Annotated in this window: 70 protein-coding genes and 2 riboswitches (2 of these 72 only partly in view); of the genes, 42 read left to right on the top strand and 28 right to left on the bottom strand. The window is 34.6% G+C overall.

Translation table 11 applies throughout. The annotated features are described in order from the left end of the window. Positions 1-79: the 3' portion of an amino acid permease gene (locus DCE79_RS09980; protein WP_108712914.1), read on the top strand. It extends 1,274 nt beyond the left edge of the window; the window shows 79 of its 1,353 coding nt (coding positions 1,275-1,353); its start codon lies off the left edge, out of view; the stop codon is at positions 77-79. On the opposite strand, the gene DCE79_RS09975 is transcribed toward DCE79_RS09980, so the two are convergent. Both DCE79_RS09975 and DCE79_RS09970 read right to left on the bottom strand, forming a co-directional pair. Next, positions 64-693 (bottom strand): LysE family transporter, encoded by a 630-nt coding sequence (locus DCE79_RS09975; RefSeq protein WP_108712913.1) that lies wholly within the window; start codon positions 691-693, stop codon positions 64-66. The two genes, DCE79_RS09980 and DCE79_RS09975, sit on opposite strands and share 16 nt — an antisense overlap. A 173-nt stretch (positions 694-866) precedes the next feature. After that, positions 867-1,673 carry a sulfite exporter TauE/SafE family protein gene (locus DCE79_RS09970; protein ID WP_234417236.1) on the bottom strand — a complete coding sequence of 269 codons (807 nt, stop codon included), beginning with the start codon at positions 1,671-1,673 and terminating at the stop codon, positions 867-869. A 59-nt stretch (positions 1,674-1,732) separates the two neighbouring features. Between DCE79_RS09970 and DCE79_RS09965 the strand changes: the two genes are divergently transcribed. Together DCE79_RS09965 and DCE79_RS09960 are read left to right on the top strand one after the other, a co-directional pair. Further along, on the top strand, positions 1,733-2,617 hold the full coding sequence (locus tag DCE79_RS09965; RefSeq protein WP_108712911.1) for a LysR family transcriptional regulator: 885 nt from the start codon (positions 1,733-1,735) through the stop codon (positions 2,615-2,617). 65 nt (positions 2,618-2,682) lie between these two features. Next, on the top strand, positions 2,683-3,063 hold the full coding sequence (locus DCE79_RS09960; protein WP_108712910.1) for a nuclear transport factor 2 family protein: 381 nt from the start codon (positions 2,683-2,685) through the stop codon (positions 3,061-3,063). Positions 3,064-3,161: 98 nt separating this feature from the next. On the opposite strand, the gene DCE79_RS09955 is transcribed toward DCE79_RS09960, so the two are convergent. The 5 genes from DCE79_RS09955 to DCE79_RS09930 all read right to left on the bottom strand — a co-directional run bounded on the left by DCE79_RS09955 (position 3,162) and on the right by DCE79_RS09930 (position 7,745). Beyond that, a complete protein-coding gene (locus DCE79_RS09955) occupies positions 3,162-3,359 on the bottom strand; it encodes a hypothetical protein (RefSeq protein WP_108712909.1) in 198 nt (65 codons plus the stop codon). Positions 3,360-4,116: 757 nt separating this feature from the next. Continuing rightward, the gene (nrdF, locus tag DCE79_RS09945) at positions 4,117-5,079 is read right to left on the bottom strand and encodes a class 1b ribonucleoside-diphosphate reductase subunit beta (protein WP_108712907.1); all 963 of its coding nucleotides are present in this window, start codon (positions 5,077-5,079) and stop codon (positions 4,117-4,119) included. Then, on the bottom strand, positions 5,067-7,160 hold the full coding sequence (gene nrdE / locus DCE79_RS09940; RefSeq protein ID WP_108712906.1) for a class 1b ribonucleoside-diphosphate reductase subunit alpha: 2,094 nt from the start codon (positions 7,158-7,160) through the stop codon (positions 5,067-5,069). Before nrdE ends, nrdF begins: the two co-directional genes overlap by 13 nt. Further along, positions 7,157-7,363, bottom strand: coding sequence for a class Ib ribonucleoside-diphosphate reductase assembly flavoprotein NrdI (locus tag DCE79_RS18725; RefSeq protein ID WP_234417235.1), 207 nt, complete (start codon positions 7,361-7,363; stop codon positions 7,157-7,159). The genes nrdE and DCE79_RS18725 overlap by 4 nt, the downstream gene beginning before the upstream one ends. A 157-nt stretch (positions 7,364-7,520) precedes the next feature. After that, the gene (locus tag DCE79_RS09930) at positions 7,521-7,745 is read right to left on the bottom strand and encodes a glutaredoxin family protein (RefSeq protein ID WP_108712905.1); all 225 of its coding nucleotides are present in this window, start codon (positions 7,743-7,745) and stop codon (positions 7,521-7,523) included. 138 nt (positions 7,746-7,883) lie between these two features. Then, a riboswitch (cobalamin riboswitch) is annotated at positions 7,884-8,067 on the bottom strand. A gap of 183 nt (positions 8,068-8,250) precedes the next feature. On the opposite strand from DCE79_RS09930, the gene dut reads away from it, so the two are divergent. From dut to DCE79_RS09890, 8 genes are all read left to right on the top strand, one after another. Continuing rightward, a complete protein-coding gene (gene dut, locus DCE79_RS09925; RefSeq protein WP_108712904.1) occupies positions 8,251-8,688 on the top strand; it encodes a dUTP diphosphatase in 438 nt (145 codons plus the stop codon). A gap of 195 nt (positions 8,689-8,883) precedes the next feature. Then, positions 8,884-9,321, top strand: coding sequence for a zinc ribbon domain-containing protein (locus tag DCE79_RS09920; protein WP_108712903.1), 438 nt, complete (start codon positions 8,884-8,886; stop codon positions 9,319-9,321). A 183-nt stretch (positions 9,322-9,504) separates the two neighbouring features. Then, positions 9,505-10,500 carry a LacI family DNA-binding transcriptional regulator gene (locus tag DCE79_RS09915; protein ID WP_108712902.1) on the top strand — a complete coding sequence of 332 codons (996 nt, stop codon included), beginning with the start codon at positions 9,505-9,507 and terminating at the stop codon, positions 10,498-10,500. A gap of 147 nt (positions 10,501-10,647) precedes the next feature. Then, a complete protein-coding gene (locus DCE79_RS09910; RefSeq protein ID WP_108712901.1) occupies positions 10,648-12,078 on the top strand; it encodes an aldehyde dehydrogenase family protein in 1,431 nt (476 codons plus the stop codon). Beyond that, a complete protein-coding gene (locus DCE79_RS09905) occupies positions 12,079-13,257 on the top strand; it encodes an iron-containing alcohol dehydrogenase (protein WP_108712900.1) in 1,179 nt (392 codons plus the stop codon). A gap of 50 nt (positions 13,258-13,307) precedes the next feature. Continuing rightward, positions 13,308-14,144: an AhlS family quorum-quenching N-acyl homoserine lactonase gene (locus DCE79_RS09900; protein WP_108712899.1), complete on the top strand. Its 837-nt coding sequence runs from the start codon at positions 13,308-13,310 to the stop codon at positions 14,142-14,144. 163 nt (positions 14,145-14,307) lie between these two features. After that, positions 14,308-14,841, top strand: a complete 534-nt coding sequence (locus DCE79_RS09895; protein WP_108712898.1) for a GrpB family protein — start codon at positions 14,308-14,310, stop codon at positions 14,839-14,841. Continuing rightward, positions 14,841-15,203 carry a cupin domain-containing protein gene (locus tag DCE79_RS09890; protein ID WP_108712897.1) on the top strand — a complete coding sequence of 121 codons (363 nt, stop codon included), beginning with the start codon at positions 14,841-14,843 and terminating at the stop codon, positions 15,201-15,203. Before DCE79_RS09895 ends, DCE79_RS09890 begins: the two co-directional genes overlap by 1 nt. Positions 15,204-15,412: 209 nt before the next feature. Here the strand turns inward: DCE79_RS09890 and DCE79_RS09885 are convergent, their stop codons facing one another. Further along, the gene (locus tag DCE79_RS09885; protein ID WP_108712896.1) at positions 15,413-16,069 is read right to left on the bottom strand and encodes a 2OG-Fe(II) oxygenase; all 657 of its coding nucleotides are present in this window, start codon (positions 16,067-16,069) and stop codon (positions 15,413-15,415) included. A gap of 373 nt (positions 16,070-16,442) precedes the next feature. Between DCE79_RS09885 and DCE79_RS09880 the strand changes: the two genes are divergently transcribed. Then, entirely contained in the window at positions 16,443-16,661 is a 219-nt protein-coding gene (locus DCE79_RS09880) for a hypothetical protein (RefSeq protein ID WP_159083088.1), read from the top strand. A gap of 23 nt (positions 16,662-16,684) precedes the next feature. On the opposite strand, the gene DCE79_RS09875 is transcribed toward DCE79_RS09880, so the two are convergent. From DCE79_RS09875 to DCE79_RS09855, 5 genes are all read right to left on the bottom strand, one after another. Further along, positions 16,685-16,954 carry a hypothetical protein gene (locus tag DCE79_RS09875; RefSeq protein ID WP_108712894.1) on the bottom strand — a complete coding sequence of 90 codons (270 nt, stop codon included), beginning with the start codon at positions 16,952-16,954 and terminating at the stop codon, positions 16,685-16,687. Positions 16,955-17,156: 202 nt separating this feature from the next. After that, positions 17,157-18,116, bottom strand: a complete 960-nt coding sequence (locus DCE79_RS09870) for a DUF2268 domain-containing putative Zn-dependent protease (protein WP_369916772.1) — start codon at positions 18,114-18,116, stop codon at positions 17,157-17,159. A 157-nt stretch (positions 18,117-18,273) separates the two neighbouring features. After that, positions 18,274-18,795 (bottom strand): GNAT family N-acetyltransferase, encoded by a 522-nt coding sequence (locus DCE79_RS09865; RefSeq protein WP_108712893.1) that lies wholly within the window; start codon positions 18,793-18,795, stop codon positions 18,274-18,276. 234 nt (positions 18,796-19,029) lie between these two features. Then, positions 19,030-19,527: a DUF3231 family protein gene (locus tag DCE79_RS09860; RefSeq protein ID WP_108712892.1), complete on the bottom strand. Its 498-nt coding sequence runs from the start codon at positions 19,525-19,527 to the stop codon at positions 19,030-19,032. Between the two features lie 104 nt (positions 19,528-19,631). Continuing rightward, on the bottom strand, positions 19,632-19,790 hold the full coding sequence (locus DCE79_RS09855) for a uroporphyrinogen-III decarboxylase (protein WP_108712891.1): 159 nt from the start codon (positions 19,788-19,790) through the stop codon (positions 19,632-19,634). 276 nt (positions 19,791-20,066) lie between these two features. Here DCE79_RS09855 and DCE79_RS09850 point away from each other — a divergent pair, with 276 nt between their 5' ends. Continuing rightward, the gene (locus DCE79_RS09850; protein ID WP_108712890.1) at positions 20,067-20,849 is read left to right on the top strand and encodes an SDR family oxidoreductase; all 783 of its coding nucleotides are present in this window, start codon (positions 20,067-20,069) and stop codon (positions 20,847-20,849) included. Between the two features lie 82 nt (positions 20,850-20,931). Here the strand turns inward: DCE79_RS09850 and DCE79_RS09845 are convergent, their stop codons facing one another. The 4 genes from DCE79_RS09845 to DCE79_RS09830 form a co-directional block, all read right to left on the bottom strand. Next, complete coding sequence (locus DCE79_RS09845; protein ID WP_234417234.1) at positions 20,932-21,138, bottom strand: transposase; 207 nt, start codon at positions 21,136-21,138, stop codon at positions 20,932-20,934. 177 nt (positions 21,139-21,315) lie between these two features. Continuing rightward, positions 21,316-21,927, bottom strand: coding sequence for an FMN-binding negative transcriptional regulator (locus DCE79_RS09840; RefSeq protein WP_108712889.1), 612 nt, complete (start codon positions 21,925-21,927; stop codon positions 21,316-21,318). Between the two features lie 24 nt (positions 21,928-21,951). Beyond that, positions 21,952-22,467: a spermidine/spermine N(1)-acetyltransferase gene (locus DCE79_RS09835; protein ID WP_108712888.1), complete on the bottom strand. Its 516-nt coding sequence runs from the start codon at positions 22,465-22,467 to the stop codon at positions 21,952-21,954. Between the two features lie 451 nt (positions 22,468-22,918). Then, on the bottom strand, positions 22,919-23,518 hold the full coding sequence (locus tag DCE79_RS09830) for a TetR/AcrR family transcriptional regulator (RefSeq protein ID WP_108712887.1): 600 nt from the start codon (positions 23,516-23,518) through the stop codon (positions 22,919-22,921). Positions 23,519-23,775: 257 nt separating this feature from the next. On the opposite strand from DCE79_RS09830, the gene DCE79_RS09825 reads away from it, so the two are divergent. Further along, positions 23,776-24,510, top strand: a complete 735-nt coding sequence (locus DCE79_RS09825) for a glucose 1-dehydrogenase (protein WP_108712886.1) — start codon at positions 23,776-23,778, stop codon at positions 24,508-24,510. A 107-nt stretch (positions 24,511-24,617) separates the two neighbouring features. Here the strand turns inward: DCE79_RS09825 and DCE79_RS18510 are convergent, their stop codons facing one another. The 3 genes from DCE79_RS18510 to DCE79_RS09815 form a co-directional block, all read right to left on the bottom strand. Beyond that, entirely contained in the window at positions 24,618-24,779 is a 162-nt protein-coding gene (locus tag DCE79_RS18510; RefSeq protein ID WP_159083087.1) for a hypothetical protein, read from the bottom strand. Next, positions 24,779-25,636, bottom strand: coding sequence for a manganese catalase family protein (locus tag DCE79_RS09820; protein WP_108712885.1), 858 nt, complete (start codon positions 25,634-25,636; stop codon positions 24,779-24,781). Before DCE79_RS09820 ends, DCE79_RS18510 begins: the two co-directional genes overlap by 1 nt. 205 nt (positions 25,637-25,841) lie before the next feature. Next, entirely contained in the window at positions 25,842-27,128 is a 1,287-nt protein-coding gene (locus DCE79_RS09815) for a Na+/H+ antiporter NhaC family protein (protein ID WP_108712884.1), read from the bottom strand. Positions 27,129-27,225: 97 nt separating this feature from the next. Continuing rightward, positions 27,226-27,329: riboswitch (SAM riboswitch) on the bottom strand. A 295-nt stretch (positions 27,330-27,624) separates the two neighbouring features. Between DCE79_RS09815 and epsC the strand changes: the two genes are divergently transcribed. After that, positions 27,625-28,554, top strand: a complete 930-nt coding sequence (epsC, locus tag DCE79_RS09810; protein WP_108712883.1) for a serine O-acetyltransferase EpsC — start codon at positions 27,625-27,627, stop codon at positions 28,552-28,554. 117 nt (positions 28,555-28,671) lie between these two features. Here the strand turns inward: epsC and DCE79_RS09805 are convergent, their stop codons facing one another. Next, positions 28,672-29,235, bottom strand: a complete 564-nt coding sequence (locus tag DCE79_RS09805) for a YitT family protein (RefSeq protein WP_108712882.1) — start codon at positions 29,233-29,235, stop codon at positions 28,672-28,674. A 360-nt stretch (positions 29,236-29,595) separates the two neighbouring features. Here DCE79_RS09805 and DCE79_RS09800 point away from each other — a divergent pair, with 360 nt between their 5' ends. From DCE79_RS09800 to DCE79_RS09765, 8 genes are all read left to right on the top strand, one after another. Beyond that, entirely contained in the window at positions 29,596-29,919 is a 324-nt protein-coding gene (locus DCE79_RS09800; RefSeq protein WP_108712881.1) for a PadR family transcriptional regulator, read from the top strand. Next, entirely contained in the window at positions 29,912-30,442 is a 531-nt protein-coding gene (locus DCE79_RS09795) for a DUF2812 domain-containing protein (RefSeq protein ID WP_108712880.1), read from the top strand. Before DCE79_RS09800 ends, DCE79_RS09795 begins: the two co-directional genes overlap by 8 nt. A 343-nt stretch (positions 30,443-30,785) precedes the next feature. After that, positions 30,786-31,310, top strand: coding sequence for a sigma-70 family RNA polymerase sigma factor (locus DCE79_RS09790; RefSeq protein ID WP_108712879.1), 525 nt, complete (start codon positions 30,786-30,788; stop codon positions 31,308-31,310). After that, on the top strand, positions 31,303-32,346 hold the full coding sequence (locus tag DCE79_RS09785) for an LCP family protein (protein WP_108712878.1): 1,044 nt from the start codon (positions 31,303-31,305) through the stop codon (positions 32,344-32,346). The genes DCE79_RS09790 and DCE79_RS09785 overlap by 8 nt, the downstream gene beginning before the upstream one ends. Positions 32,347-32,625: 279 nt before the next feature. Then, positions 32,626-33,084 (top strand): hypothetical protein, encoded by a 459-nt coding sequence (locus tag DCE79_RS09780; protein ID WP_108712877.1) that lies wholly within the window; start codon positions 32,626-32,628, stop codon positions 33,082-33,084. 186 nt (positions 33,085-33,270) lie between these two features. Next, positions 33,271-34,902: a peptide ABC transporter substrate-binding protein gene (locus tag DCE79_RS09775; protein ID WP_108712876.1), complete on the top strand. Its 1,632-nt coding sequence runs from the start codon at positions 33,271-33,273 to the stop codon at positions 34,900-34,902. 145 nt (positions 34,903-35,047) lie between these two features. Next, the gene (locus tag DCE79_RS09770) at positions 35,048-35,911 is read left to right on the top strand and encodes an ABC transporter ATP-binding protein (RefSeq protein ID WP_108712875.1); all 864 of its coding nucleotides are present in this window, start codon (positions 35,048-35,050) and stop codon (positions 35,909-35,911) included. Continuing rightward, positions 35,908-36,627 (top strand): ABC transporter permease, encoded by a 720-nt coding sequence (locus DCE79_RS09765; protein ID WP_108712874.1) that lies wholly within the window; start codon positions 35,908-35,910, stop codon positions 36,625-36,627. The genes DCE79_RS09770 and DCE79_RS09765 overlap by 4 nt, the downstream gene beginning before the upstream one ends. Before the next feature lie 45 nt (positions 36,628-36,672). Here DCE79_RS09765 and DCE79_RS09760 read toward each other — a convergent pair whose 3' ends face one another. Further along, positions 36,673-36,939, bottom strand: a complete 267-nt coding sequence (locus tag DCE79_RS09760; protein WP_108712873.1) for a translation initiation factor 2 — start codon at positions 36,937-36,939, stop codon at positions 36,673-36,675. Between the two features lie 185 nt (positions 36,940-37,124). Beyond that, positions 37,125-37,619, bottom strand: a complete 495-nt coding sequence (locus DCE79_RS09755) for a gamma-type small acid-soluble spore protein (RefSeq protein ID WP_108712872.1) — start codon at positions 37,617-37,619, stop codon at positions 37,125-37,127. Between the two features lie 165 nt (positions 37,620-37,784). Here DCE79_RS09755 and DCE79_RS18635 point away from each other — a divergent pair, with 165 nt between their 5' ends. Then, positions 37,785-37,949 carry a hypothetical protein gene (locus DCE79_RS18635; protein WP_168214682.1) on the top strand — a complete coding sequence of 55 codons (165 nt, stop codon included), beginning with the start codon at positions 37,785-37,787 and terminating at the stop codon, positions 37,947-37,949. A 250-nt stretch (positions 37,950-38,199) separates the two neighbouring features. On the opposite strand, the gene DCE79_RS09750 is transcribed toward DCE79_RS18635, so the two are convergent. Further along, positions 38,200-38,709, bottom strand: a complete 510-nt coding sequence (locus DCE79_RS09750; RefSeq protein WP_108712871.1) for a GrpB family protein — start codon at positions 38,707-38,709, stop codon at positions 38,200-38,202. Between the two features lie 227 nt (positions 38,710-38,936). Between DCE79_RS09750 and DCE79_RS09745 the strand changes: the two genes are divergently transcribed. Then, positions 38,937-39,509 carry a GNAT family N-acetyltransferase gene (locus DCE79_RS09745; RefSeq protein ID WP_234417232.1) on the top strand — a complete coding sequence of 191 codons (573 nt, stop codon included), beginning with the start codon at positions 38,937-38,939 and terminating at the stop codon, positions 39,507-39,509. A 214-nt stretch (positions 39,510-39,723) separates the two neighbouring features. On the opposite strand, the gene DCE79_RS18720 is transcribed toward DCE79_RS09745, so the two are convergent. Continuing rightward, positions 39,724-39,876 (bottom strand): hypothetical protein, encoded by a 153-nt coding sequence (locus DCE79_RS18720; protein WP_234417231.1) that lies wholly within the window; start codon positions 39,874-39,876, stop codon positions 39,724-39,726. Positions 39,877-40,257: 381 nt separating this feature from the next. Then, the gene (locus DCE79_RS18975) at positions 40,258-40,473 is read right to left on the bottom strand and encodes a DUF3953 domain-containing protein (protein WP_369916812.1); all 216 of its coding nucleotides are present in this window, start codon (positions 40,471-40,473) and stop codon (positions 40,258-40,260) included. A gap of 778 nt (positions 40,474-41,251) precedes the next feature. Here DCE79_RS18975 and DCE79_RS09730 point away from each other — a divergent pair. The 12 genes from DCE79_RS09730 (at position 41,252) to DCE79_RS09670 (ending at position 51,751) form a co-directional block, all read left to right on the top strand. After that, positions 41,252-41,431 carry a hypothetical protein gene (locus DCE79_RS09730; RefSeq protein WP_108712867.1) on the top strand — a complete coding sequence of 60 codons (180 nt, stop codon included), beginning with the start codon at positions 41,252-41,254 and terminating at the stop codon, positions 41,429-41,431. A gap of 557 nt (positions 41,432-41,988) precedes the next feature. Beyond that, the gene (locus DCE79_RS18630) at positions 41,989-42,528 is read left to right on the top strand and encodes a hypothetical protein (RefSeq protein WP_199912271.1); all 540 of its coding nucleotides are present in this window, start codon (positions 41,989-41,991) and stop codon (positions 42,526-42,528) included. A 265-nt stretch (positions 42,529-42,793) separates the two neighbouring features. Further along, positions 42,794-43,567: an SDR family NAD(P)-dependent oxidoreductase gene (locus tag DCE79_RS09720; protein WP_369916771.1), complete on the top strand. Its 774-nt coding sequence runs from the start codon at positions 42,794-42,796 to the stop codon at positions 43,565-43,567. A gap of 191 nt (positions 43,568-43,758) precedes the next feature. After that, positions 43,759-44,544: an ABC transporter ATP-binding protein gene (locus tag DCE79_RS09715; protein WP_108712865.1), complete on the top strand. Its 786-nt coding sequence runs from the start codon at positions 43,759-43,761 to the stop codon at positions 44,542-44,544. Beyond that, positions 44,544-46,178: a hypothetical protein gene (locus tag DCE79_RS09710; RefSeq protein WP_108712864.1), complete on the top strand. Its 1,635-nt coding sequence runs from the start codon at positions 44,544-44,546 to the stop codon at positions 46,176-46,178. Before DCE79_RS09715 ends, DCE79_RS09710 begins: the two co-directional genes overlap by 1 nt. Positions 46,179-46,281: 103 nt before the next feature. Then, the gene (locus DCE79_RS09705) at positions 46,282-46,911 is read left to right on the top strand and encodes a GNAT family N-acetyltransferase (RefSeq protein ID WP_108712863.1); all 630 of its coding nucleotides are present in this window, start codon (positions 46,282-46,284) and stop codon (positions 46,909-46,911) included. 624 nt (positions 46,912-47,535) lie between these two features. Continuing rightward, positions 47,536-48,150 carry a cysteine peptidase family C39 domain-containing protein gene (locus DCE79_RS09695; protein WP_108712862.1) on the top strand — a complete coding sequence of 205 codons (615 nt, stop codon included), beginning with the start codon at positions 47,536-47,538 and terminating at the stop codon, positions 48,148-48,150. A gap of 123 nt (positions 48,151-48,273) precedes the next feature. After that, entirely contained in the window at positions 48,274-48,909 is a 636-nt protein-coding gene (locus DCE79_RS09690) for an NUDIX hydrolase (RefSeq protein ID WP_108712861.1), read from the top strand. A 61-nt stretch (positions 48,910-48,970) separates the two neighbouring features. Further along, positions 48,971-49,684 (top strand): DUF4085 family protein, encoded by a 714-nt coding sequence (locus DCE79_RS09685; RefSeq protein WP_108712860.1) that lies wholly within the window; start codon positions 48,971-48,973, stop codon positions 49,682-49,684. Positions 49,685-50,048: 364 nt separating this feature from the next. Continuing rightward, complete coding sequence (locus DCE79_RS09680) at positions 50,049-50,345, top strand: hypothetical protein (RefSeq protein WP_159083086.1); 297 nt, start codon at positions 50,049-50,051, stop codon at positions 50,343-50,345. Positions 50,346-50,497: 152 nt separating this feature from the next. Continuing rightward, positions 50,498-50,938, top strand: a complete 441-nt coding sequence (locus DCE79_RS09675) for a hypothetical protein (RefSeq protein WP_108712858.1) — start codon at positions 50,498-50,500, stop codon at positions 50,936-50,938. A gap of 330 nt (positions 50,939-51,268) precedes the next feature. After that, the gene (locus DCE79_RS09670; RefSeq protein WP_108712857.1) at positions 51,269-51,751 is read left to right on the top strand and encodes a GNAT family N-acetyltransferase; all 483 of its coding nucleotides are present in this window, start codon (positions 51,269-51,271) and stop codon (positions 51,749-51,751) included. 257 nt (positions 51,752-52,008) lie between these two features. On the opposite strand, the gene DCE79_RS09665 is transcribed toward DCE79_RS09670, so the two are convergent. Further along, the gene (locus DCE79_RS09665; RefSeq protein ID WP_108712856.1) at positions 52,009-52,641 is read right to left on the bottom strand and encodes a copper amine oxidase N-terminal domain-containing protein; all 633 of its coding nucleotides are present in this window, start codon (positions 52,639-52,641) and stop codon (positions 52,009-52,011) included. Between the two features lie 238 nt (positions 52,642-52,879). Here DCE79_RS09665 and dnaN point away from each other — a divergent pair, with 238 nt between their 5' ends. From dnaN to DCE79_RS09650, 3 genes are all read left to right on the top strand, one after another. Next, the gene (gene dnaN / locus DCE79_RS09660) at positions 52,880-54,010 is read left to right on the top strand and encodes a DNA polymerase III subunit beta (protein WP_108712855.1); all 1,131 of its coding nucleotides are present in this window, start codon (positions 52,880-52,882) and stop codon (positions 54,008-54,010) included. A gap of 122 nt (positions 54,011-54,132) precedes the next feature. Beyond that, positions 54,133-54,576, top strand: coding sequence for a GNAT family N-acetyltransferase (locus DCE79_RS09655; protein ID WP_108712854.1), 444 nt, complete (start codon positions 54,133-54,135; stop codon positions 54,574-54,576). A gap of 354 nt (positions 54,577-54,930) precedes the next feature. Continuing rightward, a complete protein-coding gene (locus DCE79_RS09650) occupies positions 54,931-55,620 on the top strand; it encodes a stalk domain-containing protein (RefSeq protein WP_159083085.1) in 690 nt (229 codons plus the stop codon). 503 nt (positions 55,621-56,123) lie between these two features. Here DCE79_RS09650 and DCE79_RS09645 read toward each other — a convergent pair. Continuing rightward, positions 56,124-56,468 (bottom strand): hypothetical protein, encoded by a 345-nt coding sequence (locus tag DCE79_RS09645; RefSeq protein ID WP_108712852.1) that lies wholly within the window; start codon positions 56,466-56,468, stop codon positions 56,124-56,126. A gap of 227 nt (positions 56,469-56,695) precedes the next feature. Between DCE79_RS09645 and DCE79_RS09640 the strand changes: the two genes are divergently transcribed. Together DCE79_RS09640 and DCE79_RS18505 are read left to right on the top strand one after the other, a co-directional pair. After that, positions 56,696-56,980, top strand: a complete 285-nt coding sequence (locus tag DCE79_RS09640; RefSeq protein WP_234417230.1) for a DUF3967 domain-containing protein — start codon at positions 56,696-56,698, stop codon at positions 56,978-56,980. Positions 56,981-57,064: 84 nt separating this feature from the next. Next, positions 57,065-57,161, top strand: partial view of a hypothetical protein gene (locus DCE79_RS18505; RefSeq protein ID WP_159083084.1) — the 5' portion only. Its footprint extends 419 nt past the window's final position; the window shows 97 of its 516 coding nt (coding positions 1-97); its start codon is at positions 57,065-57,067; its stop codon lies off the right edge, out of view.

Below are 57,161 nucleotides of genomic sequence, written 5' to 3'. Positions count from 1 at the left end.
ATTCCTGGCAGTAATCGGGAGTATAGTCTTTTTTATGCGAAAAAAATGGAAGAAAGAAGAACCTCAAAATAACGCGTGATAAGCCTGAATACCAAAATATATACCGAACCCAATCATCGCAAAGGATGAGATGACAGAAATGATTTTTAAGAACTTAGTTGATAATATCCTACGGGCGCCACTCGATATAGTAGCCATGGTTGTATCCCACAAAATAATTCCTAGGATGACGGCCAGGCTATTAATAATTATTTGGTTATCCGTGCTTACTTTATTTGTCTCGGCAAGAATGGAACCATAAATACCAAGCCAAAAAAGAATCGTAAGTGGGTTCAACAGTGACATGAGAAAGCCTGATAATAAGGAATGTCTTAGACGAATTGTTTTTTTCCCAGATTTTAAAGCAATCTCAATTTTATGTAGAGAAAGTAAATTCTCTATCCCGGAATATGTAAGAACAAAACAACCAAAGGACCAAAGAATTATTTTTACAAGAGGATATTCGATAATTTGGCCAATCCCGAAATAAACCATAGTCATATAAATGATATCAGCTGTTAAAGCGCCAATTCCAAAGATAAAAGCATGAAAAAAACCGTTTTTAATCCCTGTATCTAGCTGTGCTGCGTTGACAGGACCAATCGGTGCAGCCAAAGATACACCTAAAAAAATGTAAGTAGCTATTGAATTCAAAAAATAGCCCTCCTTAAAATGATGTCTATGCATCTTATTCAAAGAGGATGACTCGTACAACTATAAAAAGGGAATTCTACTGAAGACCTTCTCAGCCTTAATAGCTGCCCAGGTCCTTATTTTCTAAAGTTGTTGTAGTAAATGAGCTCAGAGGCTGCTCTTTTTTGAATAATTTAAAATAAATCCCAAACGACCTGAACAATGAGAATGAAAAAAATAATAGGTAATAGCATTTGCAGCCATTTTCCTTTTACATAGGGCACAATCTTCAAGCCGATATGAGAGCCAACGATCGAGCCAATCGCAACGGGAAGGGCAATGCCCCAATTGACGATTCCATAGAAATAATAAAACGTAAATGCCCCCATACAACTCGCGAACATCATAAAGCGCGTCAATTGGACTGCCTTCATATAACTGTATTTCCTTTTTAAAAAGTATGTAATGTTCATCAACGCAGACCCAGGACCAAAACCACCATCATAAATCCCGATGAAAAACGGGGAAATCATCGATGTCTTTTGTTCGTTACCCTCATCATTCTCTGTAACGAGGTGCTTATTGCCTTTTAAAACGAGGAAAAACATGAAAATCAGCACAATACATGCCACGATATTCATCGTTTGCTCGGCCAAGCGTGTTGTCAAAAATGCGCCAGAAATCCCACCAATACAAGTCACACTCATCAATGGTAGCATTTTTTTTAATGAAACCTTCTTCCTTAAAACAAACCCGATAATCGTAGATAACGACGAGATCCCAGTAGCGAATTTATTCGCAGCAATCGTTGCATGTATTGGAATTCCTGCAAGTAGCATCGCTGGTAATAACACAAATCCTGCCGCACCAAATAATATCCCAATAATAGCAGCGACAACACCAATACAAAACAAAAGTAAACCATGTAGCGATAACCACTCTAGTAGTAAGCTTTCCAAACAAATCACCTCTATATTTAAAAATACTGCTATACTATCCATAAAACAAATATATATAAATTGGTAATTCATAAATTTAATTTATAGGTGAGGTGGAAAACATGAATTTACATGCACTTCGAATTTTTACACATGTTGCAAGACTGGGTGGCATTACTGCTGCTGCCAATGAATTATTACTAAGTCAACCCGCAGTAACGATTCAAATTCGAAATTTGGAAAATGAAGTGGGGGCGAAACTACTTGAAGGAAAAGGGCGCGGCATTCAGCTAACAAAAGAAGGGCAATATTTATATGAGCAGGGAATGCGTTTGTTTCAATTAGAATCCCAAATAGAAGACAAGTTTCAGTCCTTATTAAAAAAGGACGACAAGGTGAAAATCGCATCTTCGTATATTTCAACGAATTATATACTGCCGCCCATCCTTGCTAGTTATAAATCTCAAAATCCGCACGTGGAATTTTTCGTTTCACTCGGCAATGTCAAATCAGTCGAACAACATGTTCTAAACTATGAAGTAGATTTCGGGTTTGTTGTACAAAGCAATATCGGGCATGAGGAGTTACTTTTCGAGAAAGTCTCTAGTGTCCCATTTTGGTTTGTGGTCCACGCGTCGCATCCGTTAGCAAATCAAACGGTAGCGATTACGGAAATAACGAAAGAGCCTTTTATCTATAGGGAACGCGGTAGTTCGACGCGCGATTTACTAGAAGCCGTTTTTTATGCGAATAATAGTCCATTGCCGCAGCTGGCTGTTGAAATTCAAGGGGTATTAGAATCCATCAAAATTGTCGAAGCAGGCTACGGTATGACATTAGCACCGTCTTTAAGCGTGCTTGAAAGTATTGAAAATGGCAAGTTAGCGCGTGTCTATGTAGAGGGAGTAGAAATTGAGCAAAATCTATATATTTGTACGAGAAAAGCAGATACAGAGGAGCACCCATTTATTCAATTTTTAAAAATGAGTATGGCAGACAAATTTTAATAATAAGAAATCCCATTTTATAGTACAATTACTAAAAATATAAAAGTTAAAGGGGTTTCGATCGTATGGATGATAATTTAAAGGAACAGTTAAAAAAATTAGAGGTAAGTCACACGAGTCCTGAAGTGCGTGTAAGTCGTGAAAAGTTAGATGAACTATTAGCAGACGAATTCTTTGAAATTGGTAGCTCAGGATATATGTTTGATAAAAAAGAATGCTTAGACACGGGCGTTGTTTTGACGGAGATGTCCCTGCATAACTATGAAATTTACCCATTAGCACAAGATGTCGTGTTAGCTACGTATTTTATAGTCGATACAACGCGCAATCGTAATACATATCGAAGTTCAATATGGAAATTTATTGATGAAAGATGGCAATTATATTTCCATCAAGGCACGATTACACCATTGACATTAAGTGAAGTTCTTAAAAGTCAGAAGTAAAGTGAGTAGGGGACGGGCTTTGCAAATGGAAATTTAATAGTGAAATAGATTTAGCATAACGAAATATAAGAGTAGGATAAAATCTGCCTACCCTTATATTAATCATTGGAACCATTTACATGACCCTTCTTTTCTTCTTTTCTACTAAAGCCATAAATCACACTGGAAAAAGTAAAAATCGACATACATAAAAACATCGTAATTCCGTCCCATTCACCGTTTAAAAGTGTAATGTTGGTTAGTATAATAAAAAACATGAGACAAATAGAAGTATACAAAATTAATGTGTGTTTCAAAATTAATACCTCCCTTATTTTCATTCATATTAAATCGATGATTACATTATAGTATTCGACAAATATTTTTATTCGCCTTTTAATTTGTAGGCTCTGTTAAAGACTAGTGTTGAAATTGTAAATTTGGTGAAATGAAATACTTTCACTATAATGTTATTATATTCTAATTTATAACGGGAATATAATAACTAGTGAGGTGAAATAAATGGAACTAAAAAATACGACAAAGATAATTTTATTGCCATTAATTGTATCGATATTAATCACATTAAGCCTTTTGATTTTTGAAGGAGATGTGTTAGGTCTTGACTTTTATCTACTTTCACTTTTATTTGTATTCGTTTTTTTAGCAATTTACTTTTTTACCGTTATTTTCGTATTACCCCTTTACTTATTTTTCATTAAAAGATTTAAAAACGTTTTAATTTCGTTATTTTTATTAAACATTATAGGGTTGTTTATTATAGGGTGTATCGACATTTGGTTGGTAACTATTTTTAATTCAAAGTCGTTATATATGATTTATCCGTTGTTTTCAATTTTATCGTTGGCTCGATTTAATCAACACTTCGTTTTTAATCATTAATACGCTAAATCGAGTTAAATAACGTTCCCAAATAATAGTTTAGGGACAGTATAAAAAGGCACGAACGCTGATTTAACAGCGTTTCGTGCCTTTTCTTGTGAATTTTTTTATGACGTATTTTATACATAAAGCTCAAATAGTTGGTAGAACTTTCGGACAACCCCTTTACGATTAAAATTTAAATGTATCATCTGTAATTGGCGCGACTTTTGCAACGGCATATGTCGAACCTTTTTGACTAAAGAAATCATAAGTAGAGCCTGTGTTGGCAATCCCGTTCATTACAATAGGGTTGATCTCTTCTTCTGGGAACATCGTCTCAAAGCCTAAGTTCATTAATGCTTTATTGGCATTGTAACGCACGTAAGCTTTTACCTCGGGAGATAGACCGGTTTCGGCATATAAATCTTCGGTGTATTTCATTTCATTTTGATATAAGTCTAGTAAAAATTCGTAACCCCATAATGTGAGTGCTTCTTGTTTTTCAGGGGAGAACGCGTTAAAAATGTTTTGTGCGAAATAGCCGACCGCTACTCCGTGAATTGATTCGTCACGAACGATTAAGCTGATGACTTCGGCACTATTTCGCAATATGCCTTGACCACCTAAATATAGAGGGTAGAAGAAGCCAGAGTAAAATAAGAAACTTTCTAGCATTACGGATGCATACATGCCTTTCCATAAACTTTCAGGGTCATCTTCTTCAATGGCTTTATATACATCGCCAATGCGATTTGCTTTATATTGAAGATACTCATTTTTTTGCACCCATTCAAAAACTTCATCGATTTCTGTATTTGTACAAAGGGTTGTGAAAATGTAGGAATAAGATTTTGCATGAATGGCTTCAAATGCGCCAAACACCGTTAATACCGCTTTTTCTTGCAAGTCTGGTGTGAATTTTGCAATTTCATTCATGCCGATATTCGTTTGAACGGTGTCGAGTAATGTCAGCCCACCGAATACCTTTTTGTATGTATCTTGGTGTTCGAATTCCTTCCATTGCTTCACGTCTTTACTCACCGCGATTTCTTCAGGAAACCAAATTTGCTTCCATTGTTGATCCCAAAAAATCCGGGCAAGCTCACTTGTTGGAGTGTTCCAGTTGACGGCTTGGTAAGTTAAATTTGACATGCGACACACTCCTCAATTGTTAATAAACGTTGGCGTACATAGTAAACTGTTTTAATGCCTTTCGTCCAGGAATAAATGTAGGCTTTCGCTAGCTGCTCGGTATTCCATTGGTCAGTTACATACAGCGTCATCGAAATACCTTGATCAATGTGCTTTTGCGCGGCGGCGTAAAGGTCGATTAATTCGTACGGGTGCACTTCATACGCCTCTGTATAAAGTTCTTTATTGTCATTTGTTAAAAATGGCATTGGATAAATCGTACGTGAATCTGCGTAATCACGTACTTCCACCCGTTCTGTAACAGGGGCGATTGACGCCGTGCATGAACGAATATATGAAATACTTCCCGTCGGAGCGATTGCAATTCGATAGCTATGGAAAAGCCCATGCTGCATGACTTGCTGTTTTAACTCCTGCCACATTTGTGCTGTAATAATTGGTACATTTCCAAGTGCATTCAACACTTCAGGAGAAAGTTCAATTTCTTTCTTGTTTACATATGACTCAAAGTAAGCTCCAGACGCATATTCACTTTCCTCAAAGCGATAAAACGTCTCTTGTTTTTCTTTGGCAATCGCAACAGAAGACACAAGCGAATAGTAATTCATAGCTTCCATAAACGCATCGATAAATTCAATTGATTCCTTCGAGCCATATCGAATGCCTGCTTGTACAAGATGTCCGTGTAAGTTCATGACACCAAGCCCTACAGAGTGCATTTTTTTATTGGCCTTTGACACAGAAGGAACGTTGACGATATCGGTCATCGTCGACACATTTGTTAAAAGACGCATCGCAGTATCAACCAGTTGTTTAAAATCATATACTTTTGAAGCTTCATGAATATCAATCGAGCCTAGATTACATGACACATCAAGACCATATTCATTGGGCATATTTTGGTCGGTAATGACACTGGTTTGCTGATATTGTAAAATTTCTGTGCACAGATTCGACATTTTCACACGGCCGATTTGTTTTAACGGATGTACGTTATTGACATTATCATCAAAAATTTCGAACGGGTAACCCGATTCGAATTGCGCCTTTTTAATTTCTGTGTAAAGCTTACGCGCATTTAATCGTTTTAACTTGCGAATATTCGGATTGTCTAGCAGCTCGTAATACATTTCCGTCATCGAAATTTCTGACATGCGCTTGCCGTATTCTTTATAAATATCATACGAACTAAAGAGTACGATGTCTTTATCACGGCGCATTAACTCAAAGAATATATCCGGTAAAATAATGCCGGTAGACAGGGTAGCTAAGCGAATTTTATCGTCGGCATTTGGTTTCTTCGATGAAATAAAGCTCTCAATATCACCGTGGAAGACATTTAAATACACGACACCTGACCCATTTCGTTGTCCAAGCTGATTCGAATAGCTAAATGAGTTTTCCAGTAATTTCGCTACTGGCATAACACCACTTGCACGGTTTAAAATGCCTTTGATTGGGTCACCGAGTGGGCGTAAATCGGTTAAATTGACACCGACACCACCGCCAAGACGGGAAAGCTCTAAACAATAGCCGATATTTTCAGCAATCGAGTTCATCGTATCGTCCATTGTAAGTTTGAAGCATGAAACGAGCTCACCGCGCGCTTTTTTACCACTGTTTAAAGCAGTTGGAGTTGCTGGCTGATATGCAGTCATAATAGCATCAATCGCTTGCTCCGCTAATTTTTCATCGCCTTGTGCTAAATACAGTGAAATAATAACGATACGGTCCTCATATTTTTCTAAAATCTCTTTGCCATCACGACTTTTCATCGCATAGCTTTCATAAAACTTCGAGGCACTCATGAAAGAGGGGAATCGGAATTTATAAGCATACGCTTTTTTGTACATCTCTTTAATAAAATCCATCGAATACTGTTCAAGAAATTCCTTTTCGTAATAGCCTTCATCGACTAAATAGCGCACCTTTTCTTCAATATCAATAAAATAGCGTAGGCGTACATTCACATCTTCTAAAAAATAGCGGCGTGTCGCTTCTTTATCCTTTGTTAAATCTAAGTCACCTGTTGCACGGTAACGATTTAAAATGTCATTGTTCAATTTCAAATATTGTTTCATTGCTGTACCTCTTTCCAGATGGCGTGATAGTAGTTCGTAATCGCTTCATAATTATTCGTAGTGCCACGCAAATCGAGTTTTTGAACGAGTGGTAGTTGATACCGACTTGCTAAAAGATCACCAGCACGCCCAAAAAAGGCATGCCCAAAATTTCGGTTGCCACTCACAATAATCCCTTTACAAAAACCATGATGTAACTGCATAAATTGCGCTACAATAGGGGGATTGTCCCTAAACCATCCGTATACGTAAATAATAGAAATGGGGAATCCACGTCATTAATTTGCGTCAGATCCATTGCAGGTAGGCCAAGTTTTTGAACGATCGCGCGGACATTGCCGGTTCTTGAGGCGTAAACAATCATGCAGTTATTTGTGAAATACGATCGATAATAGATGCTGGATCAGCTAGCCATTCGCCATTATGTTCGAATACCGGAACTGTCATGAAGCCGGCGTTGACAACCGTTTCTTTTGCAACTGCGTCGTGATCAATGTTAATTACTTCGACTTGAAGATTTGCAGCATCAAGCTCTGATTTTACCCATAGGCATTTTGGACAAATTGTTTTTGTATAAAGTTTCATTGAAATATCCCTCGCTTACTATGAAATTTATTATGTACTGACAAATGGGCAAAATAAAAAGCCATCCTCGTAAAAAAAGGATAGCTTGAAATGGAAACGTCAAAAGAGCGCGCCTCCATTTCCTATTCCCCGAAGAAATGTCAGAGTTTTTATGGCGGCAGGTCTCCTGGCTTTGCGTCATTCTTCAGACATCCTTCCCATGCGTTAGCACAGTGGATATTTAGTCATCCGTCAGCATTTACAGTTGCGGGGACAGCGTCGGAATTGCACCGAACTTCCCTATTAAACTACATTTAGTAGTACCGCTATAAAAAAACACAATATATAGTTGTTAAGAGTATACGACTTAAAAAAATAAAAGTAAAGAGCACGCGTTAAAGTCAGACATTTCAAATAGAGCAAAAGGAGATACCAATTGATAATTGTTATTTTCAATTAGTTAAAATTAGTTTATAGTTAATTAGATTTTTCATCGTCATTTAAATTATTAGGAAGTTGGTTAAGCATGTCAATACATTTAAAAATTAAAAAAATTCATTCAGAGGCCATTTTACCAAAACAAGCACGTCCCGGAGATGCGGGAATGGATTTGTATGCCATTGAAGATAAAGCGTTAAATCCAGGTGAATTTGCTCTAATAAAAACCGGCATTCAACTGGAGTTACCAGAAGGAACCGAAGCGCAAGTACGACCACGCAGCGGATTAGCTCTAAAATACGGCATTACGGTGTTAAATAGTCCAGGCACAATTGATGCAGGCTACCGCGGAGAAGTTGGCGTCGTGTTAATCAATCACGGCAAGAAAGTTTTCCATATTGAAAAGCATATGCGCATCGCTCAATTAGTCATTCAATATGTGCCAACAGTAGTGATTGAAGAAGTCGATGAATTATCGAATTCAGAACGAGGCGAGCAAGGCTTTGGTTCAAGTGGCGTGAAGTAAAAAGTTTCGATGAAATATAGTTGTATTTTTAGGGCACCATTGGCATTTGTCATGGTGCTTTTTAGTGTGTAAAATTGTGCAGGAATTCTTGAACTATATATCGAAATAGTAATTTGGAAAGTCATTATTATATAAAATGTTTTTGAGACTTTTTTACAATTTTATGCGTAGAAGAAATAAAAGGGGTGTGACGATATGAAGAAAAATGAGTTTATTCCAGAAGAGCATAAAAGGGCAAGGAAAATATTTCGAATAGTAGGACCAGTTCTTTTAATAATTGGAGTCTGTTGTATAGCTATTGCAATTGCTGATCTTTTCACGTTAGGTTTTTTTGAAATGCCCAAATATGATTGGCTGTTCTTTGTAGGGATGCCATTTATATTTGTTGGTTTTGTCTTTTGTGGGTTAGGCTACGGTTCAGATGTGGCAAAATACCAAAGCCGAGAAATGGCACCAGTCGCAAAAGACACATTCAATTATTTAGCAAGTGAAACGACAGAAGGTGTGGAGTCAATTTCGCGCGCGGTACAGAAAGGGAAAAGTACGGTTATTAAAGCCAAACAATGTTGGAATTGCCAGGAACTCAATAAACTTGATGCGAAGTTTTGCAATGAATGTGGGCAAGAAATTTGAAGAATTGGGGGGATAAGGATAAAGAATGAATTGCGGTCACACTGAATTTCCGATATATTTAGAAAAACATATTTCGTGCCGAATAACGCGAAATAATGTCTCTTCTGTGGATATCCTTGAAAAAATTTATACGCTTTTATCCACTAAAATCGAGAAAAATACAATGATAGAAAGAGGAAAAAAATGGTTTCTTCTAAAGATGTTGCAAAATATGCAGGTGTATCGCAAACAACCGTATCACGCGTATTAAATACACCTGAATTAGTAAAACCCAACACCGTTCAAAAAGTTATGGAAGCCATCAAAGAACTAAAATATATTCCAAATGAACATGCACGTTCGTTAGTGCAAAATCGCACGGGCACCATTGCGTTACTTTCTGGTCCACTGCATAATCCATTTTTCGTAGATACAACAACAGCCATTGTTAATTATGCCAATAGCTGTGGCTATAAAGTCGATGTTCAATTTGTAAATGATGAAAAACTTTCACAAGCTTATGCCCGCTTTCTAGAAAGAAAAGTAGACGGCTTAATTTTGTCTTGTATTTTTAGTGATGATCCATTTTTTGAGCAGTTAGAGCATTTTGATATTCCGTTTATTACCTATAACCGCAAGCATAAGAGCGGTCGCTTTTTTGTAGAAATTGATAATGAACAAGCAGGATACCTTGCCGCAAAGCACTTAATTGATTTAGGTCATGAAACGATTGCGTGGATCGGCGGGACACAAGAGGTTAGTACATATGCGAATCGCTTTTTAGGCGTGCAGCGTGCATTCGATGAAGCGAAACGTGAACTAAAGGAGTCATATATTTATCATACAGATACGATGAAAACAATGATTGACCAAGTCATTGATGAATTAATGGCATTAAAAAAGCCACCAACTGCGATAATTGGAGGGGCAGACGCCATTGCGTTAAATGTGATGGATCTTTGCTTGCAAAAAAACTACAGCATCCCCGAGGATTTGAGTATTATAGGCATCGATAATGTAGAACTGGCAAAACATAACCGCATTAATTTGACGACAATTGGTGATGAAGAAGAAAAAAACTTAGGTTTAATAGCAATTAAAGAATTGATTGAAAAAATAGAAAATAAAAATAACTGTTGCATTGAGATTACTAAATCTGTTAATCTTTTTAATAGAGAGACGACCGCCATTCCAAAATAGAAAGGCAGTCCTCTATGGAAAAGATTATTTTTTTTGAAAGAAATGGTTACGTATTCATTTTCGTTCAGATAGGTAATCTAATTTTTTTATATAAAATGGTTACGTATTCATTTTAGAAGGATTTCAACAATGAGAGGGGGAAATGAGTTGGAAAAGTCAATGTATGTAAACGGAAAATGGGTAAAAACACAAGTATTTACAAGTCTATTTTCTCCATATACCAAAGAGATTCTTGCTGAAATTCCAGCCGCTTCAAAAGCTGAAGTGAATGAAGCAATCGATTACGCAGAAAACGCAGTCGATGAAATGAGTAAGCTTACGTCATTAGAACGAGCAGAAATTTTATATCATATTTCAGACTTATTACGCGAACATCGTGAAGAAGCAGCTCAAATTATTTCATTAGAAAGTGCCAAACCTTTAAAATTTGCATTAGCAGAAATAGATAGAACGATTGAAACGTATCAATTTGCAGGGGAAGAAGCAAAACGCTTAGTTGGTGAAATTATTCCAATGGACGCGGCGAAAACGGGGAAAAACCGCTTTGGCTATACAATCCAGCAACCTTTAGGGGTGATTGGGGCGATTACACCATTTAACTTCCCGCAAAATCTAGTAGCTCATAAAGTGGGGCCAGCAATAGCAGCGGGAAATTCAGTTATTTTAAAGCCAGCATCACAAACACCATTATCTGCGTTATTTTTAGCAAAATTAATCGATCAAACAAAGTTACCTAAAGGCGCTTTTCAAGTTGTAACAGGAGGCGGACGCATTGTCGGTGATACCTTATTACAAAACGAAAAAGTGAAAATGATCACGTTTACTGGAAGCCCAGCAGTGGGATTAGGAATCCGACATAAAGCGGGCATGAAACGTGTGGCGTTGGAACTGGGGTCGAATGCTGGGTTAATTATAGATGGGGACACTAATTTAGATACCATTGTACCAAAATGCGTAACAGGTGCGTTTTCAAATCAAGGGCAAGTATGTATTTCGTTACAACGTATCTATGTGATGGATGCGCAATATGATAATTTTGTAAACGCTTTTGTAAGTAAAGCGAAGGAATTAATCATTGGTGATCCACTGTTAATGGAGACAGATATTTCGGCGATGATTCATGCTGATGAACAAAAACGTGCTGCCAAATGGGTTGAAGAAGCCGTCAATAATGGTGCTGAAATTCTTTTAGGTGGAAAAGAGGAAAACGGTATTTTCCCACCGACTATTTTGGCAAATGTAGATCCTTTATCGAAAGTAAGTTGTGAAGAAGTATTTGCGCCAATCGTCATCGTCAATAAAATTCAGTCGATTGAAGAAGGCATTGAAGCGATTAATCATTCACAATATGGACTTCAAGCAGGTATTTTCACGAAAGATATTCAAACGGCCTTTGAAGCATCTAAACGATTAGAAGTAGGAGGTGTCATTATCAATGATATTCCTACATACCGTGTTGATCAAATGCCCTATGGCGGCGTGAAACTGAGTGGTACTGGTAAAGAAGGATTAAAATACGCCATTCATGAAATGACCGAAACAAAGCTCATTGTTTGGAATAACGAAGGGGGGATTTAAATGACTGAAAAAATTACATTTACGCCGTTTAGCTATATGGGCTGGGGTGCACTAAGTCATTTAGTTGAAGAAGTTGAAAAATTTAATGTGCAACGAATTCTATTAGTAACGGATCCATTTTTAGAAGGTTTAGGCATTACAAAGCGTGTAACAGAGCCTTTAGAGCAAGCGGGTTTTGTAGTTGATGTTTATAAAGACGTCATGCCTGAGCCACCGCTTGAAATTGGTGAAAAACTAGTAGCCTATGCACGAGAATCACAGTCTGAATTAGTCATTGGTTTAGGCGGAGGAAGTGCACTAGATTTAGCAAAATTAGCAGGCATCATCACGGTTCATGAAGGAACAGTGGAAGATTACTTGAACTTAACGGGTACAAAGAAAATTACGAAAAAAGGGTTACCAACAATTTTGATTCCGACAACTTCAGGGACGGGATCAGAAGTAACGAATATTTCGGTGCTGTCACTAGAAACAACGAAGGACGTTGTAACGCATGATTATTTAGTAGCCAATGTCGCGATTGTTGACCCGGAATTAACGTTATCGGTCCCGCCAAAAGTAACTGCAGCTACTGGAGTTGATGCGTTAACACATGCAGTGGAAGCGTATATTTCAAAAAATGCGAGCCCAGTATCTGACGCGTTAGCACTACAAGCTATTCGATTAATTAGCCAATCACTTAGAACGGCTGTTAAAGATGGTCGTAATGTACAAGCAAGAACGGATATGAGTTATGGCAGTTATTTAGCGGGACTGGCTTTCTTTAATGCAGGTGTCGCAGGTGTACATGCGTTAGCTTACCCATTAGGAGGTCAATTCCATATTGCTCATGGGGATTCAAATGCGGTGCTTTTACCCTATGTAATGGGCTATATTCGCTCAAGCTGTGAAAAACGCATGAAGGATGTCTATGATGCAATGGGCTTTAGCAGCACGAACTTTTCTCAAGAAGAAGCATCTTATAAATGTGTGGATGAACTAAAACGTCTTGTTGAAGATGTAGGCATTCCATTAACATTAAAAGGATTTAATATAGAAGAAAGTGCTTTAGAAAGTTTAACAATAGATGCAACGAAGCAAACACGTATTTTAGCACGTAGTCCGATGCCATTAGAAAAAGACGATATATTTGCCATTTACGAATCTGCTTTTAATGGACAAGTCGTGGAAAAAGCGTAGTGTTTGTGGAATTTATTCATATTACAAATTTAGGGTAGGGGGAAGTAAACATGTGTAAAAATAAAAAGGTATATGTACTTGATACGGGAACGATGAAAATGGACAAGAATTATATGATTGCGATGCATAACCCAGCAAGCATTGATGCGCCACATCAACCAAATGAATTTGTGGAATTTCCAGTTTATGCGGTATTAATTGATCACCCAGAAGGAAAAATTCTTTTCGACACAGGCTGTAACCCGGATGGTATGGGCGAAGAAGGTCGCTGGCCAGAAGGGGTACAAAAATTATTCCCAGCGTTTCAAAGTGAAGAATGTTATTTAATTAACCGTTTAGAACAATTAAGCGTACGCCCTGAAGATATTAAATATGTTGTTGCATCCCATTTACATCTTGACCATGCAGGCTGCTTAGAGCTATTCACAAATGCAGAGATCATTGTGCATGATTCGGAACTTTCAAATGTTATGAAGTCATTTGCGATGACGCGCGATATGGGTGCCTACATTTGGGGCGATGTCATGGCGTGGATTACTAAAGAATTAAGATGGCGCACGATTAAGCCACATGAAAAAGAAGTGAAATTAGCTGAAGGTGTGAAAATCATTAACTTTGGTCCAGGACATGCTTACGGTATGCTAGGTTTGCATATTGAATTGCCAGGACACGGGAATGTTTTACTAGCATCCGATGCTCTTTATACAAAAGAAAGCTTTGGCCCTCCTGTGAAGCCACCGGGTATTTTATACGATTCAGTAGGGTATAACCATACAGTGGAACGCATCCGTCAGTTTGTAAATGAAAATGATTCGGAAATTTGGTTCGGTCATGATGCCGATCAGTTTAAAACATTTAAAAAATCGACTGAAGGTTATTACGAATAAAAAGTTAAAACCAGTTGCATAGGCAACTGGTTTTTGTAGTTTTGAAAGACTATTTTCATCATATTTTCTATCATTATTTTAACACATATACCCAATTATTTACAGACTTGTATGTATGTTCTGAGGGTCTTAAGATTAATAAGAGCAGAAAGGGTGATGGATTTTGCGTTTAGGATTAAAGAATGGAGAAGTTAAACTTGTACCATATGAAGAAAACTGGAAAGACGATTTTAATATTGTAAAAATGGCATTATTAGAAGGGACTAATTTACGAGAGTTTCAAATCGAACATGTTGGAAGTACGTCTATTGAGGGGATTCAAGCGAAACCGATCATTGATATTCTAGTTGGGGTAGAGAGTCTGGCATCGCTCGATAAAATGTTTTTTTCAAACCTTCGAAAAGTTGGCTTTTATCGATTACAGGTAGAAAGACCAAATGAGATTGTCTGTGCCAAATTTACAGATGAATCATTTGAAACGAAAACGCATTATATTCATATCGTGGAGTTAAACAAAGAAAAGTGGCGTCAAATGCGCTTCTTTAGAGATTATTTGAATGCAAATGAGGATGTGAAGCAACGATACCAAGCGTTGAAAAATTCCTTCTTTCGTACAGATTTGAATGGAATCAATGATTATACCGAATATAAAGAGCCGTTTGTCCAGTCGATATTCGCAAAAATGGAGGAGATATAATGGAATTTTTTAGTTTTGCTAAAGAAAACGGACGAAAAGTGACACATTATGAGTCAGATTTTATATTATCTCGATTAGCAATAGCGGAAGGAAGAACTGTTATAAGCTATATGTATTTAGAGGAAAACGGTATAATTGGCTATCATGAAGCGCCTGTTAATCAAATTCTTTATATCGTGCAGGGAGAGGGATTTGTTTGCAATGAGCAAAAGGAATATAGAAAGATACAAGCGGGGGAAGCGGTATTTTGGACAAAGGGCGAGTGGCATGAAACCAAAACATACGCAGGATTGACAGCAATCGTAATAGAAGGAGAAACGTTGAACCCTGAAAAACTGAAAAAGGTAACTGATCCAAAATAATGGTTAATTAAAAGATAAAGTAATAAAAGAAATGAAGTGGAGAGCCGAGTGTTCTTACGGACGGATGCCTGACGTTCGTATAAGACCACGGTTGTGGAAAGTATACCCAGAACAGAACTCAATTTTGTCGACGCCTAAAAGATACAACTTTTCTCATGGAGAAAAAGTGTATCTTTGATTTTGTTCGAGCCTTATAATTTTGATTCGATTTAATCGAGCCTTTTTCTTCTAATCCATTGAGTAGCGATCCACTTTTCTCCCCGGACAACAGGAGCTCCACCGTGTAGTGTTAGTTCATTTAAAGCTTGATCGTTATAAAAGTATTCAAAGTACACAGCCATTCCTTTTTTCGGGACAACTGATAAATTTAGTTTCGGGAAATACGTTTCGCCGCCCTCTTCCACATCATTTAAGTATAATACAACCGTAGCGATACGATTATTACTCGCGGCTTTACTAGTAGAAGCAAAATAATCGAAATGCTCCTTGTATTCTTGGCCAGGTTTGTAGTTCAGAATATGAAGACCTTCACCATGCTCTACCGGGACTCCGACGATATCGGCAATTCTTTTTTCCACTCGCGTCACAACATCATGCTTAACATCTGTTAAAAAGGCACCACTACTCGTTCGAATTTCGCTAACATCTCTAGTGCTACCAATTTTCGAACGCTCGAGTCGGTCTTTTGACAATTGAATAAGGGCATCGCATTCCTCATTATCTAGTACAGAGCCTAAAACTACGATTAGCGGTTCTTCAAATTTTGCAAGAATTTCAATTTCTCGATCATTTGTCTTAACTTTATTTCCACTATGGTTAAAAATAGTGGCTTCCTTCAGTTGTAAATCTTCTACAAACACTGACAAAACGCATCAACCTCCAAAATCTCTAATTTGTATATATTTTCTACAAAGTATACATTAATTTCTGTTTAATTATGATTTTTCAGTTAATTGAAGTGTGAAGGGTGATCTAAGTATTTATTGCGAGTAAAAGTTTATAAAGGAATTAATTAACATATATCGAAATAATAATAGATGGATTTTTGCTGATCTAATGTTTACTGTGAAATTTTACTTATTCAGTTTTTTAAAGAGAATTGGGGTAGCCTAGAAAAACGCTGCGCTCCATTTTAATTGAAGGTGGGGGATTATAAATGAATAATAATAATAGAGTGAGGAACACATGAGAAAAAAAGGTTCCATGATCGTGTTTTTACATTTGCTAGTAGTTATAAGTGTGAGTATATATTTTTACCTCAATCAACAAAAAGCGTTTGAACTCTTGTTTAAATTTAATGAGGATTATGTAAAAACACAAGACGGAGATGTCACAATTTATAAAGCGCAGGACGTTTTGTATAATTCTGAAGCAGTGTTAGAAAAGATACAGCCGACAAGACGATTTAACTCGCAATCAAACAACGCATGTGGTTCGGCATTAGAAGACTGTCTTTGATTCATTACGGGTTAGTAAAAAACTCACTTTAAAAAGGACTTGTCAAAATACTCCATTACTAGTATTACTAGCCCCAAAATCGACAACAATAATCCTACAACAAATGGGAAACCTAGGAATAAACTTTCAACACTTTCATTCCCATATTGCTTTCCTCCAAAAATTGCATACCACAACTGTGAACCAGACCAACTAGTCATGCTGGGAATATATAATGCTGCCACCACAATTATAGTTAATGTAGTAAATAATCCCCCTAACATTATAAAGCCGCCAATTACTGTCCTTTTCATACTCTCGCCCCCAGTCTATAAATTACCGTCTATTCTATCTATTTCTCCAAGCAATTTAGATTTCCCTTGTTCAACTAAAGCCCCGATAGTTTTAAGAACATCTTTTCACAATCTAAAAATTTATTTTAGAATAAAACTCCAACTCCTTCAAAAACAAATTCGCTTCCAATAAACGCTTTCTCCTGTCTAAAATTTGGTTTTTTCATTTATAGTTTTCGAAGTATTTTCCTTTTTCGATAATCTCTTGTGTACTTAATGCTGTCCATTCTTCTGGAGATTGGTTAGGATTTAAGTCGAGAAAGGATTTAATCATCTTATAGCCTTCACTGTAACCATAAAATAACGGTAAATCATTTCCACCAGTTATAATTTCTAACGAACGATTCAAGTCTTTTTTGTTTAAATCAGGTTCAATTTTAGACCAAAGTTCTTTATTGTAAGTTAAGTCTATTGACGTATAGTCAATATCTGGATAAACAGTCTTCCCAAACATGACGGCCTTTCCTTCAAAAATAAGATTATCTAAAACAGATACAGAATGATTACTTAAATATTTTTCTGCCCAAACACTGTGATGATATTCATGGGCAACACTAATCTTAATAAAATCATCATCAAAATATTCATTATAGGGAATTACGATTTTCCCAGCCCCAACGTTATACATCCATACCTTGGAATTGCTAGAAGGAAATACACATACCGCTACGTCTCGTTCAGAAGGTAGTAGTTGTGCAGATTTTAACAGTGCATCTTGAATGAGTGCATTCAATTCATCTTTACGCGTTTCGATCAAATCGCTTACTACTTTTAATTCAGTTAAACTAGTTGGAGCCTTGTTAAGAGTAGAATCCGCCATATGTATGAACTCGCCATTTTCAAAACAATCACTGTATACAGGCTGAATAACTTCCTTCTTATACAGCTCCAACTTTGACTCACTTGGGGTATCTTTCACTTTTTCAAAATATCGTTCAAATAATGAATTGACATGAATGATTTTGTACTTTTGACTGGTTTGAGGGTTCTCGAATGTATACATAATTTTGCTGTCATCCGTATTTTGCTCTTTCTCACTATTTTCAGTTTGCGTACAGGAAGTGAGCATTAATAGTATTAGAAGTAGAATAAATGATGCGCTTGTTTTTAGATTGAATTTCAATTTTATCCCCCTAAATAAAATGTTATTTAAAAATTTTGACTATTATAATACTAAATTATTTTAACATACATAAAATGGTAATTTGAGACTTTATAAAATATTTTATGTAAATCTTTAAGGTATTCGAAATAAGTAGTGGATGAAGGATGACATAAAGTTAGAATTGGGTATTTTTAAATTCCATTAATAAAGCACTATCATTATTGATTTTTTTAACCTGAGAAAAGCCACATTTTTCGTAACATCTAATCGCTCTTTCATTAGAAATTTCAGGGTCTAATATTATTATTTCAGCATCAGTAGTTTTACTAATAAGGTCAATAAATTTACTAACCATAATCGTTCCGTAGCCTTTATTAAACAATTTAGGGACACCGATAAATTGGTCAATTCCATAAATTATTTGATGTTCTAAATATCCATATTTTTTTTGCACTTTTGCTTGTAGTTTATAGTGTTGCATAAAACCTATTGGTAGACTATCCAACTCAACAATAAAAGGAGTAACTCGACTTTCTCCACGAACTCGTGGTTCATATTTTTCCTTTACCTGTTCTAATGTAAAGGGTGAATTAATATCTCCATAAAATTCTAAGACTTCTTTTGTACTTAACCATTTGGTCATTAAACCATAATCATTATCAGTCATTTTTCTGATGTAAATATTATTTGTATTCAAAAGATACCCCTTTCAAAATATATTGTATATCTCAGAATACCAAAATCTGTATATTTGATACAAGCAATTACTGAACAATACTGTAAAAGTAATTCGGCATTTAAAGATTATTAACTTGTTTTTGGGCATAAGAATAGCACCTCCGTTACGTCTATCGTATCGGGGTGCCAGGTCATTTCAGCTCATGTTAGGGACTAAAAGTATTTCATTATAAACGGTACGATTGTGTAATTATTATTTCACATGCAGTGGTGGAGGAATTAACCAACCTTTTGATTTATTCAATCTTAAGAGTTTTGCTCCAATTTGGGCTTTTGCCATATGGAATTGTCCATACATCATGGCGATGTCTTCTCTAGTTGACATACCCATCGCTTGACTACATGCGACTAGGCCTGCAGCGATATCTAATGATGCGGCGGCACTAATTTCGGGATCATTAAAGCGTGCACCAACAGGGATGTCTTCTAGCCTTGCCATTGGACGTTCTGGAGGGGAAGGTGGAAGACCAACACCGTTCATTTTTAAAATATTCTCGAGTGGCTTATTTTCCTCTTTCATGCATTGAATTAAATCTTCAAGTATTTTCTTTAAGTCTTCATCGCCAGTGTGATTAATAAAAGTCTGATATGCAGCAATTAATCCATTATTCCCAGCAAGATTAGCCCAAATATTAAATACCTCACCATAATGTAATGGTTCTTCTTTAGGATTTCCAGATAATATTCCCATACTTGCACTTCCTTTCATATTGTACATTTTCATACATGAATAGTATGGGGATATAAATAAAAATAATTCATTAAAATGAAAAATTTATCTAATTTCAATATCGATTAAGAAGGGTTAATGACGTCGTTATTATTCCCGTTATGAGTATTTATTTCAGGGGCGAGGAGATTATAAGCAATTAAAGTAACATCTAATTTTTCTTCGAGGCGTTTGATTTCATCTAATTGTTCATGTTTTAATTCTGCAAATTTGGTTGCCTTCAAAAAATCACATCCTTAATTATAATAAATTTAGTATGAGAAAATTTAATTCGTTTATGCCTTTTTAAATGCCATGTAGATTTTTTGCAAAAAAAAGGACTCAAGCACCAGCTCAAGTCAGCAAAATTATACTTGATTATTATAGCACGTATGTTCGCGGGGAACAAACAAACCATGTTTCGCATGATTGATTACTTTTAGGTTTTGGAAATTAGGAAACTGGGTAGAACTATATATCGAACACTGTAAAAGCTACTTAATCAAAGGGGTTGTTTATTTTTGGATAGATTTGAGGATAAAGTTATTATCGTAACGGGTGCAGGTTCTGGTTTAGGACAAGCTACATCATTGCAGTTAGCAAAAGAAGGGGCAAAACTCGTTCTTGTTGATCTAAATCAGGCAGGCTTAGATGATACAAAATCAAAAATTTTAAAAGTTGCTCCAAATGCAGACACATTACTAATTTCCGCAAATGTGGCCGATGAAAAAGCAGTTGAAGATTATGTTCAACAAACGGTCAATAAGTTTAAGAAAATCGACGGCTTCTTTAATAATGCAGGTGTTGAAGGAAAGCAAAATTTAACAGAGGATTACGGGATTGATGAATTTCAAAAGGTTGTTTCAATTAACTTAAATGGCGTGTTCTATGGCATGAAGTACGTACTCAAAGTAATGAAAGCACAAGGATATGGCACAATCGTCAACACTGCATCTGTTGGAGGCATCCGAGGTGTAGGAAATCAGTCAGGCTATTCAGCAAGTAAGCATGGTGTTGTAGGATTAACGCGAAATTCAGCAGTCGAATATGGTGAATTTGGCATCTCAATCAAAGCGATTGCTCCGGGTGCAATTATGACGCCAATGGTAGAAGGCTCATTACGTCAAATAGGAGGCGAAAATTGGGAACAGGCCGGAAAAGAATTCGTCCAATCCAATCCTATGAAACGCTTCGGTAAGCCAGAGGAAATCGGCTATTTAGTGGCATTCTTGCTCTCGTATCAAGCCGACTTTATTAATGGTGCGGTTATTCCTATTGATGGTGGACAGTCATATAAGTACTAAAGAAATTTCTTGATATATAACCTCATTCAGCTAGTCGGATGAGGTTATTTTTATTTTAGGATTACCTTTATCAAAAGGTAGATTACCTTTCCTCCAATACCAGTATCATTAAACGATAAATAACAAATACCCCTAAATAGGCAGCAGTTACCATGAAGTCGAAATCTATAAAGAGGGCATGAATTGTGGTCATAAAAACCGCATCATCAACAATAATTTGATAGATCGATGTCGATGCAATATTACCGAAAATAATGAATGAAAGAAGCGCGAGGATATTAAAGATCATGTTGAATTTGGCGCTCTTGTGTTTTAATAAAAGCATTATAATAGGCACGACGATACTGGATATAACTATTAAGATTTTCAAAATTTCACGCCTTTTTATTTTCATTATGTCCTTGTACATTTGTATATAAACAAATAGCCGCTACGATTGTATTCGCAGCGACTACTTCTTGCTGTATTATCGATTCAGATTATTTCTCATAAGTTTTGCAATTTCTAAGTCATCCGTTTTTCCGCGTTTTTCAAGATGTTCAATTACAGCGATTTGTCTTTCGGTAGAGTGGTTTTGACTTAGTTTTGCCGTAGCTTCGATTTGTTTTATTTTTAATTTAAAGCCTTGAACACCTTTACTTAAATTCGAAAGATAATTCGAATCAACTTCCTCAATAGAATAACTACTAGAAGGGGATTCATATTTTGAAATTAATGTATTTAGCGATGCACTTAATTCCGCTTCATCGTCGATTAATTCCATTTCACCCGTAATATGTACGGTTACATAATTCCACGTAGGAACGGCATCCTTTGTTTCATACCAAGAAGGAGAAATATAACAGTGAGGGCCCTGGAAGATGGCGAGTACCGTTTGATTATTTATGTCTTTCCATTGCGGATTTGGACGCGCGAAATGACCGTAGAGATATACATGATCGTCACTTAAATAAAGTGGTAGATGCGTTGCAAATGGCGCACCATCATGTTGAGAAATAAGCGTGGCAAAGCTATGTTCATCAATTATTTTACGAATCTCTAATTCGTCTTTTAGATTGAATTGCTTTGGAATATACATAATTACCAACCTCTCTGAAAATGATTATAGTGTCTTCATCATTATAAAATCATGTTGTTCTTCATCACCCATCATAAAGGAGTGAGAGCCCGTTTTAACAAAGCCAGACTTTTCATAAAAAGCAATAGCATTCACGTTTTTCTCCCAAACACCAAGCCATACTTTAAATTTATGCTGCTGTTTTGCAATGTTGAGTGCATAATTCATTAAAATTCTACCTAAGCCCATTTTCTGAAATGACCCCAGTACATAAATTCGTTCGATTTCTAAAGCTTCGTTCCCCATATTTTCAGTTTGTGCATCCTCAGTATTCAATTTTAAATACCCAGCGAGATTCTCATCTACATAGAGTAAATAAAATGTCGAGTTCGAATTTGAAAGCTCGTCTGTTAGCGTCTCTTCGGAAAAGGCCGTAGCTAAATAAGTCTCCATATTTTGTTCGGAGTTTTGATTTTTAAAGGTTTCATAAAATGTTTCCTTACTGACAGATTGAAGTGCGTGCAGGTGTTCAATTGTGCACGTTGTTGTATGAACGTTCATAAGCAGGTGAGCTCCTTTAGTGGTTGCGTTTAAAGTAAAGTCTTCAATTTAAGTTATGGTGATTTAATGGTATGTGATTTTTGGAATAACTTCAATGATTTTTGGCCTATTGGTTATGCACCAGAGCTATTTAGGTTCATCACTGTAATTTGGAGTTGTTTATTGTTTTATCAGTTTATCCACAACTTATGATGATGGACCAATGTTTAAAATATATTGGGATAATTTTCTATTGAAGTTTGAATAGTATCTCTGCATTAATGAGAGAGTTGTAAAAATTTTTGGAGGTATGTAATGAAGTTTTTTAAATGTTTTATTGCATGTGAAACCACTCAATAAATGTTACTAAGAGAAGCTTGTCACCAAGTCATTTAAACAATGACGAGGAGGCAAGCTTTTTTATTTATTACTAGCCCTTTTCATTTATCCGCATAAACATACCTGTACTTGACTAACCTTCAATTGTTGGCTGTTCAATATAAGGGCCATATAATGATATTTCAATTAAATTATTTGCCATTTCTTCTGGACTTATTTCGTAATTTTCTTTAATCCAAAAGATGATACTTTCAATATAAGCACCTGTCACATAGGAAATGATTAGTTCGATTTTGACACGTAACATTTTATCTTGAGACTGAGAAGATTGAATCCCATCTGTAACATATTGTTTGATAATTTCTTTAACACCATTGATAAAAATAGCATCAGGTTGATACACAAAAAACGTCTCATATGCGATATGCTTTATCTGAATATGTTGAAACAGTAACCTTAAGTTTTCGGGCATTTCTTTTTTGGGAGTTTTTGATAAAGGACGTGGATTTTTAATCGTTAGTGCCTCTTTTAATTCTGCTAAAATACTTTCATGAATATCGATGCGAAGTTCTTGAATGTCTTTATATAATTTATAAAAGGTAGGTCTCGTTACTTCGGCAGCATCACAAAGCTGTTGGATTGAAAATTGATCTTGTCCTTTTAATTGTAACGTAAAATAGGCTTTATGTAATTTTCCTTTAGACTTTAATTGTCGTGGATCTATATGCTTCATTTAGTTATCACCCAATTCAATTGTATCATGATTTATTTTTATCTAACTACTGAAAAAGTAAAATCTATAATTATCATTGTTAAGTTTGCATTTTGCAAATGAATTCACGTTTGTACAACTAATTTTATTGGATGTATAAGCTAAAAATCGACGTAATAAAGACAATTTATTCAGAAAAATTAGTTTAATGGTTCTAATTTTGTTTACATTATGTAAATTAGTTATATAATTGAGTTATAGAAAATGGAGGTGTTTTTATGGGACGTTTAGAAAACAAAGTTGCTATCATAACTGGTGCAGCACAAGGTATGGGTGCAGCCCATGCAAAACGTTTTATCGAAGAAGGAGCGAAAGTTGTTCTGACTGATTTAAACGAAGAAAAAGGAAGTGCCTTAGCTGCAGAACTTGGTGAAAGTGCTATCTTCGTGAAACATAATGTAACGAGCGAAGAAGAATGGGCAGTAGTAATCAAAAAAGCAGAAGAAGCTTTTGGTCCAGTAAATATTTTAGTAAACAATGCAGGTATTTCGATTAACAAAGGATTATTAGATATTTCATTAGATGAATATCGTCGTATTGTTGACATTAACCAAGTATCTGTCCTATTAGGTATGAGAGCGGTTGTTCCTTCTATGAAAAAAACTGAAAAGGGATCAATCGTTAACATTTCTTCAATGAATGGTCTTGTGGCTGGCGCAATCGGTTATACAGATACTAAATTTGCCGTACGTGGTATGACAAAAGCAGCTGCTATTGAACTTGCTGGACAAGGTATACGTGTAAACTCTGTACACCCAGGTGTTATTGCAACACCAATGATTCAACAAGCAGATGCAAAAGATGCGATTGAAGAATTTGCAAAGTATATTCCTTTAAAACGCGTTGCTCAACCTGAAGAAGTATCGAATATCGTATTATTCCTAGCCTCAGAAGAATCTAGCTACTCAACAGGTTCAGAATTTGTTATTGACGGCGGTCTTACTGCACAATAATCGGACAAGACCCAGAATTTATTAAGTGTGAAATTGTTTTTATAACTAAACAAGAAAGCTTGGCGCAAATTGTCTTAATTGACAGTTTAGCGCCAAGTCTTTTTTAGTTAATTCGTTACCGCAACTTTTACTTTTGATGCAATATGACGCGCGGCTCTTCGTCCAGAGAACATCCCATCGGCTAAAGATAAGCCACTAATATAACTATTTGAACATATACCCACAGCTGTTCGGCCTGCAGCATAAAGTCCAAGGGAGCGGGTAAGCATTAATTATTCATATCTGTTAAACCTGGACTATGCTCATTTGGCATGACGGGCATAGTTGGTACAGGAAAACCTTCAGGGGGAGGCGTTACATTAAGTTGGCCACCATTTCTGCTAGGCGTTTGTCCTTGAATGATTTCACTCATTCGCGTAGGATCTAATCTGAAGTTGAATTGAATATTATGGTAACCCATGTCAACAAATTTTCGACATTCAGGATATTTATTAATATCGTAATTCGGAACGGGGAATAGTTTGCCCCAATCAACACCTAATGTTTCAAGCGCTTTTGCGAAGGCATTTTGATGCGCGTTATCTCGAACAATTAAAAATGCTAATGTTTCTCTGAAGGTTTGGTTGGAACTCATTTCGTAAATACGTGTCTTTTGAAGTACGCCCGTTGATTCTAATACTAGATTGTCGAGTAAATCTGCAATGAGGTTCCCGTGAGCATAAACCCAAGAACCATTCCAAGGATTTCCCGCAGCATCAACAGGTAACGAGGATTGAGCGCCAACAATATAATGATGTGGGTTTGCGTGGCGGACAGCATCATCTAAAGGAGACTGGTCTGCACCGCTATTTCCAGGTGCAACAGATTCCCCTGAATCATTTAATAATTGATTGATTGTATTTTGTACGAGTTCAACATGAGCAATTTCCTCTAAGAAAATGCCTCGTAGTAAATCGCGATATTGCGTTTCTTTGCCTCTAAAATTGGAACTTTGGAAAAAATACTGCATCATCGTTCGCATTTCGCCATAATGACCACCAAGAATCTCTTGCATAACACGAGCTGCTTGTGGGTCAGGTTTATCGGGTTTAATAATATTTATTAACTCTTCTTTGTAATAATACATAGTGTGCCCTCGATTCTAAGAAATTTTTGAATGTATATTAATTTGCCGCAAAGTTTATCCACTTCACTGGACATAGTATAAGCAAATAGAGCAAATTCATTCCTTGTTAACCATTCAAAAGTGTTTTGTATCTAGTTCTCAGACTTTTTCAAAATTTTAAAAAAGCCCTCACCGCAATTACTATGCGAATGAGAGCTTGTGTACACTAAGCACGTATTTTTTTAGCTTTTGGATAACCAATGAGTATTGCGATAACGCCACAAACTGCAATAAACATTGAATAATACGCATATTGCATCATCGTGATTGGCGAAATGCCAGCGACACCAGCGGCAACTAAAAATTGTGCACCATATGGGATTAATCCTTGTACTGCACAAGAGAATATATCGATAATACTCGCTGATTTTCGTGGCTCAATATCATATTGAGTGGCAATATTTTTTGCGAGAGGGCCAGCAATTAAAATCGCAATTGTATTATTGGCAGTCGATAAATCCGTTAAGCTCACTAAACCAGCCATTGCAAACTCTGCATCTTTTTTAGATTTGATTTTGCGAGTGGCCAATTGCAAGATAAAATCAATACCCCCATTATGCTTGATGACTTCAACCATTCCTGCAATAAGAATCGCTAAAAAGGCCATTTCAAACATACCAGCCATCCCATCGCCAGCTGCTTGCACAAGGCTCATGACATTATAACTACCATCAATTAGTCCAATAATGCCTGCAATACCAATACCACAAGCCAAAACAAGAAATACATTAAGACCTGCTAATGCAAAAATAATGACGAAAATATAAGGGATAATTTTAATCCACTCAAAGGTTTCATACGTAATTTGAGCGTTTGAGTTCATCGTCATAAACATTAAAATGACACATGTGACAATAGCCGCTGGTAATACAATGAGGAAGTTCACTTTAAATTTATCCTTCATTTGTGCACCTTGTGTACGAACGGAAGTAATCGTCGTATCTGAAATAAACGATAAATTATCGCCAAACATAGCACCACCAATAATCGTCGCCATGAGTAACGCAAGTGAAAGATCTGTTTGCTCACCGATACCTACACCAATTGGAGCAATGGCAACGATTGTCCCGACAGAGGTTCCCATCGCAAGGGATATAAAACAAGCAATCACAAATAAGCCAACAACAAGTAAATTTTGCGGAGCGATGGAAAGGGCAAAGTTAACAGTAGCATCAACAGCACCCATTCCTTTTGCCGTTTCAGAAAAGGCACCTGCTAATAAGAAAATCAGTACCATTAGCATGACATTTGAATTGCCGGCACCCTTACAAAAAATATCGACCTTTGTTGAAAGGGATTCTTTACGATTCATGGCTAATGCGACAGCACCAGAAATCGCAATCGCTATAATGACAGGGAACGCATAAAAGTCGTCTAATAAAATGCCTGATCCGATAAATAACACTAAAAACACTACAAATGGGAGTAACGCCCATGGATTACCTTTTTTCATACAAACCTCCAACATCTTTTCCTTCAAATCAAGTCCAAGCACACAAAAAAGTCTCTCCTTAAACGAACAAGAAGAGACCTACATTACGGAAAACCTCAGCTTATCTTTCAAGTGCGTACTTGCTGGATTTGGCACAGTAACTACATTCGTTCCGCTGCCGAGATTTCATAGGGCCAGTCCCTCCATCTCTCATGATAAGAAGTTAATCATATTATTTTTTTCAAAGTAAGAACTACAATATATGATTTTCGATAAATTGTCAATAAATTATTATTGTTGGATATTATTTTGATGTTTACTGGTGATGAAGGCCAAAAGTTTGATGCAATTTTAACATATTTTGGTTTATCATCTAAAATGAACTATCATAAAGAAAAAGAGCAATCACTCCTAGTTACGTATAAATGACTGCATTAGTGCGAATAAGGATAAAAAAGTTTGAAATTTTAACCTAAAACGATAAACTAAGTTTAGAAACATAAAGGGGATTAGATATATGAAAATTGAAGATTGGCTAAATAATGAAACGTCGGCGATTGCAAAAGAATTAACGGAATACGACGAAAAGCATATGGAAGTTGAAAAAACGATTGGCTTTACGGGACGCGATAAAATTCAGGGAATTTTAAAAAACTTCCATCAAATCATTTTTCCAAAGATCTATCACCAAGGAGGAAGCGATAAGACGCGTACACTGACGGATGTTACAAATAATATTCGTAAGTCTGCATTAGATTTGCGTGATCTGATTGAAAAGGTATTAATCTACCAAAATAATGACAACTGTGATGGACAATGCGGCGAAAGAGCCGATCAGGTTGTTATGAAGTTAATAGAAAGCTTCCCTAAAATTCGCGAAATGATTCAAACCGATATTCATGCTGCCTACAATGGTGACCCAGCTGCAACGTCAACAGAGGAGATTTTACTAAGCTATCCATCTGTTCGCGCGGTCTTCATTCACCGTATCGCACACGAGCTATATAAATTAGATGTAACGATTGTGCCGCGTATTATGTCAGAATATGCACATCAGTTAACAGGAATCGATATTCACCCAGGCGCATCAATCGGTCATTCGTTCTTCATTGACCACGGTACAGGTGTTGTTATCGGGGAAACATGTACGATTGGTAATAACGTAAAAATCTATCAAGGTGTGACACTTGGAGCACTAAGCTTCCCACTTGATGAAAATGGCAATCCAATCAAAGGCATTAAACGTCATCCAAACATCGAGGATAATGTCGTTATTTATGCGGGTGCCACAATTTTAGGCGGTAAAACGACAATCGGTCATGATACTGTACTTGGAAGTAACATTTGGCTAACCAACACCGTGCCACCATATTCACGTGTCTACAACTCACAGCCATCACCGAATATTAGCATTAGTAAAGAATATGTAGCGGATTATGAAATCTAAACAGAATAAGCCAGTGAAGCGGAACTTAATCCGACTTCTCTGGCTTTTTTATTATTTTGTATAAATTTTAATGATAGTTGGATGTCTGTGTTCGCGTACGCTTTAGGTGAATAGATCCTACTTTGTAATATAACTCGTTGTTATGCTAACAGAAAGTATAGTAAGAATGGAAAGTAAAAAAGTCTCGGAGGATAATAATAGACCACCACATATAACCACAAAAGCATCAATGATTAAAATATATATCCCTACATTAATCCCTGTTTTATCACATAAAAACTGGGCAATAAAATCTGTGCCGCCTGTACTTGTCTGAAATAGCAACATCAAGCCAATCCCAATTCCTATTAAAATGCCACCTAGAATAGAACTATATAGTGCATCAATTTTAAATAGCGTACTAACAGGTGTTAGAAAATCAATAAAAAAAGAAGAGATAATCATGCCATGTAAACTATTATAAAAATAACTTCTGTAATGAAACCATGCAAATATAAAGATGGGAACACTTAATATGATAATAGTTACACCTGTTTCCAAACCCCATATGTAATTTATTATTAATCCAATACCAACTGTACCCCCATCTAATATTTCATGTGGTACTAAAAACATATTTATTCCTAAAGATAAAAGAATGCTACCTATAATTAGTGCAAAACCTTTTTTTAGAAAGGACAGGTAACCACCTCATAATACAGACTATTTTAAAGTAACTTAAGCAAAATATTGTGAATTTCAATGGTAAATATATGTTCATTATTCGGCAGAAAGAAGTAATTTAGATGCAAATTTTAAATAGAACTGTAAAGAGTAAACCTACACATACAGAACTTTTGAACTTCCATCCGTTTCTCAAGTAATGAATGAGCAAAATAAGTATTTGCACCCGGTAAATGAAATAGTAACGTCCTTTTTCTAAAGAAATAATAGTTGTTGACCTGTAAATACTGTAATATTCAGAAAAATTAGTTGCGTTTATATCACTTTATGATATATTGGAATTAGATATATCATAAAGTGATATAAAGAGGTGGAAAAATGAAATCATTAGAGCAACTGACCGATTCGGTTTTTTATATTATGGCTGCATTTACACAGCCGAAGCATGGCTATGTAGTGATGAGTGATATTGAAGTGTTGACGGACGGTGAGGTCACAATTGGTCCGGCATCGCTCTATACTATTATTAAAAAACTCATGGTGCAGGAATACATTACACTATTTGACGATAGTGATTCTCGTAGAAAAGTTTATATGTTAACAGAAAAAGGACGCGATGTACTTCAACATGATATGAAGAGGCGTGAGAAAATGATTCGCTTTGCACAAATGGGACTAGAGGGAGGTACTTCACATGAATGAGAAGAAATTTGTCATTTCAGATGGGATTGCATTTTCAGAGAAAAGGGATTTAAAGGTGTTAAAAAGGTTCGCTGCAAAGGGCTGGATTGTCAAGCGCTATAAAGGGTTTGGTTATGAACTTGAAAAGCGTGAGCCAGAATTTATCGATTATAGTATTGATATTCGCAATTTAGCAGAGGAAGACAAAGACGAATACTTTGCGATGTTTGAATTTGCCGGCTGGGAACATGTTTGTTCAAGTTATGATACGCATTTATTTAAAGCACCTGTTGGCACAACGCCGATTTATTCTGATAATACCTCAAAGGCCGAAAAACTCATGCGTCTACAAAAATCGATACTACCTGCCACATGGCTAACAGTATGCTTTATGGTGTTGAGCTATTTTATGATGGTATTCTTTGATGGGACAATGGGACAAGTATCGAAAATGTTATTTAATATCTTTATGGTGCTCGTGGTTCCATGTGTCATGATGTATGTTGCCTTAACCTATCGCCGCGCGCGCTTGCAGGGTGAATAATAAAAACTTGAAAAACTTGCACCGGGTGCACATAAAAACGCTTCAAAAATAACTAAAGTGAAATTTCAATGTAGTGTGCTTAGTATTGAACTGAGCACACTTATTTTATTGCCCTCGAGGTCCTTTTGAAATACCATTAAAACGCTATTAATGAGCACATTACAGGATATTATTCTGATGCAATGGCAACTGCTGCAGAAATTTAGATATCCATTAAGAAATAAAGCCGATAAAAGAAGAGAATCTTTCTTAAATAAAATTATTTTTTTAAAATTGAATCGATTATGAAATGATAATCGTCTAATAGCAGAATTTGAAGTAAGTTGAAGGGGAGGGTAGTAAATTGGACAGAGAAGAAAAAGATTACGTATTAGAAAAACTGATGATTGACTATGGTAATGAGTTGGTTCGATTGGCATTTTCTTATGTGAAAGATGCAGAGATTGCGAAAGATATGGTACAAAATACATTTATCAAATGCTACAAAAACCTAGAATCGTTTCGGTTTGACGCACAAATAAAAACATGGCTGTATCGTATAACCATTAACGAATGCAAGGATTATTTAAAAAGTTGGAATTACAAAATGGTACAGGTAAAAAGTTTTATTAATGAAACAGCTAAGTCAATCATGCCATCAACAGAAAAAACAGTAATCGATAAATACAAGAATGAAGAAATAAAAAATACTATTTTTTCTCTTCCAAAGGTGTATCGGGAAGTGGTTTATCTATATTACTATGATTCATTGACTACTGAAGAAATTGCCAAAGTTTTAGATGTTCCAGTGAATACAGTGAAAACTCGATTAAGAAGAGCAAAACAAAGGTTAGAGTCGATGATAAAGGAGGTGGAACTGAATGGATGATAAACGGTTAAAAGATGCATTTTCTAATACATCGGGTCAAGAGCTACAATTTACGAAAGAAGATCGTCATAAAGTATTTGAACAAATTCGTGAAATTGACGGGGATGCTCATACTCAAAAGAAGTCACTTATCACGGTAAAAAAAATCGCCCCCTTAACAGTCTCTTTATTGGCAGTAGGCTTGTGTCTATTTTTGTTTATGCCATCTGTTCTAACTGGAAACTGGACTAAAGAATTGAGCAGGAGTGATTTCAATAAAGAATATAACTCATCTGCTGCAAGTGCTCCCGTAGTTGAAGAAGCGAAAATTTCAACTACTTTAATTACGGTAAAGTCGAAAGATATGGATAATCGAATTTATCTAAACCTTTTACTTACTTATAGTAAAGATAAAAAGATGATGAAAGTCGTATCGCTCCCTTTAGATACATATGTGCAGGTAGCAGATAACGATGATGGAACTACTTTGGATGATAAATTATTATTTGCTTATCGTTTTGGCGGCGCTGAAAATGTAAGAACGACAGTTTCAAAGTTCTTCGATTTACCAATTGATTATTATGCAGTGATCGATTTAGAAACCATTTCAACGCTAATTGATTCTATGAATGGTATTGAATATGACTTGCAAGAAGATATGCGTTTAAGGGCAATATCACAAGTGGCATTTGAATTCAAAAAGGGCACAAATCAGCTGAGTGGCGAACAAGTTGTATCATTAATGATGGCTGCTACAGAAGGAAATAATTTAGATGAAGATGACCTATTAAACCTAATGACTATGGTAATGAATAAAACAGAAAACGAGATTCCACGAACACAATTAAAAGAGCTATTTACTCAAATAGAAGCCAATACATCACTTGATTCGTTGTTAGACAATCAAATAGAAATTAATTCTATAAAAGCGCTATCTATAAGTGAAGGCATGATAGCAGATCACATACCATTAAGTAGTACTACAGGGAAACACATTTATCGGTTTGAGAAAGATTTTTTAAATTCTATTTCAGAAGAGTTAACGACATTTGACTAAATATAAATGGGGTATTTAGGAATAATTTTACTGAAATATTTATGAATATAACTTTTTACGAAGACAATATAAAGGTGTGTTAATTAATGTACTCGTGGATGAAAGTAGAAAGCATCTGTACTGAAAAAATGCGTATGAAGCGTTAAGATTTGGCTGATAATAGAATTGTACTTTGAATAATTCTTGTAACTACTTTCCTGATAATAGGAACTATTGCGAGCGAAACTACATTATGGTAAAAAATCATTTTATTATTTGAATGGGGTGGGATGAATATAAATGTCTAAAGTTACAGGGGAAAAATTTTTAGAAAAATTTATGGGTATCGATGATCCGATATCAAAGCTAATCGTAATCCATTTATATTGTGAAAAAGCAGTAAATAAGTTAATTGAAGTAAAGGGAAAAAGAAGTGAGAAAGTTTTACAATGGAAGAGTAGTGATTATCATCCATTAAAAAAGGCTAACTTTGTTACTCAAATTTACTTTGTATATAACATGGGCTGGATTGAGGAAGGGTTATATAACAATTTATTTTTGCTGAACTCATGGCGTAATATTTACTCGCATAATATTGATGTCGATTTAGATAAGATGAATTATGATTTTGATATGTTGGGCAATGAGTTTTCTTTTCAAGATAAAAAAGATATTAAAGCAAACGCAGAAATAATTGCCGTTGTAACAATTGCAGCGCTACATAACTGTTTACTACAACAGCATAAATTAAACTATTAACATCCTGAAAATGGATGTTTTTTTTATTGCTAAAAAATCTTGTAACAGCTGCACGTTATTCTAAGTTGCTCTTGTAACCAATATATTAATTAACCTTGAAATAAATATATGTTTTAGTTTACTCAGGAACGGGAAATTGAAACAGACAAAAGGGCGTATTGGTTTTATTAAAGGGGGACAGTTCAAATGAAAAAAAGTGTATGGCTGTGGTTCGTGGTACTTACATTCATGTTGGTTGCTTGTTCAAATGATTCAAGCGATTCAACAAATGACCAGAATGCAAACAATGGTGAAACAGCAAGTAATGAGGTAAAAGAATTAAACTTGGTGCTCGGTTCTGAGCCGACAAGTTTACATCCAGCACTAGCAAGTGATTCATTTTCAATTGGTTTAATTCGCAATATGTTTGAAGGGTTAACAGAGATGAAAAATGGCAAGCCAGAATTGGCAGCTGCTGAAAAGTATGAGGTAAGTGATGATCTACTTGTCTATACATTTACATTACGTGATGCGGAGTGGTCAAATGGTGATCCAGTAACAGCTGAAGATTTTGTTTATTCTTGGCGTTGGGCATTAAATCCTGAAAATGCTTCTCCATACGCATCGATTTTATATCCTCTTCAAGGTGCAGAAGCATACAGTACAGGAGCTGGTAGCGCGGAAGATGTAGGGGTAAAGGCATTGGATGAAAAAACGCTCGAGGTTACATTGGCCACACCAACACCTTATTTCTTAGAATTAACAGCGTTTTCTACGTTATTACCATTTAATCAAAAAGCAGCCGAAGAAAATGAAAACTGGTTTACTGAGCCAGGTTTTGTTACAAACGGATACTATACGCTAGAGGACTGGGTGAATGGTGGCTCGATTACGTTAGCGAAAAGTAAAAGCTATTGGGATGCAACTAATGTAAACATAGATAAAGTGAACATTCCGATTGTGGAATCAGATACAACCCAAATGACGATGTATGATGCAGGTGAAATTGATTTTATCGGCGCACCATTTGGTAATGTGGCATTGGATAAAATTGATGGATTAAAAGCAGATGGTACACTAAATGCCACTGAAAAAGCTGGCGTATATTGGTATAAGTTTAATACCAAAGATGAAATCGTATCGAATGTAAATGTCCGCAAAGCATTAACATTATCAATTGACCGAGAAGGGCTTATTAAAAATATTTTAAAAGGTGAGCAGGATGCAGCACTTGGACTTGTGCCGAATGCAGTAGAAGGTTTTGGTAATGATGATGGTTACTTTAAGGATGCAGATTACGAGGGAGCTCGTGAGGCACTTAAGGTTGGACTTGAAGAACTAGGCATAAGTGATCCAAGTGATGTAACAGTGACTATTGCTTATTTTACGAATGAAGGAGACGCAGCAGTTGCACAGTATATTCAACAAACTTGGTCAAAAGAGCTAGGGATTAATGTGAAGTTAACGAATTCAGAATGGCAAGTATATATTGAGGAATTAAATAACTTAAATTATCAAATTGGAAGACTTGGTTGGACGGGTGATTATAATGATGCCTTTACATTCCTTGAAATGTATGACACAGCGAAAAACCCAAATAACCAGACAGCTTGGGAAAATGCAGAGTACAAATCCATTTTAACGCAATCTACTACGGAAACAGATGCTCAGAAACGTACGGAACTATTACTTCAAGCTGAGGAGATTGCTATGGCGGAGTACCCAGTAGCTCCAATTTATTATTATACAAATTTATTTGTTGTTAAGGATTACGTAACTGGCATGGAGCCAGATGGTTTAAGTAACTTTAACTTTAAATATGTAGATGTGAATCGTTAGAATTAACTTTAGTGATAATAAATAAAGACTTCCACAATGAAACCGTGGAAGTCTTATTTTTATTGATTCAATTAATTTCCATTAAGTGGTAGATTGCGTGTTATTATGAAGTAGTATAAAGAATTAATAGATTGGGGGATTTGGATTGACTGCAGTCATTACGATTGATTCATTAACTAAGCAGTATGGCGATAAAAGAATTCTTAGTGGTATTTCTTTTACGATTGAACAGGGAGAAATTTTTGCTTTAATCGGAACCAATGGTGCTGGAAAAACGACCGCACTTGAATGTATAGAGGGGCTTCGAAACTATGGCGGCACGATAAAACTTAATGGGAATATTGGGGTCCAGTTACAATCTACGTCATTACCTAAAAATATCAAAACAATTGAAGCAATAAAACTGTTTGCAAAATGGAATGGCTCAACGATTGATAAAGGCCTCATTCAAAGACTAAATATCGAGGCCATGATGAATAAAAAATATAAAGAGTTATCCACTGGTCAAAAACGGCGTCTACATTTAGTTCTAGCTATGATAGGGGATCCAGAAATCATATTTTTAGATGAGCCAACAGCGGGTCTTGATGTAGAAGGGCGCGTTGCATTGCATGAAGAAATACGAACGTTGAAAAAAAGGGGAAAAACGATTGTCATGACGAGTCATGATATGGCGGAAGTGGAAGAGCTTTGTGATCGACTAGCCATCCTAAAGAAGGGCAAAATTGGTTTTATCGGAACTGTCTATGAATTTACTGAGAAAAAGAATGATACTTATATAATGCACCTCAAATTAGCAACCACGATTAATACGAGTTCCTTGTCAGCTTGTACGTATGTTGGGGAGCATCAAGGATACCATTTATTTGAAACTAATAAATTGGAAGATGGTCTTTACGAGTTAACTTCAATTGTGAGAGCTGAAGAAAATTCTATTGACGATCTTAAAATTGAGCAAACTAGCTTAGAACAAAGGTTTATGGATCTGGCGAAGGAGGAACTGGTATGAGCGCATTTCTTTATGGTATCGGTCTACAATGGCGATTAGATTTTCGAGATAGAGGTATTCTTCTCACATACTACATCATTCCACTTTTGTTCTTTATATTTATGAGTGGCATTTTTACTTCCATAGATCCAACTGCTCACCAAACACTCATTCAATCGATGACCGTTTTTGGTGTAACAATGGGTGCGATTTTAGGTACACCGACACCGCTCGTTGAACTTTATAATAGTGAAATAAAAAAAGCATATAAAGTTGGGGGGATACCTTTATGGACGGGTATCGTAAATAATTTTGTTTCAGGACTAATTCATCTCTCTCTAATGAGCACGCTATTATTTATAGTGGCTCAACTAATTTTTGATGCGAGTGTACCTACAAATTTATTCAAGTATTTTGTAACGCTTGAAATCTTCATCATTGCTTCACTTTCCATTGGAACAATACTAGGGTTGACGGTGAAAAGTACGTCGAAATTAACAATGGTGTCACAGGTGATTTTTTTACCATCCATAATGCTCTCAGGAATTATGTTCTCTGTGGATATGCTACCAAAAGTTCTGCGATTGATAGGAGAACTTTTCCCAGCAACTTGGGGTTTTATCAATTTAAGTAGCAGCGAATGGGATTTTTGGTCCATCACACCGTTACTCATTACAATCATCCTTGCACTTTTAATTTGCCGCTGGAGACTGGGGCGCGTATACAAGGCAGAATAGTTATTAAACATTTTGCTATGTGAAATACTTGTATGAAAGTAATTCTTAACTAATAATTTTTTTTATTTGCTTTAATTCTTTTATTATAGAGTCTATCTGCATTTCTAAATCCTCTGGTTGTTTTGACTGATCATACTGGCTTTGAAAACTTTCGGAACTTGCTTTTTCTAATGCACTTAAAGCCAAAGCTGCTGCAATAGTTTGTAAACCACCGCCTAATGTAGAAATGGTTGAGCCAATATATACAAGTCTAGCAACTTGAATATCAAAAGAATCGGAGCTTTGTTTTAATTTATTATTTTTGTTGCTCACTATTTTCCCTCCTACCAATAAACTATAAAGTGTCTTAACTTAATCATATGAATTTAATGGGAGAAAATGAGAAGAATTAGTATAAATAATTATTAATTGCTCCAAATTGAAAAAATTTTTGAATATGATGAGTGAAATGTAAAAAAACCGGCAGAATAATGATTGCCGGTTTAGGGTGAATCAATTTAATTTTTATTGTTTTGGTTACTGTTATTTGCAAATTGACCGGAAGCTTTATACTTTTTAGCTTCGGCTTGTTGGAGTTGTTGTTTCACTTGGTTAACGTTAGTGTCACTTCCGAATTCTGCGTTCATTGAGCTCATTGAGTTCATTGAATTCGAAGATGCAAATTGACCGGAAGATTGACTCTTTTTAGCTTCGGCTTGTTGGAGCTGTTGTTTTACTTGGTTAACGTTAGTGTCACTTCCGAATTCTGCGTTCATTGAGCTCATTGAGTTCGAAGATGCAAATTGACCAGAAGATTGGCTCTTTTTAGCTTCGGCTTGTTGGAGTTGTTGTCTGACTTGGTTAACATCAGTGTCACTCCCGAATTCTTCGCTCATTGAGTTCATTGAATTCGAAGATGCAAATCGCCCAGAAGCTTGACTTTTTTTAGCTTCGGCTTGTTGGATTTTTTGTCTGATTTGATTAATGTATTGTTTGTTATTATTATTTGGCATGGATTTCACCTCCTGAATTTAGTCTGTTCAGAAGATTATTTTTTATCCTTAGATGTTGCTGAATTGAAAAAATGATGAAGTAACCAAAAATGCTAAAAAGACGACATTAAAGGATGAATTACTTTTTCCTGAATGGTTAATTTATTTAGTGGAGGTGAAAATAATATGCAAAAAAAGAGGGACGACAAAAAGGAAAGGGAGAAAGAAGAGTTTGGAATCGATTTAAGCCCAGACGATTTAGATATCCGTGAAGAAAACGATCTAACCGAAGAGCAATATAAAAATTCAAATCAAGTGAAACAATCAGATAATTCACGTAATAAAAAGTGAGAATTTCATTAGTTGTTGAAAATTCCGATAGTTATGAAAATCGATGCAGGATATTAATCAGAAAACATTATGGAGTAAAATAATCTAAAATTTCTATAAATGAGTCAAGGAAGTAGATTGTCTCCTCTGACTCATTTTTTACGCGTTTAAAATATATCCAATTAGTAGTTTGATGCGTATTATTTTGGAATTTGCCCCATTGATTTAAGTAACCAGTTAGTTTCATAGGAATAAAAATGCGTTTAATAGTCTAACTTTCTGAAAACCAGTTGAGTGCCTTTTGTTCCATATCACTTACAAATCTCTTTTTTGCTGGACTGTAATGACTTGTAGAATCGTAGCGTTGAGCTAACTCTTCTTTGAAACAACTATACTTGGTCACTTCTTGAGGGTGAGATCTCAGATAATCTCGAAAAATCAAATGTCGTTTAATCTCGGGATTATCAAGTTGATAAAAATGGATATGGTGCGTTCTGTTCTCTCCACCTTTTCTAAATAACCTTCTACCTGTAATACCCCATTCCCAAGCAACATCATAGCCAAGATCCTTCATATGATTATTGAATAGATCAACTTTCTCTATGGACTTAACGATACACATCATATCAATTACAGGTTTTGCTTTCATTCCATGAACTGATGTAGATCCAAAATGCTCACATTTGATTATCTCTTCGCCAAATATTGTTTTAAGAAATTCTGCTTCAATCTGGAACATTTGAGACCAATGTGCACTATAGTCAGTAAGACGAATTTTCATAGTTTCGTATCATCCTTTAAATTGTTATTTAGATGGTGTGGAAGTATTTGCTGTTAATATTGTAAACGGTAGGAAGGAATAATTGTAATGAATCTAGAAATTATAAAAAATAAATTTTTGGAAGGGGAAGTTACATGGTTTTAAATTGAATGTTCTAGTTTCATGGTTCATGCAAATTGAAATTAGCGTAAGAAATAGCCGATAGAACAGGCCTGGTAACGGAGAGATTGTTTTCAAATCAATCATTAAGAACAACAATAATAGAGGTGATTTTATTGAAAATACGAAAGTTCAAGGATGAAAATGAAGAGTTACTAGATTTATTATGTTTTAACACGTGGCCCTTCCATTCGAATCAAAATTTAAATAGGACAGTAATTAAAGGTGCTGTGGAGAGAGGCTACTATGCTGATGGTAGAGAGACATTTTGGGTTATTTTAGATGAGCAAAAAGTAGGCATTATCATTATTGACGACATTGAGGATACAATTCCACTATTTGATCTTCGTTTGACTGAAAAGGCACGTGGCAAAGGGATTGGTGTAAAATCTTTACTTTGGCTAAAGGATTATCTTTATGGTGAAAAAAATAAGCTTCGCATTGAAGGCTATACAAGAGCTGACAATATAGCAATGAGAAAATGCTTTACAAATGCGGGTTTTGTTAAGGAAGGTTACTTACGAAAAGCTTGGGAAAATGAAAACGGTACAATTTCAGATACGGTGTTATATGCATCTATTTATGAGGATTGGAAAGAAAATAAAATAACACAGACTAAATTGAATGAGTTTCCTTTTTAAAATTAAATCCTTCAATTTTCACAATTTAACTATTGGATTATTTCCGACAGTGTATTTTTAGCAATACCTAAAGACCATGTATTCCAGTTGTCGCAATTCACAACAGCCACATACATAAATATTGGTGCTTTTCATGAGTTGGTAATGTCTCAGTTATTTGGGGAGAAGATTGATGTCCTGTAAGGCCAAGATGGGCGAAATAGTCACACCTTTCTTAACTAATAATTTTTTTGATGTGTTTTAATTCCCTTATTAAATAGTCAATCTGCTTTTGTGTTGAGTCTAACTGTTCTGTTTGATCATATTGGCTTTGTGTATTTTCATTGTTTGATTTTTCCAATTCTTGTAGGGCAAGACCTGCAGCCAATGCAGCTAAACCATCTCCAAGTGTAACGATAGTTGCTGAAATAAAAGTAAGTCTAGCAATGTAAATATCTATTGAATCAGAGGGTTGAGTGGATTTGTTTTTATTATCACTAATGGTTAAATCCTCCTCATAATTAGGAATGTAAAAAGTGCTTTAAATACAGTATATGCAGAGAATAAATGAAATTTACAAAATAAAGAACTCTCTAATAAGGGGTTACATTAGGCATAGCTATACAAAAAACCGCAGCGAGTACAAGCACTACGGTATACCTCTTGCATAATTAAAGGAGCGGCGCAGAAGAAGTTCACGATATGATTAATCAGTACCGCCAAAAGAAGGTAGCGCTGGGAAATGGTAACGTTAAAGATGCCTTTTATTTTAAATTAAACTATTCATTACAGTTAATTCTTCTCTTAAAAAGATATTATAAATTGGTAAGGCTAACAGAAGTAAAGACACCACAAAAAGTAATATAGCACTTTTCTTTCTATTATTCTGAAATTCTTTAATACCAAACAAAATAAATGAAATAAAAGCAATTATAAAGATTATATTTGAATATAACAAATAGTTACCATTTCGGCTTTTAATCATCATTATAAAAGCAAGAATGGCAAAAAACAAAAGAAAGAATTTGCTTATATTAAAAATCTTATCCAACATATTCACCACTCTTTCATTGAAACTGAAGGTACAGCTAAGACTAGTATATGATGGTCTTAGCAAATACGTTGTAAATCCTTTTCTTCTATTGGACGAATTATTAAGTTTTGATCTTTAAACAAGTCAGGTTCCAAATAAATGTTATCTTACCCGAGTTAAAGATTCCTTTACTCAAGAATTTGATACTCCTGCAATGCTTTTTAAAAAAGGCACAATTGACGGAAAGTTTCTTTCGGAAATTTATATGGAAATAGATTATTCTAAAATCAAATTTAAAAGCTGTATGAGTTAGAGGAATTACAAAACCTCATCTATTGTGTGGAAAGCCATTATTACTATGTTGACATTGGTAATTGCATTTGCAACCTGCAATTGTTTTTCTAGGGGTTACTTCAATCTTGGGAACATTTCAAACAGCGAAAAATACTGTGAAATCAGTGTTTGTAGCTGTTTTTATAGAAAATAACCTCATTGTTTTCGCCTCTGAATATATTTTTGACAAAAATTGCGCTTCACTTTTGTTAATATTTATGTTTCCAACTTTATTTTGGTCGACATACCATTTTGAAAGTATTTTGGTGATAAAAAGTTGCAATTTGTAACTTGCTTGTTCAACTAACGACGCAACTTTGTTGTATAAGAAAAATAAGGACATTGTCTATAATTGGTTTATAATGGTAATGGATGTTTTGGGGGAGGGGTATTAAGGATGTCAGAAGAATTGAATAAAGAAATTTTATTAGAACTAAAGAAAATAAATCAAAAATTAGATGAATTAAACGAATCACCACAAGCCTTATCTAAACCTATGAAGTTTATTGCATTATTTATTGGATTTACAGTAATTGGACCATTCGTTGCAGTTTTGTTGTCGAAGTTATTTGAATAGCTACTTTACTTCCTGTTAATTTGATTGAAAAAATTTAATAGCCCTTATTGAACTAAGGGTGGCTTTAGTTCAATCTCGCTTAGGGTGCATTTTCATTGACACTATAATTACAGCATAAGTTGTGTCCAACATTTATAATAGCGTTTCTTACGGATGATGTTATTCTAAAATGAATGGCTGTGGATTATAAGTGTAAGGTTGAATTACGAAAATAGTTCGAGAACAATTGGAGAGAGATTTAAAAGTACTAGATAGCAGATAATAAAATTTAATTAAAAGAGCCAGGGAAGTAGCTTGACTTCTATGGCTCATTTTTATGCGTTTGCACTTTAAACAATTAGTAGATTGAATGACAAATAATTAAACTTTATTTAAAGCCTTTACTAATGCAATTTGCCGCACCCGGTACAAATAACCAGATGATTAGTATACATAGAGGTATTATAAATGCTCTTTTATCGAACTTTATTGTCATTAAATTAAAACTCCCCTTTTTTTCCACCTACTAAAGATAGTATAATTTGTAATGTTATCGCAATATACAATCCGAACTCATAATGAGCACATTTATTACCTCAAGAGTGATTAAGTACAGTGCTTACGCGAGCCTTGGCCGTGAAAATGAAATAGAGTTTAAAGCTATTTTTGAGAATGCTTGTTATGAGATTTTAAAACAAATAAGAGAGGGGATTTTTACAATTTCGATACTTCTAAAAAGAAAACTATTAACAGCTATGGTTAGTAGTTTGATATTTACACTGATCTTTTCAATGTTTGGTGGCTTCAATATAAACGGTTTTTTTAGTTTATTTTATTTAAACATGATGTTTGCACTTACATACGGCGTTCTTGCTTCCTTCTTTAGTGACTGGCTCAGTAAGGACATTTTTAAAAAACCTCGTTCTCGTGAAATTGCTTCTTTCATCCTTCATTTTTGCTGTGGCGCAGTATTTCAAGTGTTTGGGATCGTTTCGGCGACCGTATTCTATATTGTGGACCGTTTATTAAAAAAGGTGAAAATTAGCTGGTTAACAGTGATCATAGCATTTCTAATCGTAGTGGCAGTCTTTGTTATTATGATAAACATAGAGACATAATAAGAAAATAGACCTTTTCCTATAAAGTAGTGATTTCGTTAGTGCAACGAGAAATTTTTAAAAAAACTTCATATCGTTTCCTAACCTAGTTTTAGGATAAAAGAAAGCCATAAATGCTGTAATCACCATTTATGGCTTTCTAACTTTCAAATATATTTAGAATGTACTCCATTGTTTGATATTCGAACGATAAATTCTCTTAAAATATATTATTTGCTTTATAATACCTATTTTTTCTATAATTTAATTATTAAATGGAGAAAGGGTGAAGATTTTGGATAAGCAAGTTGTGTTAATTACAGGTGGTGCAGGCGGAATTGGGAAAGCGACAGCGGAATTGTTTTTGGAAAATGGAGCAACCGTTGTGTTAGTTGATTTGAAACAACAGGCACTGGACGAAGCAGTGCAAACATTACCAGTTGCGAAAGGGACTTTGCATACAATTACCGCAGATGTAACAAATGAGCAAGATGTGGAACGCTATGTGCGAGAGACGGTCGATAAATTTGGTGCGATTAATGTGTTTTTTAACAATGCAGGCATTAGTGGACCGTTTAAAATGATTAAAGATTTAGAGCAACAGCAATTTGATCTACTTATGAAAATCAACGTAACGGGTGTTTTCCTCGGGATGAAGCATGTAATTCGTCAAATGGAAAAGCAGGGGAGCGGCAGCATTATTAACACCGCATCGAACGCAGCATATATAGGATCGGCGGGGATGGCAGGCTATATCGCATCGAAGCACGCAGTTGCAGGCTTGACAAAAACAGCCGCTTTAGAAGCAGCTGCAAGCGGAATTCGCGTCAATGCAGTAGCACCGGCTGCGATTGATACACAAATGCTTACTGAAATCCAATCCAATATCGCACCTGACCAACCAGACGCAGCAGGTGATGCCATTAAACAAGCCATTCCAGTAGGGCGATTTGGTACACCACGTGAAGTCGCACAAATTGTGTACTTCCTTGCATCTGAAAATGCCTCATTTGTAACGGGTTCTTTATACAATGTAGATGGTGGCATGCAGGCCGATTAAACTTGATACACTGTTAGCGATATTGCTAGCGGTGTATTTTTATTATTCCTTGAATTTTTGAATTGAAAATTCTCCTTTAGCTATCAAATGTTACACGATTAATATGTTCGTTGAGGTATTTAGAATTGGCAATATCTGTTATTATAGTTGTGTAGATTTTAAAAATAGACAGAGGCGAATGGAGGATACAAATGCAGCAACAAGAAGTTTTAACCATAACGAATTTGACGAAATGTTACGGCAACAAAGAAATTTTGAAAGGCATCGATTTGCATGTTTCAAGGGGAGAAATTATCGGCTATATTGGGCCGAATGGTACTGGAAAAAGTACGACAATTAAAATCATTTTAGGCATGATTGATGATTACGGTGGAGAAATCAAACTTTTCGGAGAGAATATTCAGCAAGGTAGTATTGAATATAAACGAAGAATTGGCTATGTACCTGAAATTGCAGACGTATATGATAACTTAAGCGGCTATGAGTATTTGACCTTTATTGGCCAACTTTATGGGCTAAATTTAGATACGGCTGCCAACAAATCACAAATCTTAATGGAGCTTTTTGGCGTGGGAGAAGCATATCATTCCAGAATTTCCTCTTATTCAAAAGGCATGCGACAAAAGCTTTTAATCATATCGAGTTTATTACATAATCCGGATGTGCTGTTTTTAGATGAACCTATTAATGGTTTGGATGCAAATAGCGTTATGATTTTCAAGGAAATATTGGCGCAATTAGCCGCGCAAGGGAAGACGATATTTTATTCCTCGCACCTTATGGATGTTGTCGAAAAAATTAGTAGTCGCATCATTTTATTGAATGACGGAAAAGTTGTGGCTGACGGAACTTTTGCCGAGCTACAAGCAGACAATGCTAGTGGCTCTTTGGAAGGGATCTTTAATCAATTGACAGGTTTCGATAATTACAAGGAAATTGGCGAACAATTTGTCACTGTCGTACAAGAGGTGCTGTGATGCAAGATTTCAAAATACTTAGATTACTCGATAAAATCCAATTTGTTTTTAATAAAATAGGTGTCGATTATGCAGTGATGCGTCAAATCTTGCAAGTCAAACTACTAATGGATGAACGCAAGGCGCCCACATTTTTTAATCAGGCTGCAAATAAAAAACAAAAAGATCAAAAATACGGCTATATCAAGTCCTTATGGATTTATGTGTTACTAGGTCTGATACTCATTCCATTTATGAGTTTTGGCGAGAATTTCCTTTTCCAAATGAGTCTTACGTATGCAATCTTTATTTTTATGATTATGACAACATTGATTTCTGAGTTTTCTTCGGTTTTATTAGATGTGCGAGACAGAAGCATTCTCTCGACTAAGCCCGTCTCCGACAAAACGGTAAATGCCGCTAAATTTATGCATATCCTAATTTATTTAACGTATTTAACAATCGCATTTACTGCCATTCCACTAATAGTTGCCTTCGTTAAACAAGGTATTTTATTTTTTTTGTTAACGGTATTCGAAATCATATTAATCAACATTTTTGTTGTCGTCCTTACCGCCATTTTATATATCGCGATTTTGCGATTTTTTGATGGTGAAAAGCTGAAGGATCTTATAAATTATGTGCAAATCGGCTTGTCATTGGCTTTAATGATTGGTTACCAGGTCGTTATCCGATCGTTTGAACTCGTCAATTTAAATATGGTCATAGAATTTCGATGGTGGAGTATTTTTATCATTCCGATGTGGTTTGCTGCGCCGTATGAATTATTGCTAAATGGAAATCAAACAGTCATTTCCATTGTATTTAGCATTTTCTCGATTGTGATACCAATCGTTTCAATCTGGCTTTATATCAAGCTAATTCCAACGTTTGAACAAAACCTGCAAAAGCTACTAAACACTAGTAAGTCGAAAAAAGAAAAGAAAAATCGACTGAAGGAGTTTTTATTAAAACTAATTTGCACTACAAGTGAGGAAAGAGCTTTTTATCGTTTTGCTTCTCTTATGATGAAACAAGAGCGCGATTTCAAACTAAAAGTCTATCCATCGTTAGGGTTTTCTTTAGTCATTCCATTTATTTTTATGTTTAACACAGCAACAATTGAAGAAATTGATTACTCTATAAGCAAGGGCTATTTAACGATTTATTTTAGCATGATCATGATTCCGACTGTGGTGTTGATGCTTAGTCATTCAGAAAAGTATAAAGCCGCCTGGATCTATAAAATCTTCCCGATAAATGACTATACAAAATTTAAAAAGGGAAGTTTAAAAGCGTTTTTAACCAAGTTGTATATTCCGTTATATAGTCTTTTAAGTATCGTACTTTGCTTTATTTATGGGGTACGAATTATCCCAGATTTATTGGCTGTTTTAGTCGCTAGCTGTTTGTATAGCGTGATTTGCTATATTGGATTTGGCAGTAAAATTCCGTTTACTAAACCATTCAATGAAATTGGCGATGCACAAGGGTGGAAAAGCTTAGTACTGATGCTTCCTATCGCTATTTTTGCGGGTATCCACTACTTTATGCTAGCAAATGTTGCTTACGGCACAATTATTTACTTAGTAGTTCTTATCATCATGAATGTTAGTGTTTGGAAAGTTGTATTTCGTCGTGTACAGAAGTCCTAAATTGTCATGCACAATCGCAATAGGTTTCATAGTAAATAATGGTGCATCTAACTTAAGAGAATTCTCAAGGTTAAATAAAGGTTGTGCCTAATAGGAGATTCTTATGAAAATACAAAAATATACATCAAAATATGAAGAAAGCTGGCTGCGTTGTAGAGTTTTGGCATACTTACATACTTCTTTATACGAAGATGTTGAAACATCAAAACCAACATTTGAAGGGCGTCCTTCTATTGAGTTGATAGTAGTAGAAGATGGGATGGTGGTCGGGCTACTAGATATGGTGCTAGATACAGAAAAATTAAAAACATCCTTTTTAGCAAAAGGCTTAGGTGCGTTTTTAAAAGTCATTGCTGTTCATCCAGATTACCAATCTAGAGGAATTGGGCGTAAATTATTTGAAACGGCTTTAAAGGAGCTTGAAAATACCCCTATAGAATTCATAGAGCTTTATACACGAGATGATGAACAAGCAAATAATTTTTATAAAAAGTTAGGATTTGATTTGTTATTAGAAACATACGACGTTTTTGGGGTTGAGAAATCTTTAAGTAAGGATATTTTTATAACGGGGATTGAAGATAAAAAATTGAAGGCCAAAACTGAAAACGGTGAACCTTGCGACTTTGTATTGGTAGGTGGCGTATATGAAGTATACGATTTAAAAGCTTTAGAGAAAATAGAATATGATCGTTATTATCCATCAAGAGGATATTATAAAAAAATAAAATAATTTAATTCGTTGTTAATAAGCTTACATTTCTATTCAAATTAACGTTCACAAATGAAAGTTTGATAGCGAAATCCCTAATTCTATTATCTTTAGTAATAGATGTTAGCATAGATTTTAAGTAAAAACTAATTTATCTATTTATTGCAAATATTGTATAATAAAGCTATAAATTCAAAGGGGTTGTGAATATGTTATCGAAAATTGCAGTAGATGCTTTGTTTAAACAACAAAAAATCTAAGGGGTGTATCTCCGTCTGCATCCCTTTCTAAGGGGAAAATCAATTGGAACAATATTTTAATCACTATTTAACAGGTCAGACAGTTTCAATGCAAATGCTATCCGTTCTTACGGAAAATGTCATTTTATAAAAGAAGGAACTTTACGGAATGAAATTTTCCGATTTGGCAAATTCTACGATGTTTATTTATTCGGTCTCTTAAGAGAAGATTGGTTCCAATCGTAAAATTAAATGTGAAAGCATTAATTCAAATGGATTAATGCTTTTTCCCTTAATCAAGATACTATAATTTCAAATTTAACGTTTTACTTCTACTAACAAACTAGGTTAGTGAACGAAAGAATTAGAATATTATTCCGATATGAACGCAATGGGGGGAAGTTGTATGTTTATAGTTAGATCGGTTATTTTGTGGATTATTATATCAACTATTATTAATGCCTATTTAATGTCATTACCTATACCTGTTTTACGAAAAAGAAATTATCCAGCGAACTATCTTATTCAGCATAACAATCGAATAGATTTTCAAAACAATACGGAATGTGCAGCATTTTCAACAGCGTATCTGTTGCGTCATTTTGGCTTGGAGGCTGAGGGTGATGCATTGTATACACATTTTCCTAGTAAAACAAGGGCGGGCAATGTATATCCAAAGGGAATCCGAACGGAGTTAAGAAAAAATGGCTTTAAAACAAATTATTATAAAGGAAATATAAATACACTAAAGTACGAAGTGAGCAAGGGAACTCCCGTAATTGTTTTTATTAAAGTACATAAGGATCGAAATAATTTGCATTTTGTTCCAGTCGTAGGCTATGACGAGGAGTATATTTACCTTTCAGAATCATTAGGGCATCTGGTGAATTGTGATGATGATCACGAGAGCTATAATCGAAAAGTTCCGATTAATGAATTTAAAAAACTATGGAATGTAAAGAGAATTCATATGCTTCTTTATAGCAATACGTACATAGCCGTAGACGCCGCGCAGAGCTAATATTAATGACGATTCTGGCTAGTTGTGCTAATGGGACTTTAGTTTGATTTAATATTCGGGGTACAAATGATTTGAATTGTTTACGCATCTGGTGCGAATTTCTAAAGAATAGATGGTGAAAGAATGGATACAGAACTACTCAAGATTTTTGATGAGAATGGAAAGTCTTTAGGAACTTCTACTAGAGAGGAAGTCCATAATAAAGGTCTATGGCATGAGACATTTCACTGCTGGTTTGTGAGTAAAGTGAATAATGAATGGTTTATACATTTTCAGTTAAGAAGCAAGCTAAAGAAAGATTATCCCAATACTTTAGATATATCTGCAGCAGGCCATATAAATGCAGATGAAAGTGTTGCCGATGGTATTAGGGAAGTATATGAAGAGTTAGGTATAAATTTAACAATAGAAGATTTAATATCTTTGGGAAACATACCTGATGAGATTATTCAGAAAAGCATTATTGATAGGGAGCTTGGACATGTATTTTTATATGTGATACCAAATGAAGAAGATATTAAATATAATTTCGGAATAGAAGAAGTATCTGGGATTTTTAAGATTGAATTAGGTTTATTTGAGCAACTATGGCTTGAAAAAATAGATCGTGTTCAATCTCAAGGTATAGTATTAAATGAAAAAATGGAAAATGTTGAAGTGAATAGATTAGTACGTAAAGGTGATTTTTTGCCACATGACAATACTTATATTTTAAAAGTTTTGAAAGAGCTAAAGAATTTTCTTTTAGAAAGTAACTAAACAATCCAGCTAGGTTTTTGAAAGCATAATATTAATTCTTCAAAGAAAGATGAGGTTTAAAATGAAATATTTTACTAAAGAATGGTTCGAATTGTGTCAAAAAACAAGTTTCCATCTAAATTTAGTAGAAGAACAGAAAGCTGAACTATTTTCAGAAGAATACTTTCAACAGCTTTACAATAGTGAGTTAATGGATTGGCTTACTTTACGAGAAGAAATGGAGACAATAGCTTTTAATAAAGAAGAGGCAACAGAAGAATTTCATAACGCTTTCATAGTTAATCACGTGATTTTAAAAAAGAAATTACCAGAAACTATTTTACAACAGATAGCTGATTTAAGGGTTTTTGCTTTATACAAAGCAACTCATAAGGTCATAAACGCTGTAACTAAATTTTGTGAGGAAAATAAAAGGTCTGTAACTACCATTGGTGAGAATTACAGAAGATATTATAAAGAAGCCTCCATTTCGTTTGATAAAGATATTGTAGAGGATTTTAGATTCCATGATTGTACGATTATAAAATCAGTTCAAAATGACACGAACTTAACATTACTCTTGGATAATACAGGTGGTTTTACAGATGTAGATGAAGTAACCTTTGAAAATTTTCATATAATAAAACAAGATGGTTTATTAGAAAATTCATGGTGGTTGTATGAGGAAGTGTATAAAGTTAATGATAACTACGAGTTTCATGTCTTGCTTGAAAATGGAGAGATGGAATTAATCGACTTTATTATTTCAGCAGAACGAGTTTCCTTTTATCGTTAGAAATAGTTATTCTATTTTTATTAAATTCTAGATTACTTTAGTTCATTAAAGATTTACACGCGTGTTGATTAACCAAAATTATACAGTATCTATTTGATTCATTTCTCGATAAAAATTTACTGTACCGGGTGCACACACAATTCAGCACTTATTAATCATTCGCAATTTATTGAAATACAAGGAGCCGAGCATTATATTTGGCTTCAAAATAAGGAGAGGGAGGAGTTATCTAAAATTCTTCAAGGATTTATTAAAGTTGTAATTTAATTTACCAATGTTCCCAAACAACGGTTTGGGAATCTTATACTTCAACTAAAATAGCAGGTGAGTTCAAATAGCAATATCCATTTTTACCCAATGTATCGTGTTAAATGATATGATTAAACAGGAATTTGTGAGGGATTTAATTTTACTTCTGGAGGATATATCGTTGAAAATACTTAGACTTATTTTAGTCATTATTGTAATTGCTTTATCAAGTTATGCTTTGATAACTGGTATATCAGTAGCAATAATTCCTTATATAATATTTTCCTTAGGGTTAATGCTTTTAGTTAATGGAATTATTGCATTACTCGAAAAACGAAAGGCAGCTGCCATTACACTTTTCTTTGTAACGGGAATTAACTTTTATGTTTTATTTAATATTTTATTAAACTGATGGGTGCTTTAGTGTAACAAACATTCCCAAACACCGCTTTGGGTGCATTTCACTTTAAAACTTTTATCAATTATCAGAATGTAAATTTACAAAAATAACTAAATAATGTAAAATATAGTTTATATGAATCAGATGTTTTTTGGGGGATATAAATGAAAAAGAAAACAAATTTACTATTTATAGGAATTGTATTTTGTACAATAGTTTTACTCGCAGTATTTATTAAAAAAAATGTTTTATTCAGTGATGCAGATATTTTTATGTTAAGCGATAAAATTCAAATACAGTATGAAGATAGCTATATCGAATTAACTAATTTTAAACTTGAAGATGACATTGCGAAAATTGAATTAATGGGTTCTTTAGGTAATCCTTCTGATTGGAAGGAATTAACGCTCTTAATTAACTCTCACGAATATCCATTAAAAACAAATGTAGTTACAAGTGTTACTGGAGAAGAGTCGATAAATATGATTACATCTATTGGCGAATTAGATTCAGAAATGTTAAAAGAAGGTAATTCTGTATATTTATTAACTCCATATGAAAAAATAGAAATTAATTACACAAAAAAGAATATCCTCTATTATTAGCAAGGTTAAAAGGATTTATAATGTATACAAAATAAATCTAATAAACGTTCCCAAATAAAAGTTTGGGAATACATGAAATATGCGTAAATGTTGTTACACCAACGTTTTGCGCCTTTTCTTATGCACATTATCTATATGCTGTTTTATGCACTTTCTTTAAAAGTAAGTTATAGCAACAGTTTGAATGCATTTTTGACATAACTACCTTGATAACTTTAATGAATAAAATCATGCATAAAATACGAAGTCTTATCGTTGTAAAGTAAAGGTTTTTAGATGTATTTATAGAAATATAATAATTAGCTTTTTTAATAATTTAGGAGTTGAATTATGATAATAAGAGATATGAACTTATCAGATATTGAAAAAATCAGAGCTATTGCAATTGAAACTTGGAAGGATACATATAGTAGTTTTATTCCAGAAGTAATACAAAATAAAGTTTTACAGGATGCCTACTCTGATGAAGAAATGGATAATCGTTTTAAAACTTCTTTAAATTTAGTGATTGAAAGTAATCAAGAAATTATGGGTTATGCTTTTTTCTCAGGAGATTTATTAAATAATGAAGTACTTTTAGAGTCATTGTACATCCACCCTAATCACCAAGGAAAAGGGATTGGTAAACAATTAATGAAAGCTGGAATTTCAAAATATAAAAACCCAAAAACTATGTCGTTAATCGTTTATAAAGGGAATGCCAGTATTTCATTTTATGAAAAAATAGGATTTAAGATAGTTAAAGAAAACAACGGCGATTTTTTTGGACACCCAATAGTATTTATAGTAATGAAAAAAGAATTGGATAACTGAAATCCTAGTTAGCATTTTACTCAAATTAAAGCTTATGATCAGTATGTCCCAAAATGAATGTGTGGGAAGGGGATAGACTAACTAAGTCAGACGCACTTCCGAAAATTGAGGCAGAAATCAAAAGTACCCTCGAAAAAAATTAAAGCTAACATCTGCCTTGATTCATCACGAATCGTAAATGTTAGCTTTCTTTTAATTCTTTTGTACCTCGCTTCAATTGTAGCGAAATGTCAAAATGGTCTGAAGCCAGCTGAAATTTATTTATTTGTTGTGATATCCACAATCAATTGTGTACTATTCCATTCAACAGTCGCTCCTAAAGCTTCACCGATAAGGCGTAACGGCACCATAGTTGTGTTCTTATAAGTTTCTGCTGAATGAGATAAACTTATTGAACTATTAACGCCATCTGTAGTAACATAAGCTATTTTATTTCCAACAGTGAGCGTAATCTTTTTAGAACCTTTATTTGCCGTAATTGTTTTTGTACTACTGTTGTATTCTATAGTTGCACCTAAATCTTCAAAAATTGCTCTCATTGGAACTAATGTTGTACCGTTTTTCATGTAGGCACTTGGGTTGTAACTTTTCCAATTATTATCAATATACACGTCGACAGCCGTAAGTACAGGTTCAGGTACGTAAGTGGATTTTATGTATTTGATAGAACTACTAGAGCTACTCGAACTTTTAGAGCTGCTAGCGCTTGATTTTGTGGAACTGCTGCCACCATTGTGAGAGTGGTATCCGCTACACAAGCCTTTAGATATAGACTTTTGACTACAATTATGACCTCCGCTAGAATCCGTTCTACCAGAATGAGCTTCTGTAAAAGGACTAGAAATAACAAATAAAACAAAAATGGTTAGTACAGATATTAATTTCTTCATTTTCAACCTCCTAATGGAAAAATATGTTTTTATTATAAAGCTAAACTCTATTAATTACCATATATTAGTTATTTTGGAAAAATAAAAATATAAAATTTACTGTACCGGGTGCACACACAATTTAGAGATTGTGAAAAAATATACTTAAACTAATGGCGCAAGTTTAAGAATAGACAGGGTTTTCATGGTGTTTTGTCGAATTAGTTCCACTAATAATTAAAAATGAGGTGGATTTTTTATGGAATTTATAATAGATAATGAATATTTTAACAAAGCAATTTCAGATGTTAGTAAAGCTGTATCTTTAAAGACACCATTTCCAATTTTGACAGGTATAAAGATGACCGCTTGTGATAATTGCTTAATCCTTGTAGGAAGTAATTCTGATATTGTTATTGAAAAGATTATTCCATTTACAATTGATGGAGTCCAAGTATTGGATGTTTATAAAACAGGGAGTGTTGTAATTTCTGCAAAATATTTAAGTGAAATCGTTAAGAAACTACCAGATAAAATACATTTTAAAGTAAACGAAAAACAATTAGTTACCATTCAATCCAATGAAATTATTACAAACCTACAAGGATTTAGTGCCGAGGACTACCCTAGTTTTCCTCAAATTGACGAAGCCGAGTATATCGAAATACCCAGTGTTGAATTAATTGAAATTATTAAACAAACTGTGTTTGCAGTCTCAAAGAGTGAGTCTAGACCTGTCTTGACAGGAGTGAATATGTCATTCAAAGATAATCAACTTACATGTGTTGCAACTAATTCCCAACGTTTAGCGTTAAGAGAGCTTGCAATAGAATCAAGTTTAAATGGCTCATTCATTGTTCCAGGTACAAGTCTAAACGAGCTTACCAAATTAATTAATAATGAATCTGGTGTAATACATATTTTTGTAATAGACAACTATATAGTATTTAAATTAAATACAATCTCGCTTTTCTCAAGGTTAATTGGTGGTAATTATCCTAATGTCTCTGGATTATTACCAAGTAACTCGAAGACAATAATTACTCTCAACACAAATCAGCTATTAAAGGGTATTGATAGAGCTTGTCTTTTTGCAAGCGAATGGAAAAATAACAATGTAAATTTAGAAATCAATGATGGTACAAAAATAAAAATTTCCTCAAACTCTTCAGAAATAGGAAAAATAGAAGAAACTCAAACTATTAAGACCATTAATGGTGAAATAGACTTAAGTATTTCACTTGATGGAAGTTTTTTAATGGATGCCTTAAAGGTAATAAAAGAAGAAGAGATAAGAATAAGTTTTGGTGGTCCAATGAAACCCATCTTAATTGAACCTATTGACAATTCTTCTTTCATTCATCTTATTTCACCAGTACGATCATATTAAATAGACCAGGGTACTTTAGTGCAACAAGGATTTATCCTACATATTAAGGCGTGTTAAAATCTAAGTAACTATCATTTTGATAAATTGCATGCCATTACATACCAATTTTAAAGGAGCTTTCTATGAATTTTATAATAAAAACATTTGATCAATTAACAACGACAGAGCTATATGCCATATTAAAGGAGCGTACACAAGTTTTTGTCGTGGAGCAAAATTGTTCGTACTTAGAAGTAGATGGGAAAGATTTGAAATCGTATCATTTGTACAAAGAACAAAATGGCGAAGTGATTGCCTATTTACGTATTTCGCCTCCAGGGGTGAGTTACACGGAGCTTTCGATTGGGCGCGTACTTGTGAAAAAGGAGAATCGCGGGCAAAAGCTTGCACAGCAAATGATGACGTATGCACTTCAATTTATTCATAACGAATTACATGAAACAACCGTCAAAATTCAAGCACAGGAATATTTACGTGACTTTTATGGATCATTTGGCTTTGAGGCCATTTCTGACGTGTATTTAGATGACAATATTCCACATATTGATATGTTATTAAAAAAATAGTGTGAATAGCTGTACCAAAAACTTTGTCTGTAGATAAAGCGCTTAGACTGTTCGGGGGGGCAGTACGAATTCTAAAAAGTCATATAAAATTCAATAAATTCCAAAATTCAAACTTCATATAATTCGCAAAAACCTTGATATAAAAGCGTTTATAGAGGATAAATGTTACTGTTTTGCATAAAAGCATCCAAACAGCAACATTTATTCTTTTTTTGTTTTGGAAAGATTACAGAAGATTACGGCTACATTGTAAAAGGTCCAATAGAAGTTAGTGGGATTCTTACGGAAAAACTAGAATTTCATCGGAATTAGGTAGGTCGATGAGAATTGAACATAATCATGGAGGAAAGTTTCGTGGATAAGATTAAGTTTTTTGTTTTAGGTGTCGTTACGACTGTATTATTAACGACAGGATTTAGTGCTTTTGCAGCAGGCAATGTCGCACAACAATTGAAAGTATATTTCAATAATATAAAAGTGGTTGTTGATGGCTCTCCAGCAAGTTTAGGGAAAGATTCTACTGGTAAAGAAAATGAAGCATTCATTTATAACGGTACAACTTATTTACCTATTCGCGCTGTCAGTGAAGCTTTAGATAAAGAGGTTTCATGGGATGGTAAAACAAGTACAGTTTATGTTGGTGAAAAGCCAGGTCAAGTGAATTATTTAATGCAGTATGGATATGCTGGTGATGGTAATGTATTCGATGGTACAAGTTCTAAATCATTTGAAATGGGTGGGAATTCATATAATAAAGGATATGTATTACAAGATGATTACTATCAATTATTTAATTTAAATGGTCAGTTTAGCTTATTAACTTTTGAATACGGTTCTTCGTATGTAGATAATCTTCAAAGAAGTAACAAATTAGAAATCTATCTAGATAATCAATTATTTGATACTCTTATAATACCTGGTGGGCAACTTCCAAAAGAATATAATTTACCTGTCAAAGGGGTTAATCAAATTAGATTCCAATCTGTATATAATGAAAGTGGATGGAATAGGTTTGGTATTGCAAATCCAATTTTAAATAAATAGATAGTCTGTCTTAAAACCCAAGGGCACAGAGTATAGAACAAGGAATTGTTCAACTTTGTGCCTTTTATTATTAACATAAGTGGACAATCTTATGGCAACAGGGCAAATCTTAATTGTTATATACTGGATCAAATGATAAAGGACTATCATTGATGATGAACGAAATTGGAATGGTAGAGGTTATGTTGGTGTATAGGTAATTACTTGCACGGGGTACAAACACAAAAGGTGGTTGCTCGAACACGTGCATATGTTTAATAGGATTTATTTATTTACTTTCTGCTTCAGGAGCTAGTTGGTGGATTATTATTATTATCATAATTCTAATCTTAGTGTTTTTTAAATTTAATATTTTATAGAGTAGCAGCTATATGCTGCTACTCTATAAAATAATTTTGTTTTTCCCAGTTCCAAAAAGCCACTACGGAATAAGCCTTTTGTTGAACCTCATCTTTTTCATCATCGATATGTACCAGTCTCACCGATTAAAGTGAGAGGTTTTTTTAAAACAATGATTCAATTATTTTTAGAACTTTACCATCTGAGAACAAATAATTATCTGAATTTTTTTTACTACCACCGTATTCGTAAGGAGTTACATTTAATTCATTATCGATTCTAAAGCCAAATTCTCTTTCATTTTCATTTTTGATCGTAATCCAATAACTTTCTGAATCATCTTTATTACTTCCCTTAGCCTTCTTTACATCAGTATCTAACAAAGCAGCTAACAGATTTTCTTTGGGATTTTCTTCTATTATAGTCACTTCTTTATCATCAGAACCCCTTATTACATTTATTTCACTTACATTTTCAGCTCTAATTACATCAGGAAACTCTTCTCTCAAAGTTGTTTCTTTATATTATGTTAAACCTTGTTAGTAATTGTTATATTCAACACAAAAGATATAACACCCATTTGTAAGCGGACGTTTCAGTATACTTTTTAGCAAGTGGCCCCATCACATCAACATAGTAGGCAATACTTAATAAAACCATAGAGAAAGTCCCCAAACGACGCGAATATAGCGAAGAAAATATCCAGTTTTTAGAGTATCTCTGTAACATGAAGTCCATGGGGAAATCTTTAGAAGAATCTGCCGAACGTGTAGCGACTTTATATCGCATGAATTTATCTATAGCGCAACCCGCTATCCCGCTACAAGAAGAAAATATATTGGTGGAATTCATGAAAGCACAACATGAATTTAATCAAAAACTAATAGAACAGCTAAACAAAATCGAACAACGACAAAATGAACGAGATCAAAATTTAATGCAAGCTCTTCGGGAATCCCAAGAAACAAAAAAGCAGCTTATAGCTGCTCATCAAAAAAAATGGTGGAACTTTTGGAATTAATAAAAATTATTTCCTCAAAATACTATAATTTGTATTTATTTTACATTTTTTATATACTTGAAATAATAACTTAAGGAGGATTACATGAAAAAATTCAAACTGTTTTTAATACTAAGCATCGTTGGACTACTTGGTATCGTGTTGACTTTAAGTCAACCTATTGCTTTAGCTAACTCTGGAG

Source organism: Lysinibacillus sp. 2017, from assembly GCF_003073375.1.
In the GTDB taxonomy this organism is placed as follows: domain Bacteria; phylum Bacillota; class Bacilli; order Bacillales_A; family Planococcaceae; genus Solibacillus.
The sequence above is the reverse complement of the archived record's forward strand: the minus strand, read 5'-3'. Positions and strand labels throughout refer to the sequence as shown.

Bases quoted from the DNA above. Each gene is read 5' to 3' on its own strand.
- DCE79_RS09970 (WP_234417236.1), bottom strand. From the start codon at position 1,673: ATGGATAGTATAGCAGTATTTTTAAATATAGAGGTGATTTGTTTGGAA.
- DCE79_RS09965 (WP_108712911.1), top strand. From the start codon at position 1,733: ATGAATTTACATGCACTTCGAATTTTTACACATGTTGCAAGACTGGGT.
- DCE79_RS09960 (WP_108712910.1), top strand. From the start codon at position 2,683: ATGGATGATAATTTAAAGGAACAGTTAAAAAAATTAGAGGTAAGTCAC.
- nrdF (WP_108712907.1), bottom strand. From the start codon at position 5,079: ATGTCAAATTTAACTTACCAAGCCGTCAACTGGAACACTCCAACAAGT.
- nrdE (WP_108712906.1), bottom strand. From the start codon at position 7,160: ATGAAACAATATTTGAAATTGAACAATGACATTTTAAATCGTTACCGT.
- DCE79_RS18725 (WP_234417235.1), bottom strand. From the start codon at position 7,363: ATGCAGTTACATCATGGTTTTTGTAAAGGGATTATTGTGAGTGGCAAC.
- DCE79_RS09930 (WP_108712905.1), bottom strand. From the start codon at position 7,745: ATGAAACTTTATACAAAAACAATTTGTCCAAAATGCCTATGGGTAAAA.
- dut (WP_108712904.1), top strand. From the start codon at position 8,251: ATGTCAATACATTTAAAAATTAAAAAAATTCATTCAGAGGCCATTTTA.
- DCE79_RS09920 (WP_108712903.1), top strand. From the start codon at position 8,884: ATGAAGAAAAATGAGTTTATTCCAGAAGAGCATAAAAGGGCAAGGAAA.
- DCE79_RS09915 (WP_108712902.1), top strand. From the start codon at position 9,505: ATGGTTTCTTCTAAAGATGTTGCAAAATATGCAGGTGTATCGCAAACA.
- DCE79_RS09905 (WP_108712900.1), top strand. From the start codon at position 12,079: ATGACTGAAAAAATTACATTTACGCCGTTTAGCTATATGGGCTGGGGT.
- DCE79_RS09900 (WP_108712899.1), top strand. From the start codon at position 13,308: ATGTGTAAAAATAAAAAGGTATATGTACTTGATACGGGAACGATGAAA.
- DCE79_RS09890 (WP_108712897.1), top strand. From the start codon at position 14,841: ATGGAATTTTTTAGTTTTGCTAAAGAAAACGGACGAAAAGTGACACAT.
- DCE79_RS09875 (WP_108712894.1), bottom strand. From the start codon at position 16,954: ATGAAAAGGACAGTAATTGGCGGCTTTATAATGTTAGGGGGATTATTT.
- DCE79_RS09860 (WP_108712892.1), bottom strand. From the start codon at position 19,527: ATGGGAATATTATCTGGAAATCCTAAAGAAGAACCATTACATTATGGT.
- DCE79_RS09845 (WP_234417234.1), bottom strand. From the start codon at position 21,138: ATGATCTTTAATATCCTCGCGCTTCTTTCATTCATTATTTTCGGTAAT.
- DCE79_RS09840 (WP_108712889.1), bottom strand. From the start codon at position 21,927: ATGTATATTCCAAAGCAATTCAATCTAAAAGACGAATTAGAGATTCGT.
- DCE79_RS09835 (WP_108712888.1), bottom strand. From the start codon at position 22,467: ATGAACGTTCATACAACAACGTGCACAATTGAACACCTGCACGCACTT.
- DCE79_RS09830 (WP_108712887.1), bottom strand. From the start codon at position 23,518: ATGAAGCATATAGATCCACGACAATTAAAGTCTAAAGGAAAATTACAT.
- DCE79_RS09825 (WP_108712886.1), top strand. From the start codon at position 23,776: ATGGGACGTTTAGAAAACAAAGTTGCTATCATAACTGGTGCAGCACAA.
- DCE79_RS18510 (WP_159083087.1), bottom strand. From the start codon at position 24,779: ATGCTTACCCGCTCCCTTGGACTTTATGCTGCAGGCCGAACAGCTGTG.
- DCE79_RS09820 (WP_108712885.1), bottom strand. From the start codon at position 25,636: ATGTATTATTACAAAGAAGAGTTAATAAATATTATTAAACCCGATAAA.
- DCE79_RS09815 (WP_108712884.1), bottom strand. From the start codon at position 27,128: ATGAAAAAAGGTAATCCATGGGCGTTACTCCCATTTGTAGTGTTTTTA.
- epsC (WP_108712883.1), top strand. From the start codon at position 27,625: ATGAAAATTGAAGATTGGCTAAATAATGAAACGTCGGCGATTGCAAAA.
- DCE79_RS09800 (WP_108712881.1), top strand. From the start codon at position 29,596: ATGAAATCATTAGAGCAACTGACCGATTCGGTTTTTTATATTATGGCT.
- DCE79_RS09795 (WP_108712880.1), top strand. From the start codon at position 29,912: ATGAATGAGAAGAAATTTGTCATTTCAGATGGGATTGCATTTTCAGAG.
- DCE79_RS09785 (WP_108712878.1), top strand. From the start codon at position 31,303: ATGGATGATAAACGGTTAAAAGATGCATTTTCTAATACATCGGGTCAA.
- DCE79_RS09780 (WP_108712877.1), top strand. From the start codon at position 32,626: ATGTCTAAAGTTACAGGGGAAAAATTTTTAGAAAAATTTATGGGTATC.
- DCE79_RS09775 (WP_108712876.1), top strand. From the start codon at position 33,271: ATGAAAAAAAGTGTATGGCTGTGGTTCGTGGTACTTACATTCATGTTG.
- DCE79_RS09765 (WP_108712874.1), top strand. From the start codon at position 35,908: ATGAGCGCATTTCTTTATGGTATCGGTCTACAATGGCGATTAGATTTT.
- DCE79_RS09755 (WP_108712872.1), bottom strand. From the start codon at position 37,619: ATGCCAAATAATAATAACAAACAATACATTAATCAAATCAGACAAAAA.
- DCE79_RS18635 (WP_168214682.1), top strand. From the start codon at position 37,785: ATGCAAAAAAAGAGGGACGACAAAAAGGAAAGGGAGAAAGAAGAGTTT.
- DCE79_RS09750 (WP_108712871.1), bottom strand. From the start codon at position 38,709: ATGAAAATTCGTCTTACTGACTATAGTGCACATTGGTCTCAAATGTTC.
- DCE79_RS18975 (WP_369916812.1), bottom strand. From the start codon at position 40,473: ATGATTAAAAGCCGAAATGGTAACTATTTGTTATATTCAAATATAATC.
- DCE79_RS09730 (WP_108712867.1), top strand. From the start codon at position 41,252: ATGTCAGAAGAATTGAATAAAGAAATTTTATTAGAACTAAAGAAAATA.
- DCE79_RS18630 (WP_199912271.1), top strand. From the start codon at position 41,989: ATGAGCACATTTATTACCTCAAGAGTGATTAAGTACAGTGCTTACGCG.
- DCE79_RS09715 (WP_108712865.1), top strand. From the start codon at position 43,759: ATGCAGCAACAAGAAGTTTTAACCATAACGAATTTGACGAAATGTTAC.
- DCE79_RS09710 (WP_108712864.1), top strand. From the start codon at position 44,544: ATGCAAGATTTCAAAATACTTAGATTACTCGATAAAATCCAATTTGTT.
- DCE79_RS09705 (WP_108712863.1), top strand. From the start codon at position 46,282: ATGAAAATACAAAAATATACATCAAAATATGAAGAAAGCTGGCTGCGT.
- DCE79_RS09695 (WP_108712862.1), top strand. From the start codon at position 47,536: ATGTTTATAGTTAGATCGGTTATTTTGTGGATTATTATATCAACTATT.
- DCE79_RS09690 (WP_108712861.1), top strand. From the start codon at position 48,274: ATGGATACAGAACTACTCAAGATTTTTGATGAGAATGGAAAGTCTTTA.
- DCE79_RS09685 (WP_108712860.1), top strand. From the start codon at position 48,971: ATGAAATATTTTACTAAAGAATGGTTCGAATTGTGTCAAAAAACAAGT.
- DCE79_RS09675 (WP_108712858.1), top strand. From the start codon at position 50,498: ATGAAAAAGAAAACAAATTTACTATTTATAGGAATTGTATTTTGTACA.
- DCE79_RS09670 (WP_108712857.1), top strand. From the start codon at position 51,269: ATGATAATAAGAGATATGAACTTATCAGATATTGAAAAAATCAGAGCT.
- DCE79_RS09665 (WP_108712856.1), bottom strand. From the start codon at position 52,641: ATGAAGAAATTAATATCTGTACTAACCATTTTTGTTTTATTTGTTATT.
- dnaN (WP_108712855.1), top strand. From the start codon at position 52,880: ATGGAATTTATAATAGATAATGAATATTTTAACAAAGCAATTTCAGAT.
- DCE79_RS09655 (WP_108712854.1), top strand. From the start codon at position 54,133: ATGAATTTTATAATAAAAACATTTGATCAATTAACAACGACAGAGCTA.
- DCE79_RS09640 (WP_234417230.1), top strand. From the start codon at position 56,696: ATGGGGAAATCTTTAGAAGAATCTGCCGAACGTGTAGCGACTTTATAT.